Source organism: Rhizobium grahamii CCGE 502, assembly GCF_000298315.2.
Taxonomy (GTDB): Bacteria; Pseudomonadota; Alphaproteobacteria; order Rhizobiales; family Rhizobiaceae; genus Rhizobium; species Rhizobium grahamii.
In genome coordinates this window covers 118042-175374 of record NZ_AEYE02000033.1, presented here as the reverse complement: position 1 = coordinate 175374, position 57333 = coordinate 118042, and the positions used below count along the sequence as shown (strand labels likewise).

The window sequence follows — 57333 nt, the reverse complement described above, 5'->3', positions numbered from 1 at the left end:
GACCGGCCTGTTCCGGGCGCTGGTTCATGATCTCGCCGAGCATCCGAACCGAAAGCGCAACCTCCTGGTACTCGTGCACCATCGTCACGATCTGGACAAGCGGGCCAGACACGCGGCCGGCGAGCATGTTGAATGCCACCAGTGCGCCGATGGTCATTGCGCCGTTGAAGACATCGAGGGCGCCGAGCCCGATGATGGCAACGCTCATCAGCTTTTCGAGGAGCCCGGTCATCGATTGTGCGACAGTCGAGATCTTGTCGACCCGGAAACGAACGGAAATCGATTGCGCGGAATAATCATCCCAGGCACGGCGCTGGCGGGGTTCAAGCGCCAGCGACTTGACGGTGCGCATCCCGTGCACGGTTTCCACAAGCAGTGCCTGCCGGTCGCCTTCGGCCTTGTAGAGGGCCTGGAGGCGACGTTGGAAGGGTCCGACCAGCAGCGCGACGACCAGGCCGACCAGTGCTGCAAAGCCGATGACGACCAGGGTGAGCTTGACGCTGTAGAGAAGCAGGATCGGAATGAAGACCAGCAGCGACACGCCATCGAGGAGCGTCAGAAACAGGCGACCCGTCAGAAACTCGCGGATCCTTCCCGTCTGTTGCATGTGCTTGACAAGGACCCCAGCTGACGCCTGTTCGAACAGAGCAATCGGCAAGTTGAGAAGATGCCCGAAAGTGCGGGTTGCAATTCTGATGTCGATCCTGTTCGTGGCATAGAGCAGCAGGTAGCGACGGAGGAAGCTGAAGGCGGCATCGAAGACAAGGGCAATGGCGATGCCAATCGTCAGGACCGTCAACGTCGCATAGCTTTGATGCACCAGCACCTTGTCGATGACGAGCTGGAAGAAGATCGGCGTCATCAGACCGAGGCCATAAAGGACGATGGCGGCGAGCGCAACGTCGCGGAAGAAACTGCGCTGCTTGATGATTTCGGGAATGAACCAGCGGAAACCGAATGGCTGGTCGGCATCGTTAAGGCCGTAGTTCCGCTTCATCATCACCACGGATCCGTGCCAGGATCGGGTGAATTGCTCTTCGCTCAGGTGAATGAAGTCGGGGCGCTCGGCCAGGGGATCGAGGACCCTGATCATCGGCTCCTCTTCGCCCATTGCAGGCCCGGCAATCACGACCCAGTTGCCGTTCTCGAGCTCCGCTAACACAGGAAAGGCTTCGGCGAGCCCAAGAAGCGAAGTCCAGTTGAGGCTAATATGCCGGGCGCGCAGCCCGGCATCTTTGGCCATGCGCAACAATTGTCGAAGCGCGACGGGTTGGTCATTGACTGCGTAATCGTGTTGCAGGCGCTCGGGTGACAGGTCAACACCATGGTGGCGTGCCACGAGAGCAAGGCAGTGGAGATTGGTGTGCAAAAACGTACTCATGGCCCACCCAGTTGTCGGCGTTGATGTTAGTCAGTTGAAATTCGGCGAGGCGTTGGCCGAGGCACCGGAAGGAGGGATGATCTCAGCCTTCTGGTTGGGGTCGTTGACGCGCCGCACGGCGCCGGCCTCGACCAGTCCGCCCAATGCCTTCTGCATCAGGTCGACTGCATTCGCGAACGCATCGACGGGCATGATGATCCTCTGCCGGAAGATCGGTTTCGGATTGTTGCTGGCATCCCGTTCGGTGGCCGACAGCGACATCAGGTCGATGCGGACGATCGTACCGGTTACCGTGATCTCGCCGATACCGTCGGCATAAAGTTCGTTGCTCATTGTCTGTCTCCTCGTTTGGAACGTGCTCATGGATGGTGATGGTGCGCCTGCTGCCAGGCAGGGAAGGGGTCGGCAAGCTGTCTGCCGAGTTCCGGGTCAAAGTGGGTCTCTTCCCCGATAAGGCAGTCGTCGAGCGCGGCGCTGATCGCTTGCTGGTCAAGCCCGGCGCCGATGAACACCAGTTCCTGGCGGCGATCGCCGAAGACCGGATCCCAATGGCGGTCAAGCAGTTGGCGAAACTGCGGATAACGCGGCCAGTGCGCCCGTGAGACGCTAGCCCACCAGAAGCCCTTGGTTTCTGTGCGGCACTGGGTGCCGGCGATGGACAAAAGGCCGATCTCGTTCGGGCGTGTCGCCAGCCAGAAGTGCCCCTTGGCGCGGATGAGGCCCGGCCATTGCTGTGCGAGAACGCCGTCAAGCGCGACGGGATCGAAAGGGCGGCGGGCGCGGTAGACAAAGCTCGAAATCCCGTACTCCTCCGTCTCGGGGACGTGATCTCCCCAACCGTAGAGTTCCTTGTGCCAGTATGGGTGGCGGGCCGATTTGGCCTCGCTGAAGAGGCCGGTATCGAGAATCGTCGACAGGGGAAGCGCACCGAAGTCGGTTTCGATGACACGCGCATCCGGATTGAGGGCCGCGACGATCCGGCGAACGGCCGTCCGGGTTTCGGCGTCCACTTCGGAGATCTTGTTGATCACCACGACATCTGCGAATTCGATTTGTTCGACGAGAAGGTCGACCAATGTCCGCTCGTCGTCGGTGTCGCGGATCTCGCCTCGGTCGCGAAGGAAATCGGCGCTTGAGTAATTTGCAAGCAGGTTTGCCGCATCGACCACTGAGACCATCGTATCCAGTCGCGCAACGTCGCAAAGCGCGTTGCCATTTTCGTCACGGAAAGAAAACGTAGCCGCAATTGGCAGCGGTTCGGCAATGCCGGTGCCTTCGATCAACAGGTAATCGAAGCGATCGTCGGCGGCGAGCCGGCGGACCTCGGTCAACAGGTCGTCACGAAGGGTGCAACAGATGCATCCATTGGTGAGTTCCACTAGGGTTTCATTGGTGCGCGACAGGTTTGCACCACCGTTCCGAACGAGCTCGGCATCGATGTTGATCTCGCTCATGTCATTGACGATCACGGCGACCCGGCGTCCTTCCCGGTTACGCAAGACATGGTTCAGGATGGTTGTCTTTCCTGCGCCGAGGAAACCCGCCAAAACCGATACTGGGAGGCGCTTGTCGCCACCTGTCATGTACACTCTCCCCACTCGCCGTTACGCTGCGAGTTGCTGCCTGAATGCGACGTCGACGTAATAATTCGTGCTGTTGAATGTGCTTGTCGGGAACAGCCCGCTGGAGCCGTATGCGTAGAGACCGTTGCCGCCACTGAGCGCCGAAGACATGGCCTCGAGATTGCCGTTGGTCGTGCTGTTGCTGAAGTAGTTGCCGGTTGCCGAGTAATTGCCGTTGGTGCTGTAGGACACGACATAAGTGGTGTTGGCGTCGATCGCCACCTGTTGAGCCAGGTTGATCGACTGCCAACCACTTGAGCTCTCGTTGGTGAAGGTTGCGCTTGCGAGGAGAGTACCGCTTGCCGTCCAGAGGTAACCTGTGTGAGAACCGGTATTCTCGGCGCTTTTGTAGAAGCGAATTCCGGTAATCCAGCCAACCGCATCTGACTGGAACTTCATGCCGAGATTGACGGGGCTGTTGTCGTTGACCGAGACGATTGCAGGGGTTGTGCCTGCGGCAAAGACGTTCTCTTCGGGGCCTTGGTCGGAGATGGTGAGGGATGCCTGAGCAGTGGCCGTTGCGCCCTTCGCATCGGTGATCGTGTACGAGAAGCTGGCAGCACCGGTGTGTCCGGTTGCCGGAGTGAACGTGATCATGTTCGACTGGCTGTCGAAGGACACCGTTCCGTTCAGCGCATTGCCAACGCCAGTGACTGATATCGCGTCGCCATCGGGATCGCTGTCATTGGCGAGCAATGCCGAGGCGAGGATCGTCATTTGGGTGTTTGCAACACCCGGAATTCCAGAGTCGTTGGCAGCGACGGGGGCAGCGTTTTGAGTCGCTGTTTGATAAAGAACGTCGACCCAATAGTTGGTTGAATTGTACGTCGCGCTCGGGAAGATGCTGCCTGTGCCATAGGCATAAACGCCGTTGCCCGTAGAAGATACGGTCAGAGTGCCGTTTGAGTGGCTAGTCGTGAAATAGTTTGGCGTGGCCGCATAGAAGCCGTTCGAATGATAGCTTGCCACATATGTCACGCCTGCCGAGATATTGACAGGCTGTGAGAAGGTTACAGTTTGCCAGCCACTTGCTGTTTCATTCGTGAACGTTGCGGACGCGAGCAAGACGCCGCTGCTGGTCCATAGCGAACCGACGTGCATACCGGTGTCTTGCGCGCTCTTATAGTAGCGCAAGCCAGTAATTTCGCCCCTTTCGGAAGTGGTAAACTTAACGCCGAGCTCCACCGATCCTGGGTCATTGCCCGTAACAATGGTGGGCGCGTCGGTCGATGAAAACAGCCCTGTGCCGCTTGGCTGTGAACCAACTGTCAAGCTGACGGTTGCAGAGGCGGTTCCGCCCCGGCCGTCCGCGATCGTGTACGAGAAATTTGCTGCGCCGACGTATCCTGCGGTTGGAGTGAACACAATCGTATTTGTGACGCTATCGAATGTGACCGTCCCGTTCGCACCGTTTGCAACGCCCGTGATCGACAGCGGATCGCCATCTGCGTCGCTGTCGTTTGCCAGGAGAGCTGCAGATGCGATGGACAGTGCCGTGTTCGAGTAGGTGCTGTAGCCGTTGTCATTGGCAGCAACGGGCACGGAATTCACGGTCGATTGATTGAATACGACGTCGACCCAATAATTGGATGCCTGATAGCTGGATGTTGGGAAGGTCGTGCCGGTGCCATAAGAAAAGACGCCATTGCCGCCGCTTGCAGTCGCAGAAACGCCGGTCAGAGCTCCGTTGGTATGTGCGGTATTGAAGTAGCCGACGGTCGCAACATAGGTTCCGGTTGTGTGATAAGACGCGACATAAGTCGCTCCGGCCTGAATTTGGATCGGGCTGGCGAACTTTGCGGTCTGCCAACCGCTGAGAGACTCGTTGGTGAATGTTACGGTCGTCAGCAGCGTGCCGTCAGTGCTCCAGATCGAACCAGTGTGCGCCCCAGTGTCGCCGGCCGCCTTATAGAAACGAATTCCGGTAATCGTACCGCTGCTCGATGAAGTGAACTTCATGCCCAACTCGACTGCGGATCGGTCGCTAAAGGCTTGTCCGGTCGGACCTTCATTTGGCTGAAACAGCGAAACGCCGGCAGCAATTTCCTCCACCGAGACGCTCACGCTTCCCTGGTCGGTGCCACCTCGTCCATCTGAGAGGGTGTAGCTGAAGCTTGCCGGACCAATGTAATTGGCGTTCGGTGTAAAGATCACGTTGCCCGTTTGAATGTCCAGCGCAACCGTTCCGTTGACTGCATTGCCAACCCCGGAAATGGTAAGTACGTCACCATTGGCGTCAGTATCGTTTGCTATCAGAGAGGCGAATGACAGTGTCAGGCTGCCGTTGCGTGCGATGGTGAACCCGCCGTCGTCGGTTGCCAAAGGTGCCGTGTTGGGACCGGCGTCAAACACAACATCGACCCAATAGTTCGACCCGCCAGGGCTATTGCCCGGGAAAGTACTGCTGGCGCCGTATGCATAAACACCGCCACCATCGACTGCCTTCAGCACGCCATTTGCGTATGTCGAACCGGGGCCAAAATAGTTCTCGGTGACAGAATAGTAGCCGTTGCTATGGTAGGAGGCGACGAATGTCGTCCCTGCGGGGATATGAATTGGCGAGGAGAAGTTAACTGTCTGCCAGCCCGAAATGGACTCGCCCGTCGATACGCCTGTGGCGAGCAACGTGCCATTGGCATCCCACAAACTGACCGTATGCTCACCAATGTTATAGAATCCCTTGTAGAAGCGAATTCCTTCAACGAAGCCACCGATGGTTGACTGAAAACGGATCCCGAGTTCGACACCGTCGCGGTCGATCGCGGTCTCGAGCGCTGGCTTTGATGCCAGTGTCCAAAGGCCGGTAGTATCCGGCAGTGTAATTGTGACCTGCTTTCCGGATGATGGCGTCTCCACGTTGACGCTGTCGTCGACGGCACGCGACATGACCGTATAGGTGCCGCTCGCCTGGACGACCCAATTGTAGCTCCAGTTCTCGCGTCCGGATGCCTTGAACCAATGTTGTCCGCCGTCAGTGGATACCTCGATACCGGCGATAATCCCCCCGCCGAAGTCCTGGGCCGTTCCAGTGATCGTGACGTGCTGGCCTTCGACAAAACTCGCACCGATGATTGGCGACGTAATCGCTGATGTTGGCTTGACGTTGTCAGTGGACTGCGTCGCGAGGATAAGGCTGGCATCCAGCGTCGTTGGCTGGATTCCCATGTCTGCAAACATGTTGACCATGGCCTGCTGGACGTTCGGGTCTGTCGGCGTTTCCGGTCCTTCATGCTGATCGTTCAATCCCCACGACCAGAATACGGTACCCGCGCCGAATACCAAAGCTCCGCTTGCGGCTCGATACATCGTCAGGCTATGATTTACGACGGCATCGCCAATGGTAGTGCCATAGTCCCGAAGATAGGTGTTCACTGCCACTGTGGACAGGGACAGGTTGATCATCCCGTCTGGTCGGAACCCATTTTCGACGTCGGAATCCCATTCATAACCAAGCAGGTTCTGAACGAGATTGTATGTTTCTCCGGGCTGGAGGTTGGCAACGTCGGTGTTCCTCCAGAAGCGCAGGTTCGAATAGTCGTAGGGGATTGAAATTGTATCAAGCCGGTAGCTGTCGACGGTGAACATGGTTCCGGTCAGCGAATTCTCCGGCTCCTGTCCGGGGTCCGCGTAGCGTGGATCGCGCCACGTGCCGGTACCGACACTGCTCGGATCGACGCTCGTTCCCCATGTTTCCTTGTAACAGACCATCGTCCGGTAGGCTTGGCCATTGCCGTCGATGCTGCTCTCCCATCGCACCTTCCAGTAGCACTCGTTGCCACTCCAGAAAGCAAGATTGACCCCGGCGTCGCGAGCGGCCTCGACGTTGGCACGTTGTTCGGCAGACCAGTATTCGTCATGCCCGACGGAGAGATAAGCCTGGTGGTTGAGGAGCAGATTGCCATTGCGGGCAGCATCGACGCCCGTCACATAGGAGACGTCGTATCCGTTCTGCTCCAACCACTGGATCGCCGAATGTTCGACGCCAAAGATGAAGTCATGCGTGCCGCCAACGGGGCTGGTGTTGGTGATGATGGGGCGGTTGTAGCTGATCGCCGATGCGCGGCCGATTGCCGTCAGACCGCAACTGCAATTGGGAGGCAGGTAGCCGATCATATCAGCCGGGTCGACAGGCACCTGTCCGTAGTAAAGGCTCGCCCCACCCCATGCATTGTAGGCCTGCCAGGTCGTGTCCGAGGTCTGGAAGACGATGTCGCTTGTTGAGGCATCGTCGCGCACCACAAACGGGATAATGCTGGCGTCTTCGACGCCATCCTCGCGGACCAGTCTGGCGAAATAAACGCCCGATACTGCGTCCCCTGGGATCTCCCAACTTGCCGAAACCGACCAGTTGCCGCAATCGATCAGGCCGAGCGACATATCGACGATCGGATGCGGCTGGATCTGAGCAGTCGTCAGTGACTTGTCGATCGAGGCAACCTTGCGCGCGCCGTCGCCGCCGTAATAGCCGAGACGATATATGTCGATGCGGTAGTGGGTCGAGTCCGTTGCGATCTTGAAGTCAACGGTCTGGCCGATATTGGTGCTGATCTCGGTCGCAAAGCCCTGGATGGTACCGCCGCCGTCGCCGTCGATGCCCCATTCGCTGATCGGGTTGCCCTGCTTCATGTTTTCGAGGGCAATCTTGTTTAGGGTCGGAGTAGCCGCTACCGTCTGAGTGACGGCCACCACCGTTGTTGTTGATGCGGTCGTAGCCAGGGTCATCGGCGCTGGCGCGGCGGACGCATCTTGCTCAGTGGTTCCCACGTCAGCCGTTGCCACGCCAGTGGTTCCGACGATTGCAGCCGAAAACGTCATGACCGGAATACTCGACGTATCGGTCGTGCTTGAGACCGGCAGCGTAACGTCAGAGGCAACCGACAGAGAGGACTCTAGCGAGATCGCGGCAAGCGGCGTGGAAGGATCGGGGGACAATACGGTACGGGGCTGAGCTGTCGTCTCTGGATCAGTAGTGGAGGAGCTTGCCGTTGATGTCGCATCGGCGGTCAGCGTCCGGCTGGCTCCACCGGTCGCGTCGCTTGTGGAGGTAGCGCTTGAAGCCGGCGACATTTGCGTCGCGGCTGGATCATTCGTCAAAGGAGACAGAGTGGTTTGCGATCCCGTAAGCGAGTTCACGGAGCCGACGGCGCTGGGGTCAGTAATCTGCGGAGCACCGGCCGACGAACCAACTGTTGCATTCGCGAGAAGAGAGCCGCCCGTGGCCGCTGCGCTGTAAACGGTCGACGTGCCGCCGAACGCGCTCAGATAGTCACGGTTCTTGATGTTGATCCTCAGCATGAAATCCACCCCCCAGTCGCAAATGCAGCAGGTGTCAATCGTGTCATGTTTACGGCGAAAGTGTACGACAGCAATGAGCGGTACTCGACGTTGCAGACCTACGCCGATAGGATGATATGGCAGTCCCCGACCTGAGCTAGCGAGGAATTGGTCGAGAAAACCGACATGCCTCTATGCTTGCATGTTGCCTCCGCGAAGTGATCCGGAAGCACGCTTCAGGCTCGTCTATAGTTCATTTTTCCAAGTTGCTCAGCCGCTGCTACAGATCGAGACTAGATAACTAAAAGCCTGTTGCCGCAGCTAGCGAAGGCGATGAAGGCGGGTTGCACAAATGGGGGGCCAAGTGCCGTATAACTTCGATTGGAGGCCAGAAATCGGTGATCCCACGATTGGCGGATGGATTACCGTTGCACTCTATTTTGTTGGATGCGTGAGCTGCCACAGGACGATGGTAACCGTCCTTTCGCCGCGCTCGAGCGAGCAATTTGACGGCTTCATCTGGCGTGGGATTGCCATCATGTTTTTCATACTGGGCATAAACAAGCAACTCGACCTCCTGTCCGCTTTTACGGAGATTGGCCGGATGATCGCTGCATCAGAGGGGTGGTATGACGAGCGTCGAACGGTACAGTTCTACTTCATCATTGGCGTTGTCGCCCTTTGCGCGGTTGCGTTGCCAATAGCGCAAGAAAACTCCCACGCCAAATTTGGCTGGCCCTCGCGGGATCGATGCTTGTGGTGGGCTACGTCGTCATTCGAGCAGCATCTTTTTATCATTTCGACCAATTCATCGGCAGCCGCTTATGGGGCGTCAAGCGGAACTTGATCCTTGAGATGACGGGGATTGTCATCGTGCTGCTCGCGAGTGAATGGCGGCGAGGAGACCTCCATCGGCAGATGCGGCGACGGATGGTGCTTCAATAAGACGATGCGATGATCAGCGCGTGTCGCGGCGCATGAACTATATTTGTTCACTCTCGTGTTTAGCCCGATGCAATCGAGTGCAAAAACGCGCACCGATCAAATAGCCGCGCGAACAAGGGGCGTTCATAAAAGTTTCATGAAACGCTGTGGATAGGATACTTGCACGCTTTTGCAGCAGCGTGCGAAAATCCTGCAAATGGAGATTGAGCCGTGTCCGCGAAAGAGTTTGTGAGCAGCCAGGAAGTGGCTGACAGGGCGGGGGTCTCGTGATCCGCTGTGTCGCGGACCTTCACGCCAGGCGCCAGCGTATCACCAGGGCGCGCCGGCGCGTACTCGAAGCAGCCGAGGCGCTTGGCTACCATGTGAATGAACTCGCTCGCGGTCTGATGCGGAATGAGAGCGGTATCGTCTGTCTTATCGTCTCCGACGTTGCAACGCCCCACCGTTCTGCACTGCTGCACGAACTGACACTGTTACTACAGAACGCTGGCAAGGTTGCGATGCTCGTTAATACAGATCGCTCCGACGGCAGCGTTGATCGCGCTCTCGGGCAGGCGATACGCTACCGCGCGGATGCTTCGATCATTCTCTCGGGCATGCCGGACAAATCCATCACGCAGCTGTGCCTTCGCAGCGGGCAGCGACTCGTCCTCATAAATCGCGACGATGAGCAACCCGGCTCGCTGCGGATCAACCTCGATGATTACGAAGCCGCCGGGCGCGTGGCGACGGCGTTCGTCAGAGCTGGATGCCGGAAGCTCGCCTTCGCAAATTCAAACGCGGGAACACCGAGCCTTATGGCCAGAGAGCACGGCTTGATGGCTGCGGCAACGGCGCTCGGGATGGAGGTTATTGTCGAGCGTCATAGCTGAACGGGCTACGAAGCAGGAAAAGTTTTGGCGCAGCGAATATTGACGCGCGCCGAACGCCCGGACGCCGTCTTCTGCGCAACCAATTTGCTCGCCCGTGGTTTCATGGACGCGGCCCGCCACCAGTTCTCGATCTCGATACCGGGCCAGTTGTGCATTGCGGGCTTTGACGATATCGGGCAAGCCCGTGGTCCTCCTACAACCTGACGACCTTCGCACAGCCGGTTTCGGCGATCGCTTCCTCTGCGGTCAATTGGCTTTCGCGGCCACAGCCAGAGGATGGGGAGCCACCGATCAAACTTCATGCCGAACTGATTTGGCGGGGCACGATCAGGGGCGCCTAGCCCCGGCTCTCAGAAGAGAGGGACATTGCTCCACTGCACCAGGTACCATCCGACCCAGGTCGCCGGTGCCAGAAACGAGGCGTAGGGGACGCGAGCCGATGCCGGCCAATGTCCTTGCTGCCTGCTTTTGGCCAGAACAAAGAGAAGTGCGGCAAGGGTGCCGAGAAAAACGACAAGAGCAAATTGCTGCCATCCGAGCCATACTCCGGCGGCCCCACCGAGCTTTACGTCACCCAGGCCAAGCCCCTCGATGCCGCGCAGCCGTAGGTAAACTTCCCGTACGAGCAACAGCGATCCGCCTGTGAGCGCAGCATCGGTGATAACATCGAGGAACGACCGCGTGACATCCTCACCCAGCGGATCGATACCGAGCAGGAATGCGGCAATCCCAAGTGCCGCCAATGAGAAATTCAAAGGATTGGGAACCCTGAAATTCCGCCAGTCCTCGATGGTAGCGGCCGTCATCAGGGCGGCAAGAACAGCGCCAAGCAGGGCACGGGGAAATGGCAGCGTTGCCAATCCGACAACAAGCGCGGCCAATGACGCGACCGCCACTGCTGCAAGAGGTGTAACGATGGTTTTTCGCCACTGCACTATTTGATCTTGCGCCCGCCCATTCCCCACATTTTCGACTGCAGCTCCTCGGCAACGCTTTGCGCATCCCGACCGTCACGAATGACCATTGGCCTGATCAGGATCAGAAGCTCGGTCCGTGTATTGGCCCGGTTCTTGCTGCCGAACAGGTTGCCGACGACCTTCATACGGTTGAGGCCGGGGATACCATCCTTTGCGCGCTGTGCCTGCTCGCTGATCAAGCCGCCGAGCAGCACGGTCTGACCGTCGACGACGGAAACGGAACTCGAAATGCTCCGGTTGGAAATTGTCGGCGTCAGGCTGTCCGGAGACGAAGACGAAGAGATCTCCTGTTCAATACGCATCGCCACGACACCGTTCTCGGCAATGCGTGGGCGTACATTCATTATGATGCCGGTATCGCGATATTGCACCTCGTTACTGACAGGCGCATCAGCTGCGTCAACCGGTGTAACGGTGCGTGTAATGATCGGAATCTGGTCGCCGACCTGGAATCGCGCAACCTCGTTTTCCAGCACGACCAGGGATGGCGACGACAGGATCTGAACGTCGGTGACCTTGTCCAGGGCACTGATGATGATATCTGGGCTGCTTTCGGAGCCCAGAACGAAATTGAAACCGGGCACTTCGCGCGCGATGTTGTCGGCTAGCACGTTGAAGAGGCCAACCGAACCGTTGTCGGATCCCGCTCCGAGGTGATGACTCTTGACGAAATATTGGACGCCGAAACGCATGTCATCGGTCAATCGCACTTCGGCCATCGTCACGCTGATTGCGACCTGCAACTGCGGCACATCTATCCGGGTCAGCGCTCCGAGCACCCGCTGACGCATTTCGAGATCACCGTAGATCACGATCGAATTGTTCGAAGCGTCAGCACGAATGCGCACCGCGTCAGCACCGAGTTCGTTTGATGTCGGCGCGCCGAAGCGCGCAGGATCTATCTCGCCGGTGTCTGTTCCGCCGCCGGCGGGGGCGGCACTTGCCTCCGTTGGCTGGTCGCCCGCATCGGCGGCATCAGCCGCAGCTTGGCTCGTCCCTGGCTTTTCTTCGCTATCTGTGTCGTCGCCAGTGGAGAACAGCTTTTGCAGCAGCTCGGCAATCTTCGTCGCATCCCGGTATTTCACGCGGTAGACGTGAACGCTCTGCCCGAAATCGGGGTTCTCCCGGTCGAGCCGGCGGACCCATGTTTGCGCCCGTTCAGCAAGCGTGCGGCTCTGCGACACAGCCAGAATTGCGCGAAGCCGTGGCATCGGCATGAACTGGATTGCGCCGTTCTCGCTTCCCTTGGCCGCAAAAATGCGTTCGAGCTCGGGTATGACCGCCTCGGGGCGCGCATTGTGCAGCGGTAGAATGGCGACCGCCTGGTCCTTCATCCAGTCGACATCGAAAGCGCCTGCCGTCTCGATCGCAGCCTGGCGGTCAGGACCGCTGCCGGCGACGACAAGGAGGTTGCGTGTCGTTTCAACGCGGATTGCGCCGGGTCTTGCGCCGAAGCCATCGATCAGACGGGCGAGGGTCTGTGCGCCAATATAGCGAACGGGAATGATGCTGATGCCGAAGCCAGGTCCACCTCCTCTGACCGTCGTCTGTCCAGATACAGCCGATCCGGCTTCAACGACCTGGTAGGCGTCGCCGCGCTTCACGAGGTCGGCGCCATTCATGTTCAAGAGTGTTTCCAGGATCGACAGCAGTTCGCCCTTTTCGACCGGGCGTGCGGTCGAAAGTGTCACTGAGCCCGAGACCTTCGGATCGATCGTGTAGGTCTTGCCAAGCGTGTCCCCGAGGATTGCCTGAACCACCTCACGCAACTCTGCGCCCTGAAAATTCAGGTTGACCTCGCCACCGGAAGCAGGCGTTTGCCCTGTATGCATCGGGTCAACGACCCCATCGCCCGGCGTCACAAAGGTGACAGCCTGGACAGGGCCCGAGGACGTTCCGTTGCTCGATGCCGCGGATCCATCAGGGCGCGGCGAACGAGCAGATAGGTCCGCATTGGTCACGGAACCGAGAATAGACTTCGGGCTGTCCATTGAGCCATGATCGGGCAATACGCATCCGGTGGCCAAGAGAGACAATCCGAAAAGCAAACCTGCGCGACCAATTGCACTGCTAGGTCCCATCTCCCCTCGACTGATTCTCTAGCTTCCAGTCACCGAACCTAGCATTTTTCAGGGGTGGAACTATCGCTAATGGCGGCTATGCACATCTTACAGTAGGCAACGCGTGCGAGGCTGATATCTTACCCGAAGGTCGGCATGGACTTGTCGTTCAACTTGGCGGACGCTGCAGCAATTGAAAGAGGGAAGCAAAGCAGACAAGGCGACACTCGGATGGCCACTGCAACTGTTTTGACGGACTTTGTCCGATATCTCGTGACGAACGATGACCTGGTCGGGCCATCCGAGAGGCTGTCGCTTGAGCGAATGCTCAAGGCGCCCCCCTCGAGCTACAGTGGAATCTGGGAGACCGGCGTTCTGTCGGGAGAGCAACTCGCCGAGGCGATTGGCGGATTTCACGGGCTCGGTCGCGCCGCCGTCGACCAGATAGAGTTTCGGCCGGAGCTCACCGCGGATCTGTCGCCGCGGTTTTTGCGCGCGGCATGGGCGCTCCCGGCGCTGGAGAAAGGCCGGCAGATATTGGTGATCGCCGACCCGACACGCGAGGAGGCGATCGAGGCCGCGGTGGCGGCGCTTGGAGAGCGCGTGGAGATGAGAGTGGCGACTTTTGAAGAGATGGCGATGCTCTTCGAACGGTTGCTCTCCAGGGATCAGGCAACAGTCTCAGCGCCAACCGAACAAACCGCCGCGCGGGCGCAGCGTGCGGCCGAGGAGGATCTTGATCGCCTACATGATCTCGCGAGCGGCGCCCCCATCGTTCGGGCCGTCGACCAGTTGCTGGAAACCGCATTGAATTTGTCCGCGACGGACATCCACATCGAGCCGCAACCGGATGGCGTCCGTGTCCGCATGCGAGTGGATGGCATGCTGAGGACCATGCAGCCGCTCTCGAACGATATCGCGCGAGGCGTCGTGTCCCGCATCAAGATCCTCGCTGGCCTCAATATCGCCGAGCATCGGCTGCCGCAGGACGGGCGTGCGCGCATCACGATCAACACCACGCGCGCCGATTTCCGCGTGGCGACGATGCCAACCTTGCATGGCGAGGCGCTTGTCGCCCGAATTCTCGTCAAGGGTGCTGAAGCACTTGATCTTTCCCGTCTTGGTATGGCGTCCCGCGATTACTCGGTCTTGAGTATCCAGATCGCGGAGCCGCATGGGCTGATCGTCGTTGCCGGCCCGACAGGGTGTGGCAAGACGACAACGCTGACGGCGGCGCTGTCCAGCCTCAACAGTCCCGAGCGCAAGATCATGACCATCGAGGACCCGATCGAGTATCAGATCGCCGGCGTCAGCCAGACCCAGGTGAAGCCATCTATCAATCTGACCTTCGCGAACGCGATGCGCTCTTTCCTGCGCCAGGACCCGGATATCATGATGGTCGGCGAGATGCGTGACAGCGAGACCGCCTCGATCGGAATCCAGGCCGCGCTCACGGGCCATCTGGTGCTGACGACCTTGCACACCAACAGTGCGTCGGACGCTATCATCCGGCTCATGGATCTTGGGGTCGAAACCTTCCTCCTTGCGTCCGCCTTGCGGTGTGTCATTGCTCAGCGGCTTGTCCGCAGGCTCTGTGAACGCTGCAGGGCGCCGGCGACCGATGGCGCGGGCGCTGAGCATTCCGCCCTTGCGCGTCGCGGCTTCGTTCCGCGCCCAGGGGATACGTGTTTCCGAGCTGTTGGTTGCCCATATTGCGGCGAAAGCGGCTATCGTGGACGCGTTGGGATTTTCGAGGTCTTGCCCGTCGATGCCGAGTTGAGCGGCCTCATCCGCGAGGACGTCGATCCGCAGAACATTCAGGCAGCGGCCGTGCGCGCCGGCATGACCACGATGCTCGACGACGGCTTTGCGAAATACCGCAAGGGCATCACGTCGATCGAGGAGGTCCTGCGCGTGACTGTCTGACCGGCGCTATTGAGACGGGGCAAACATCCGATAATCCTGGCGCCGGCCATCCTGTTCAAGCTTGACCGTGCGATTGTCGACGATGGAGACCACCCAGTTCTGAAGCCTGTCGCCGCTCTTCAAGCGATGGATCTGACCGCTTGCGGGGTCCTGCAGGAGCGCCTGGTGGTTTCCGCCGATCGAAATGATCCCAACGAGTTTTACCTCTGGTGCAGATGTCGATGCTTCGGAGACACTTGCAACAACCGGAGCAGCCACCACGACTGGCTCATCGGGGACCGGGGGCTGCCTTGACGGTGAAAACAGCGGGTGAAGTCGCGTCGCCTCGAGCTTCTCGAGGCTAACGCCGCTGAGCCACGGGGCCGGAGCGCTGGGTTCTGATTGGGGCAGAGCGGCGCCCGCCATCGCCAAAAGGGCGACGCCCGCCACAATTCCAAACCCTGGCCGGCCGTTCACAGCTTGCTCCTTCGCCAATAGCCCTCGACCGACGCCGAAACACGCAGTGCAGGCGGCTCTTTGCTGTTGACGCTCGTTTCTGCGCTCTCGATCGTGATGGATTTGAAGACCAGAGCTGTCGGGTTGCTCTCCGTAGCAAAGAGAATTTGCTGCAGCGGATCTGTGGTCGTCTCGAAAAGAACGCGCATCTCGACTGCGCCATCGTCAGATGCGTTTTCCCCGGGGTCGACGAATTCAAACTGGGCGATCTTTGCCCCGGTTTCGCCGATCACATCGGTCATCAGGCGTTGCAATTCGGCAGCTGCGACAGCCGGGGTGTCGCCCGGCAGGTAGATTGCGGCACCATCACCGTCTGCGTCGTTCGTGCTGCCTTCGAGTGCTGCGAGCTTCCCCTTCAGTGCCTCCAGGGACAGCTGCTGCTCTGCATTTGCCTGCGAAAGACCCCGTGCTTCCATCAAGCTCCATGCCGCAACCGCAGCGGGGACGAACAGCAGGCCAACGAGCACCGCGACCGCTGCTATTTTGACGTTTTTTGCGGCATTCCGTTTGCTGTTCATTGTGTTTTCGCTCCCGCAAGATGGGCAAGGATTTCGAACCGCTCCTTGCCGTTGTCGCCATCGCGGACGACCGGGGCCGAGAAATTTGCGGCTTCGAGCATCTCGGAACCCTCGATGATGCCAATCAGCCGCCCGGCATTGGCGGAAAACCCCGCGATCCGAACGTTTCGATCCGAGACATCGAGCGTGGTGAGATAGGTCGTCTCCGGAATGATTTTGGAGAGTTCATCCATCAGGACGACCATGGAAGCTGCATCCCATTTCCGCGCCAGCTTGGCGCTGGAACTCTCCGCCTGTTCAGCCTTCTGACGCGCTTTGTCGATCGTGCCGCGAAGATTGGTGAGGGAGGCTTCGATCCGCTTTTTCTCCTGGATTGCCTGGTGGAGTTGCCAGCCGCCAGCTGCAAGGATCGCCACTCCAATGCTTGCCAAGACGCACAGGGACGAAAGAGCGAGGCGCGAACGCCTCCCTGCAAGCGCCGCCTTCGCGCCTGGCAACAAATTGATTGTACTCAATTTCGCGAACGGATCGGCCGCCAGTCCGACAACAACGGCCTTGACCCCGGCAGCGTCAAGGGGATCGATTGCCGCCCGCATTGCGGCAAGAGACACCGCGACGACGCGGACACACAATTGATCGGGGGTGTCTGACGGTTCGCTGTTTTCAAGCTCGTAGTCGAACGTCATTTTGTCCGCGGGCCATGGAAGAAGCTGTTCGAGCTGATGACGGATGATCGCATCGACATGATGTTTGCTTGCTGCCGGCAGCTTAAGTGATCGCACGACAGGACGATCCGCGCCAAGTCGCAGTTCGACTGGCTGTGTTCCAACGACGTTGCTGAGCCAGGTGAGGTTGTCACGGGGTCCCTCGGCCTTGTAGATCGGCCCCGCTCTGGAGACACGGTAGCAGACGAGCTTTGCCGGCTCCTCGACAACAAGGAATGTTCCACGATTGCGGCGGGGGAGGTTCGCTGCGGCCTGCCAGGAAACCATCTCGCCCAGCAAGGCTGAAAAGCTTCGCTTGATCGATCTGGTCATCCCGGTCATTGAATACACCTCACCATCAGCGACCCACGGATCCGGTGAGCGCCCACGCGTAGACAACATAGCCTTTGGGGCTGTCATTTGCGTCGCCCACGACCATCTCGGCGGTTCCGATACGGCCGCTTTTGCTGTGCGCAACAAGCTTCACACGATAGACGGTCGGCCTTTCGTCCGTGAGAAAGCCTTCGTATTTCTTTACCAAGGCTTGCCGCTCGTCACTGTCTTTGTCGCCGCGCAGGTCTGCAAGTGTCGTGGCATCCGCCTCGCTCATGTCAGGGATCGCAAGCAGCGCCTTCCGGGACGCGGACGCCGGATAAAGCATGCCACTCCGATTGTGCACCGTGAGAAACGACTCGACTCTCATGTAATCATTCTCGCTCAGTCCCCTGAGGAAGCGCAACTCGCCCACAGACTGGAATTTTGCGTTCGTAGGCAGGCCACTGGTACCGTATCCCCTATAGTCGGAGCGCTCTGCGCCTTCAGGCGTCCGCTCATTGTCTCCGTCGCGCCAGTCAATGACCCGCGCCGCGAACGCGTCGGGGGAAAGTGACTGGCCATCCACTGCCTTGAAAAGTCCTTTCAGAAGGTCGGGCGGCGATGCATTGAGATCGAGCCGTCCAGCTTCTGCAGCAACCTGCAAGGTGACGGTGCCCGTCGGCAGACGGATGATGCGGCCATCGACAAATGAAGCGTCCTTGTCTTCCGTGAACAGAAGGTAGGCGGATGCCGTTGCGCCGCTGTCGAGCAAGTTCTCAGTTACGAGATCGTCTACTCCAAGGCGCGTAAGAACCAGGGTCGGCTGCGCCGACAGCACCAGCGTCGATACGATCCCAGCGAGCAAGCCGCAGACCACGAGGGTTGCCAGCGTGACATATCCGCCGTCACGTCGCATTGGCGCCTCCTTCGCAGCTCGCGCCTTCCGGGCACAGGCGCGGTGGATCGACATGTGGCGAGACCACGAGCGTCAAAGGCGCGCGTCGTGCATCTGACTTGCTCCATATCTGTAGGCGAATGATATCGGGAAGCCTTGGGCGATCGAACCACGAACTGCTCCACACAATGCCTTTCCCGGTGTTTTGCGCAAAGGAGAAGCGATAGTCCCAGGCTCCCTGCAACAACGCTGTCGGTGGAGCGGCGCTCACCTTCTCGAAGCCGGTCGCCGAGGGAAGCCTGGCGATTGCAGACCGGACGAGATCGCCAGATCTGGCCGAAATCCAGACCAGTTGATCCGTGGAGCCGGTCGCGAGGCCGATGGCTCTTTCACCGCCATAAAACAGCAGTGGCGCGCCGGGCCGCTCGCTCGTTTTGATTGCCGCGACCTCTGACAGGTCGCGTCGCAAGGCGGTGAGCCCGGTCGCAAGACGTTCGACGCTTCCCGCGTCCCGGCTGGCCGCCGCCGAAGAGCGGGTCACGAGATAGGCCGACAAAAGGAGCGCCTGAAAGATAAGGGTGCTGAGCAGGAGGACAACCAAGGCCTCCAGCATGGCAAAGCCACCGTCTCCGCTCTTGCGCCCTTTTCTCATTCAGCCACTCCGACCAACAGTCGATCGACGGCCAGCCGACGCGAGGACGATACGTCGACGGAGAGCCTTGCTTCGAGCAGTGTCTGTCCCTCCGGTCCGTGCCCGGCGGCCTCGGGAGACGGCGTGATGACGGCGCGCCACCGGCGACCATGGCTCACGCCGCCAAACGTGCCGGTGCGAACGGTCTTGCCCTGCAGTTCTTCGGCAAGGACTTCTTCGGCGACCATCCGTGCCTCGAGCCAGGCCCGGGACTGAACGATCGAGGTGCGCGCCGAGACGAGGCTGCGTGGCACCACGTAGAGCAAGGCTGCGAGGATGGCTACGGCGACCAGGACCTCAAGCAGCGTTAATCCCTGATCGCGCCGATCGCGGATTTTCGAAACGTTCTGCGTAAGGGGTGCACACATTGCCGGGCCTCATTCGAGCGTTGACAGCATGATGCCCGAGGTCAGCGGGTTCACCGATATTCGGAAGGTCGCGCGCGGCCCCTCAATATCGAAGGTCCCGCCGGAGGAACGGCCATTGGCCTGAAAGGCCACCCTACCGGCGTGGCCTGCGCGTTCCACCCGGATCGCGGATCCCTCCCTCAGCATGACCCGTCTCGCCGACGAACCGGACAGGACCGTGCCGCGGCGAGCGTCGATGGTCGACACGATGGTGCGGCCCTCCGCCATGGCCATGTTCCGATCCTGTCGCAGGAGTGCTGCGATCTCCGCAGCCTGAACCTTCAGGCTCATCGCTTGCGAGGTGTTGGCCATGTAGGGCAGGGCCATCGCCGCCACGAAAGCAATAATTGCAAGTGCTGCCAGGAGTTCCAGCAGGGCAAAGCCGCCATCGTTCGAAGGAGGGTTACTGGATCGTAATGTCTGCGGCATTGTCGGCCCCCCCTTCAACGCCATCGGCACCAAAGGAAATGATCTGGGGTCGCCCCTTGTTGCCAATGCGATATTGATACTCGTGGCCCCAGGGGTCCAGCGGGATCGAGGCCTGCTGGATATAGGGACCCTTCCAGCGCTTGATCGCCGGGCCGCTCACCAAGGCGGTGAGGCCCTCGCGTTCTGTCGGATAGCGCGACGTGTCGAGATAGAAGAGATCGAAGGCCGAGGTTAGGGCTTCGATCTGCAGCCGTGCTGCGCGCACACGTGCCTCCGAGAGGTAACCAAGGACGCGCGGAGCGGCAATGCTTGCAACCAGGCTCAGGATCACGAGCACGACCAGCAGTTCCAAGAGAGTGAAACCACCATCGCCTTTGTCCTTGCGGCGCCGGGGACGGTTGCGGACGGTCGGGAGCGGGTGTGGGGACGGCTTTTTCATGGCGATCACATCAGTAAGTCGTTCAGGCTGAGCAGTGCCGTGATGACCGAGACGATGATCCAGGCGATGAGGGCACTGACAGTCAGCAGCACCAGCGGGCCGATGATCGCGGTGGCACGGGAAATCGAGCGGTCGAGCCTGGCTTCGTAATAGGTCGCAACCCGCAGCGCGGCCTTTCCGGTGTCTCCCGTGGTTTCCCCGACCCGCAGCATCTGCAGACCGTAGGGGGGAAGGAAAGACACGTGGGAAAGGGCATCGGTGAGTTGGCTGCCGTCCCTTACCCGCGCCAGAACGTCGGCAACGACCTCCGCAGAATGCTTCTCGCGCATCAGGCCGCGGATAAGGCGAAGGGATGTCGGAAGATCGACTCCACTCTTGTTCAGCATGGCAAATGTCGAGCAGAAGACGACGGCGCGCTCCTGCATCAGCAGCGTGTCGATGCCGGGGAGGTAACCGAGCAGGGAGATCAGGATCGATTTTGCCGTCTTGCTACGGCTGATAAAGAGGACGCCGCAAAGTGCAACCACCCCAATGATTGACATCAGCGTGCTGTTGGCGGCGGTTGCCCGTGACAGAGCAAAGACCACCGAAGCCGAGCCGTTGGCTACCGCGCCCATGCCAACGAGCGCGTTGTCGAATTCGGGAATGACCGCCGTAAGGACGAAAAACAGAACGCCGATCGCAGCAAGCACCAGAAATGCCGGATAGGCGAGCGCCGAGGTCAGGCGTCGCCTCAGTTCCCGCCCGCGGCGCCGCTCCTGTGCAATTACCTGCAGCGTGATGTCGAGATTGCCGGCAACCTCGGCGACCTCGACCATCTTGACGTAGGTTTGGGGAAACGCCGCCGGATAAGCGCCAATGGCCTCGGCAAAACTGTGCCCCTTCGACACCACGTCCCAAAGCGATCTGGTCATGCTGGCGAGTGCATGCCGCTTTGTGGATTGATGGATGATCTGCAACGCCCGATCCAGAGCGACGCTTGCCGAAAGAAGGGCAGCGAGATCTTCAGTGAAGGCTGTTACGTCATCATAAGAAGCGGTCGTCTGGAACGACAGCCCCAGTCCCGCGCTTGTTTTCTTCACTTCCTCTATATCAATTGGAAACAGGGCCTGGCGTTCGAGCTCCGCGGCCATCAGCGCGCTGGAGTTTGCCTGCAAAACACCCTCGAGCATCTGCCCCGAGAGATCGATCGCTCGGTACCTGAAGTTTGGCATTTTCGTACATCGCCCCTGATGTGTCGAAAAATCATGGAGTATCGATGGAATTGTTGCTTTGATTTAAATAAGCGCAGGTTAACTATACGGAATTCGATAAAAAATTCAACCGTCTTACTATTTATAAAATATAAATCCGAACATCTATTTTTCAAAAATACTGAATAGTGCGCAGGTTACTACAATCTGCGTTTGTTATCAGAAGTTTTAAGGTGTATTGTGGTTCTGCCATCACACATTGATGGAGTTCATTACATTTGATTGGGGGCTGGTCGAATGTATATCTCTAAAACTGCGTCAAGAATCCGCCAACGAGAAGCACAACTTGCTCGAGATAATCGAGCGGAGATTGTAAGGGCACTGAACCAGGGGCAGGTCACCCGCCGAGAATTACTCAAATGGGGGATCTTCACTGCGAGCGGCTACCTGGCCTGCAAGAACGGACTTAGTCCTTTTGCAACCAGCGCCTATGCTGCCATTCCGACAGGCACGCCGCGAACGCCGCTCTATGGAATCCAGAAATTCTCTCAGCCGATGCATCGGCTGAATTACCTCAAACCGCTGCCGATCACCCGGACGGCCGAAGGGCACGCGGCGTTTCCGGCGAGCCTTGGTGAGCGGCCGGCCAAGCGGCTCTCCTATCACACTGAATTTTCCGCCGATCCAACCAACAGGGACTTCATCAATCCGCTTACCTATCGCGGACCGATCGAAGGGCGGCCGCCCGGCGAGGTCTTTGCGCACCAGCGGTGGGACGAATTCTTTCCGCAAGTGGGCTACATCATGCGGCTTGGCCAAATTTCGCAATCGGGGGGGCACAGTTACTTCCACGACCACTTCCCCGTTCAGCAGCCGGACAGCTGCTGGACCTATGCGTCAGGTCGAGGCGGCGAATGCGGCTTGCCGCCATTCCTGATCAAGGGTCGCTACGGCGAGCCTATTGTCACGCGGATATACAATGATCTGCCGACCGACCGGGCGAAAAACAACGGTTTCGGGCGCAACGAAACGCAATTGCATTTCCACAACGCCCACAATGGTGCGGAAAGCGACGGGGCCGCCAACGTCCATCATTTCCCGGGCACGTTCTACGACTACCGCTGGAGCACGGCGCTGGCGCGGCGCGACAAGATCAACACCCAGGCTGGCGACCGGCGCGCCTCCGGTCCCGACGACAATACCGGCCTTGTCAATGTTGCCGGCGACTTCCGCGAATTGCAGGGATCGATGTGGGCACACGACCACCGCTTCTTCTTCACCGCGGAAAATGTCTACAAGGGCAACCTTGGCGCGATCAACTATTACAGCGGTCCGGATCGCGGCAACGAGGAGCTGTCGGATGGCGTCAATCTGCGTCTACCGAGCGGCAAGCTGCTTGGATGGGGAAATACCGACTTCGACGTCAATCTGATCTTTTCTGATTGCGCCTGCGATGCCGGCGGCCAACTCTATTTCGACATCTTCGACACCGACGGCATGCTTGGCGACGTACCCCTCGTTAATTTCGGGTTCGCACCCTTCTTCGAGGTGCTGCCGCGCAAGTATCGCTTCCGTGCCTTGAATGCCTGCATGTCACGCTTCCTGAAGCTCGGTCTGGCGGATGCGAAGGGCAATCCAGTCCCCATCACGTTCATCGCCAATGACGGCAACCTCGTTGTGACACCGTTGACGCTGACGGCTCTCCCCGTACAAGGGATCGCCGAACGCTACGACTTCATCGTTGATTTTTCTGGCTTCAAGATCGGCGACCGAATTCAGGTGGTCAATCATCTGCGTCATGAAGATGGGCGTCGCCCAAAGGAAGAGCTTAGTCTTGCCAGGGCGTTGAAGGGTACGTCAGAAGATCCCGTCGTCGGTCCAATGCTGGAATTTCGCATTGTCGGTGCTGTTGAAAGCGTCGATGTACCGGGTGTCATTCTTCGCTCCACCGATCCCGACAAGAGCCAGGTGCCAGCCACACTGACGGAGCAGATCCCGATCGTAACGCCCGTGCGTACGCGCCTGGTTGAATTTGGAAGGTCGGGGACCGGGGACTCGCGTGGACCGAACGGCTGCACGCCGGATTGTGGTGAAACAGTCAATTTCCCCTGGACGATCCGCATCAATGGCGAGTCCTCGCACTCGATGAATGCCAACAGGATTTCCCTCCTCATTCCGAAGGCCGGGGAGGTGGAGCACTGGACCTACAAGAATGGCGGCGGCGGATGGGATCATCCCATTCATCTGCATTTCGAGGAAGGCATAACGATGTTGCGTAACGGCCAGACGCCGGGGCCGACCGAGAACCTGCAGCGAAAGGATGTCTGGAGACTTGGTGAAAGCGGCAGCGTTACCTTCCAGATCCAGTTCGGCGAGTTTGGTGGGTCCTATGTGAACCATTGCCACAACACGGTGCACGAGGACTTCGCGATGCTGGCACGCATTCAGCTGCTGACTGGGGTTGCTGGAACGCCGCAGGCAGCGGTGACGCCAACGCCCAATCCGACCGAGTACGGCGTCTACTTCACCACGCCAGAGATATTGCCGGAAGGTGCACCGAAAGGATGGACGAACACCCAACAGGTGCAGGCCCAGCTTAACACCAGTCCCAAACCATGATGGCTGCGCACATCGCGCAGCCTGTCTCCTCTATGAAGAGTTTCCGGAGGTACTCATGAAACGCTGGCCCGTGGCCATGCTGACTGTCGCTGCCGTCCTGTCCGCTTTGTGTGGCGGGGCTGCTACCGCGGGCTCGCGTTGGGGCAAAGACTATTTTCCCAACGTCGAAGTTGTCACCCAGAACGGTGAGCGGGTGCGTTTCTATGATGACCTGATCAAGGGCAAGATTGTCCTGATCAGCTTCATTTTCACCAGTTGTACGGACCTCTGTCCACTGACGACAGCGCGCATTACCCAGGTTGTTGACCGGATCCAGGACCAGATCGGCAAGACTATCTTCGTGGTATCGATCACCGTTGACCCCGAAAACGACACGCCCGAAAAAATGAAGGCGTTTGCCGATGCCTTCTACAAGGGACCGGGCTGGACGTTCATCACCGGCAAACCAGACGACATACGCGCTATCAACGCAAAGCTTGGGAACAAGAGCGACGTTGCAACCGACCACCGCAACGAAATCGTGCTTGGCAACGACAACACCGGAGAGTGGGCCAGGAATTCGCCTTTCGCCGACATTGAGAACGTTGAATTGGCGGTCCGCGACATGGATCCGGCTTGGCGCGAGGGGCATTTTGCCCCGATGGCCGCATTGGCTCCAGCCACGGATCATCAAGGTCTGACGCTGGATCGCGAGCCGGGACAGGTTCTATTCAAGAAGATCTGCGCACCCTGCCACACGGTAGGGGTGGGTGACCGCATTGGCCCGGATCTTCTGGATGTTACGGTCAAACGCGACCAGGAGTGGCTGAAGCGGATGATCATGAACCCTGTCCGGCTGAGGGCGGAGAAGGATCCAACGCTTGCCGAGCTCGACGCAAGGTTCCAGGGAGTACGCATGCCGTACCTCGGTATGTCGGCATCCGATGCCACAGATCTGATATCGTACCTGGCGACGAAATCGGCAGAGATAGCGGACCTGCGCGCCCAACCTGAGGCAACGCATGTCCACCGCCACGACGATGCCGCCGAGAACCACGATCATGGCGGGATGGTGCCGTCCAATCCTTGAGGCGGTGGGGCCGGCCTTTTCGGTCTGCCAGGCATGCAGTTGAACAATGCTGGCGGCCTTGAGAAGATAAAAGAGGATTTGTGGTCGTTCTCGTTGCGGGTCCGCGGCGATCAAATGACATGGTGGTATCGTCCCTGGATAAGGGCTGGACGAATGGACCGCCTCGATTGCTGAAAGAGCACCGCCCCCGCGCCAGTGGCCAGTGCCGGCAGCGCGATCAAACGATCGAGCGGCCGTTGTGATCGGGCTCGATGACAAGTCGAAGGTCGGCTTCTCCCGGCTCCAGCTCATTAACGCGCTTGGCCCATTGACAGCGCCTTGCAAAAGAACAAATAAGGAACATTCTAGAGGAGTCAGGACATCCAGCATGGGACCAGTCAAGATAGCGGTGGGGTCCGATGGTTGAGATCCATCCATTCAAGCGGCTCAGAGCCTGGACCCTGCTCGCCGCTCGCGATCAGGGCCAGCTCATATCCGTCACCTGCGATTACTGTAGGGTCACCCATCGCTATCTCGCAACGGATCTCATCGAGCTTTGCGGCAATGTGACGCTCGACAAGGTGTTGCGACGGTTCAGATGCGAGAAATGCGGGAAGAAAAACTACCTGAATATGACCTTGCATGTGCCTCATGGGAGCGAGTTCGGGGAGCTGCCAGTACGACGGTTGCGTGAGGTCCGCACGACGAGGATCCCGGTCTGGTCCGATGACGTCCTCCGTTAGAGCGAATGCGCGATGCCGCCTGAATTTTAGCGTGTTGCACCGAAAACGAAGGCGATAGCAGCAACCACAGCCATTGCGGTGATTGGTTTCTCGCGGATCGAGTTCTCGATGTCATCAAGGGCGCCCCGTGTTCTCGCCCTGACGACGTCGACGGACCCCGCCGCTGCTCCGGAAAGGGACTCCTTAAGCTTGGCGGCATCGTGGCGCACCGCGCGGACGTTCTCACGGACGGCGTCTTTCTTGTCGTGAGCCTCGGACAGGTCATCACCGGTTGGATATGGATCCGGTGCCGCGCTGATGCGATCGGCGCTCTCCGTGTCGGTCCTGCCGGCCGGGATCGCGGTATGAGTGACGGACACAGGATCGGACGCCGGGAAGGTGTCTTCCAGTCCCGCCTCAAGTTCTCCTTTGCGCGCGCGGCGACGTTGCTCAGCCTGCTCCTTGCGCATCGATTGAACTGCGGGGGAGTTCTTTGGATCGTCGGCCATGTCGTTCTCCTTTTTTAATGCTTGCGAACGAAAGCTCTAAGACCAATAGAAGTTCCCGGCGGCAAGGCAATTCGATGGAATTCAGGTGTTGGTTGCAGTCGTTAGATTGCTGGGCTGTGTAGGCGGGATTGTTCGCGGCTCAAGCGGGCTCCCGGACCCACGAGTATGTTTGCCGCAGGCGCATCGAGCGCGAGAGAACGGGCGGGTTGACACCTGCTGCGGCGAAAATCCCGATTGTCGTTGGTCAGGCCGCGTCGCCCACTCTTCTGCGTGGGGGTGTGACGGATCTGCCGGAGCCGGTGTTGTCAAAACCGTCGACGCGACCGTCAAGATGCGACCTGATTATCACCGAAGCGCAGGCTCGCAACCCTCAGCTGGTTTGTGAGTTAACGGCATTCACGATACCGGATCGAAGCATGTTCATATCATCGCCTGTACCAATTCTCCGGGTCGCGGTCTCCTTTCGCGGCGGCGATGATGGCCAGATCGCCACAACGGTTTCGGAAATGACCGAGTTGCTCCTGTCAAGCAGATGGCCGAAGAAGGCCAATGATACGCTTTGGCGCGACGCGCTTATGACATGCCTTCGCTCTCAGCAGGACGAGAAGAAGGCGAAGCGGGCTCGCAAGGCTTTCGTCAGAGCAGCGCGAGGGGCAAACATCACGGCAAAACACTGAAGAGCTGGCGACCTGCGGACGTCCATGATCCTGACACATGGTTCAATCGACGGTTATCGACGAGCAGAGCCTTCCGGGGTGCTTCTGCCGTGGTGCCTTGCACCTGCTGATAGAGTTCCTATCTCTGATCCGACCGCTTCGCGGAGATGTGAGATGGACAGTCAGACACGCCACCCAGTGATTGAAATCGTTGTTCCCCGACGGGCGCGCGCCCATTACCCCGATTCCGTCCGGTGCTTGTGTTGCAACGGCCCGCGTGCGCCATCCGAGATGGACGAGGACGGTTGTGGCATCTGTGACGAGTGCCTCGGAGTCAGTGATAATGACGTGCCCTCGACCATCGCAGCATTCGAAGAGGCCTTCGGACAATTGCCAAGCGGGTACATGGAGGGAAACTTCGAGGGGCGGCGCTGGAGCGCAACAGTGCGTCGATCCGCAGACGCAAGACGCATGTGGATGCTGGCCGAGGAACTTGGCGGGAACGAGATCGTCAGCTTCAACTGGTATCAGCTTTCCGATGGGCACGGTATTCTCAAACCATGTGAGATGTCGGTTTCGAGGGTGGTCGATTTTATTCTCGGATTTCGGATCGATCCCAGACTGGGCTGAAGCGCCAGGGTTACGAGGGCCGTTCCGCCACGGCAATGGTTGAACTGTGTTCGCACGCGAACGGTTCGAGCCGGTGCCCGGGGTTTCAGATGGCCCTCCGATCCTCACTGCCAGTCGATGTCGCCGATCGCTCCTGACTGGAAGACGATGATCGGGTCGCCCTCCTTCCCATCGACAGGCAAGCTTTCGCGCCAGACGATGACGCCGGCATGCCTCATGGCAAGTAACTTGGCCTCCTCCAACGCTTCCGGCTCGTCGTCTCCGACGACGGTTTCCCAGACAGGGACAACGTCGCCGCTAAAATCCCTGTCGAAAACAACAATGAACAGAGATGAGAATGTGCCCGGCATCGGACTTAAGCCGATCCGCGCCGAAGTCGTTCGAGCGTGAACCTCGTTCGGATGACGTCGGTGTGTCTCGAGGCGGGACCATGGCCCCGCCTTTGCGCGATGAAGGCACGGGGCGACTGCATGAGGCAGTGGCTGATACCGGGCAAGATCCTGATCATCGAAAACCTCCGTTGCTCGAAGAAAAACAAAGTCGGCGGCGAAAGGATCCGTAATTGGCGGGATCAACCCGCCTGATCGGCATGAAGGCGCTGAGCACCATTCCGTCAGCACGGCACGCGAGCGCCTATCTCCATTCAAAGAACCTGTCGGAGGATAAAGGCCGATGTTGCACCAGGATCTGCGCCCGCCCGGTTTCCTGCTGGTAGGCTGCGGCATCCTCATCACTGTTCAGTCCCACGAAATGCATCCTTGTCGATTCCGTGCTTGGGGCGCCCTTCAGGCGATAGACGAGATGCACCGCGCAAGTCGGATACTGCCAGCTGGCGGTCAAAAATTCGGCCAGCTGCCGGGCGTCCTGCTGTTGCGCCTGTCCGGAAATCGCCAGGAACTGGCCGAGGTCGAAGAACCCCTTAAACAATCCATAGGCGTTTTGCGGCTGCATCTGGAGAGCGCGACCGGTTGTGAAATCGCGGCGATAACAGACACCCTCAGTCTGTCCCTTCGCCTTTTTCTCGGTGTAGGTGACGAGATTCCTCTGGGCGAGAAGCTCCATCGTCAGCGCAAAGGTCTGATAGCGCTCCGCATCATCGTGCAACCGGTCGATCCTGGCTTTCAGGTCAACGACGTAGTCCCGGTAAAATGCGGCTGTCATTCTCAATGCTCCGATTGTCATCAGGGCGCTAGCTATCAGATAATCCGGCATTGCTAAACCGGCATGGAGAGCCGGCAAGAGACCGAAATCAGATGTGCACGGCGAGACCCAGTGCCTTTAGGGCTGCTTCCTGAAACGCTTCGCTGCGCGTCGGATGCGCATGGATCGTGCCTGCTATATCCTCAAGCCGCGCTCCCATCTCGATTGCCAGCGCAAAACTTGCCGAGAGTTCGGACACGCCGGCACCGACAGCCTGGACGCCAAGAACAAGACCGCTATCGGCTCGTGCGACCACCCGCACGAAGCCGTCCTCCGCCAGCATCGTCATTGCACGGCCGTTCGCGCTAAACGGAAATTGTCCAACGCGAATGGCAAATCCCTGTGCGCGTGCCTCATCCGGTGAAAGGCCCGCCGTGACGATTTCCGGATCCGTGAAGCAGATGGCGGGAATTGAGCGCTTGTCCCATGCACGCTTTCGGCCGGCCACGATCTCGGCGACCATCTCGCCCTGCGCCATTGCGCGGTGGGCGAGCATCGGTTCTCCAGTGACATCGCCAATCGCATAGACCCCACGCATCGAGGTGCGGCAACGATCATCGATGCGCAGGTAAGGCCCGCTCCGATCGAGGTCGAGTTCATCGATACCCGATCCTGCTGTCCTTGGACGGCGTCCGACCGTGACAAGCACGCGATCAGCAGGAAGATGTTCGGTCGCGCCACCCGACGTTTCGATCGAAACTGCGTCGCCATCCAGTCCGCTCGCCGTCGTATTGGTCGCAAGCCTGATGCCGAGTTCCCCAAGCCGCCGGGCAACCGGCCGCACCAGGTCCGCATCATATTGCGGCAGGATCTGTGGCGTGGCTTCGACGATGCTAACAGCCGATCCGAGCTTGGCAAAGGCAGTGCCAAGTTCGAGGCCGATATAGCCGCCTCCCACGACCACCAAGGATTTCGGCAGCTCGCGAAGGGAAAGTGCCTCCGTGGACGAAATAACCCTGCCGCCAAAAGGAAGCGCTGCAAGTTCGACAGGCTCTGACCCCGTGGCAATGACCACAGTGTCGGCACGGATCACCTGCAGGCCGATCTCCGTCTCGACCTCGACCGTCTTGCCATCGCGGAAGGCGGCGCGACCATGAACGATCTTTACCCTTGCCTTCTGCAACAGAGCTGTAACGCCGGCATTCAGGCGGCCGACAATGCCGTCCTTCCAGCTCATCGTCTTTGCAAGATCGATCGAAGCCGCCTCGACGCGAATGCCCATCGCGTTCCTGCCGGCAAGCATGTGTGCCGTTGCAAAAAACTCCTCGGCTGCGTGGATCATGGCCTTCGAGGGGATGCAGCCGACATTGAGGCAGGTGCCACCGGGCTTGTCGGCTTCGACGATGACTGTGTCCACGCCGAGCTGCCCAGCGCGAATGGCGCAGACATAGCCCCCGGGGCCAGCACCGATGACGAGGAGTTTGCAGGTGATCTCTTTCATGGACCTAGCCTTCGATGAAGATGAGTGCCGGTGTTTCGAGCAGGAGCCGGACGCGCTGAACAAAGGTGGCGGCATCCCACCCGTCGATGATCCGGTGATCAAAACTGGAGGAGAGGTTCATCATCTTGCGCGGCACGAACTGGGTTCCATCCCAATGAGGTCGGATGGCGATCTTGTTGACGCCGACAATTGCCACCTCAGGGTGATTGATCACAGGCGTTGACACGATGCCGCCGAGCGCCCCGAGCGAGCTGATCGTGATTGTAGAGCCGACGAGCTCGTCGCGCGTCGCCGTGCCGGTCCGTGCGGCCTCGGCCAGTCTACCCATTTCGATCGCGCAGTCGAAGATGCTGCGTGCCTCCGCGTTTTTCACCACCGGGACAACAAGTCCGGCGGGGGTTTGGGCGGCAATGCCGATGTGGACTGCGCCGTGCCGGGTCAGGATGCCCTTGTCATCATCGAAGGTTGCGTTGATGTTCGGTTGATCGGCGACGGCCTTCACGATCGCCCGCATCAGGAACGGCAGGACGGTCAGCTTGGGTTGTTCCGGCTTCGGGTCGCGGTTCATGGTGTTCCGCAATTCCTCAAGCGCTGTCATGTCGACTTCCTCGACATAGGTGATGTGGGGAATGCGCGAGGTCGACAGCGTCATCTTTTCGGCGATGCGGCGTCTGAGCCCGGTGAGCTTGACCTCCTTGGACGATGTCTTCCTTGCCATCGCAGGCGCCTGTGGCGGGCTCTCGCCGCGGGCAATGAACTGCTCGACGTCTTCGTGCAGGATCCGGCCTCCCGGGCCAGACGCCTTGATCTGGCGAAGATCCACGCCGGCGTCGCGCGCGACACGTCTGACGGAAGGCGATGCCAGCGGCTTATCGATCTCTGTTCTGTCCAGCCGCGCCCTGTCAGTCTGAGCCACGTCGGTATGGACTACGTCGGTATGAGCCTGTTCTTTCTTCGTCTGCCTGAGCTGCCGCCCGTCAGCGAGCGCCGCGTCAGTGCCTGCGGTGGCGGCAGGGGTCACCTCGATGCTTTCGCCAACATCGATCACCTGCGCCGTGCTGACGGAAGCGATCTCCGCAGCAGGCGCGTCGCCGGGCCTCGTTGCCCCGTCGTTTGTCTCGATGCGAACAAGTGGCGCCTTGACGGCGATCTTGTCGCCGACCTCGGCGCCGAGCCAGATGACCGTTCCTGTGACTGGTGAGGGGATCTCCACGGTCGCCTTGTCGGTCATGACTGCCGCGATCACCATGTCCTCGCGAACCGGATCGCCTGCCTTCACATGCCATTCGACAAGCTCCGCCTCGGCCACACCTTCACCGACGTCGGGCATCTTTATGGTGAACTCGCCCATTCCTTAGGCCTCCATGACTTCGGCAAGGGCTCGCCCGACGCGGCCGGGGCCCGGGAAATAGTCCCATTCCTGTGCATGCGGGTAGGGCGTATCCCAGCCGGCCACGCGCACGATGGGGGCTTCGAGGTGATAAAAGCAATGTTCCTGGACCAGAGAGGCGATCTCACCGCCGAACCCCGATGTGAGCGTCGCCTCATGCACCACCACGCAGCGTCCGGTCTTGTTGACCGAATTCACGATCGTCTCGAGGTCGAGCGGCAGGAGGCTGCGCAGGTCAATCACCTCAGCGTCGATGCCCGTATCCTCGGCAGCCGCGAGCGCGACATGCACCATGGTGCCGTAGGCGATGACAGTCACGGCGGAACCCTCGCGACGGATGGCAGCCTTGCCGATCGGAATTGCGTAATGGTCCTCTGGGACCTCGCCAAGCTCATGCTTTGACCAGGGGGTCACCGGTCGTTCATGATGGCCGTCGAAAGGGCCATTGTAGAGCCGCTTCGGCTCAAGGAACATGACAGGATCCGGGTCCTCGATCGAGGCAATGAGGAGCCCCTTCGCATCATAGGGGTTCGACGGCACGACGACCTTGAGCCCGCAGACATGGGTAAACAGCGCTTCCGGGCTTTGGCTGTGCGTCTGCCCACCAAAGATGCCGCCGCCCGTTGGCATGCGAAGGACGATCGGACATGTGAAGTCGCCATTCGAGCGGTAACGGATGCGGGCCGCTTCCTGGGTAATCTGGTCGTAGGCCGGGTACATGTAATCGGCGAACTGGATCTCCACGCAGGGTTTCAGTCCATAGGCTGCCATGCCGATCGCCGTGCCGACGATACCCGACTCGCTGATTGGGGCGTCGAAGCAGCGCGTCTTGCCGTATTTTGCCTGAAGCCCCTGGGTACATCGGAAGACGCCGCCGAAATAGCCGACATCCTCGCCGAACACGACCACATCATCGTCGCGCGCCATCGATACGTCCATGGCGCTGCGCACCGCTTCGATCATCGTCATTCTGGCCATGTCAGAAACCCGCCTTCTGTCGCTGCCGGCGAATATGCGGCGGCATCTCCGCGTAGACGCCCTCGAAGATATCACGCACCGAGGGCCTGCCTCCGGCATGGAGGGTACCATGCTGTTCGGCCTGCTTTTGCGCGTCGATGACCTCGTCCATGATTTCGGCCTCCATCTGCACATGGCGTTCCTCCGACCAGGCGCCTCTGACGATCAGGTGCTTTTTCAGGCGAAGGACCGGGTCTCCGAGTGGCCAGGATTCGGATTCGGTCTTTGGCCGATAGGCGCTCGGATCGTCGGAGGTCGAGTGGGCACCGACACGGTAGGTCACGTATTCGATCAAGGTCGGCCCGAGATTGCGCCTGGCACGTGCAGCGGCCCAGCATGCTACGGCATAAACAGCCAGATAGTCGTTGCCATCGACCCGCAACGCAGGAATGCCGAAGCCGAGCCCACGTGCTGCAAACGTTCCCGATCCGCCGCGCGCGATGCCCTGGAAAGTCGATATTGCCCACTGGTTGTTGACGATGTTGAGGATAACAGGCGCCTTGTAAGTCGAGGCGAAGACGAGGGCGGAATGAAAATCAGATTCGGCTGTCGAGCCGTCGCCGATCCATGCGGCGGCGATCCTGCTGTCATTCTTGATCGCGGATGCCATGGCCCAGCCGACCGCCTGGACGTACTGCGTGGCAAGGTTGCCGGAGATTGTGAAGAATCCATGTTCCTTTGATGAATACATGATCGGCAACTGCCGGCCCCGCAGCGGGTCGCTTTCGTTCGAGAAGATCTGGTTCATCATCTCGATCATGGGGTAATCGTCGGCAATCAGGAGGCCTGCCTGCCGATAGGTCGGAAAATTCATGTCGCCTTTTCTGAGTGCCTTGCGAAAGGCGCAACTGACAGCCTCCTCACCGAGATGCTGCATATAAAAAGACGTTTTTCCCTGTCGCTGCGCCATCAGCATCCTCGCATCGAAAGCGCGCAGCTTCATCATGTTGCGAAGGCCGACCAGCAGATCCTCGTCTGACAACAGGCCCGCCCAGGGACCGACGGCCTCTCCATCGCGGTTCAGGACGCGAATGATCGAATAGGCAAGGTCCCGAATATCCTCAGGGGCAACGTCGACGGCCGGACGCGGCACCGCGCCAGCCTTTGCGATCTTGACATTAGAAAAATCGGGTTGCCCGCCCGGCCGGACGGCTGGCTCCGGCACATGCAGGCTCAGTTGAGCGGTCTCCGTCATCGTCAATTTTCCCTCCCTTTGCGATGGTCGCTCCTCCCTGGACGCAGACATCGCACGATAATTTTTTACAGGTTGCGCGCGATCACCATTCGCTGCACGTCGCTGGTTCCTTCGTAGATCTGACAGATACGGACATCACGATAGATCCGCTCCACCGGATAATCGGCCATGTAGCCATAGCCCCCATGGACCTGGATCGCGGCCGAGCAGACCCGCTCGGCCATCTCGGATGCAAAGAGCTTGGCCATCGAGGCTTCCGACAGGCAGGGCAGGTTGCTGTCGCGAAGCGCTGCAGCGTGGAATACGAGCTGGCGGGCAGCTTCGATCTCAGTCGCCATGTCGGCAAGACGAAAAGCGACCGCCTGGTGTTCGATGATTGGTTTGCCGAACGACGTGCGTTCTCGTGCATAATCCCGTGCGGCCTCGAAGGCTGCGCAGGCCATGCCAACGGCCTGGGCACCAATGCCGATGCGTCCACCCTCGAGGTTCGCCAACGCGATCCTGTAACCCTCCCCCTCGTCACCCAACCTCAGCTCGGCAGGAATGCGCATCTCATTGAAGGCAATCTGGCACGTGTCCGTCGAATGGAGTCCGAGTTTTTCCTCGACCCGGACAACCTCGTAGCCTTGTGTGTCCGTCGGCACGATGAAGGCGGTGATGCCTTTCTTTGCGGCGGAAGCGTCCGTCACGGCAAAGACGATGATCATCTGGCCGTTCTTGCCAGAGGTGATGAACTGCTTGGCGCCATCGAGGACGTAGTGATCGCCGTCACGACGCGCGCGGGTGCGCAGATTGGACGCGTCCGAACCGGCCTGCGGTTCTGTCAGCGCAAATCCTCCGATCCACTCGCCGCTGGCAAGCTTCGGAAGAAAGCGCTGTTTCTGCTCTTCGGTGCCGAATTTCAGGATCGGCACACAGGCGACAGAGCTGTGCACGCTCATGATGGTGGAGCAGGGCCCGTCGCCTGCCGCGATCTCCTCCAAGGCTGCCGCATAGGCAAGCGTGCCGGTTTCCGATCCGCCGTATTGCTCGGGTACCAGCATGCCGAGGAGCCCAAGTCCGCCCATCTCTGCAAGTTCCTCGCGGGGAAACCTGTGCTCGCGATCGCGGGCGGCCGCGCCCGGAGCAAGCCGCTCGCGGGCAAAGTCTCTGGCGAGATCGCGGATCTGCTGCTGTAATTCGTTCAGGATCATGGTGCTTTTCCTCCCGCTTCCTAGAAGCGTTCGATCGCGACGGCAGTCGCCTCGCCACCCCCGATGCATAAAGCGGCCATCCCGCGCTTAAGGTCATAGCGCTCGAGCGCGGCAAGCAGGGTGACGAGAATGCGCGCACCTGAGGCACCGATCGGATGACCAAGCGCGCAGGCTCCGCCGTGTACATTCACCTTTTCTTCAGGCAGCTTCAGGTCGCGCATGGCAGCCATGGCGACAACGGCAAACGCTTCATTGATCTCGAACAGGTCGACCGTATCGAGCGGCCAGCCGGTGCGGTCCGACAGTTTCTGCAAGGCTCCGATCGGAGCGGTTGCGAATAGACCTGGCGCCTGGGAATGGGTGGCGTGGCCGCTGATTGTAGCACGGGGCTGCAAGTTTCGCCGCTCGGCTTCGGAGCGGCGCATCAACACGAGTGCGGCCGCGCCATCGGAAATCGAGCTCGAATTCGCGGCCGTCACGGTTCCGCCATCACGGAAGGCCGGCTTCAGCAATGGGATCTTGTCGATCTTTGCCTTGCCCGGCTGTTCGTCCTGGTCAACCAGCATCTCGCCCTTTCCCGAGGATATGGTGACCGGTGTCATTTCCGCGTTGAAGTTGCCGGCGTCGATGGCTTGTTGAGCGCGGGTCAGCGACATCACGGCGTATCGATCCTGCGCCTCGCGCGTAAACTGGTAGGCTTCGGCGCAGTCCTCCGCGAAGCTTCCCATGAGACGTCCCTTGTCGTAGGCATCCTCCAGCCCGTCTAGGAACATGTGGTCGGTCACGCGACCATGGCCGAGCCTGTAGCCGCTGCGGGCACGATCGAGAAGATAGGGTGCGTTGGTCATGCTCTCCATGCCGCCCGCGACTCCGACGGCAGCACTTCCCGTCGCCAGGAGATCATGGGTGAGCATGACGGCCTTCATGCCCGATCCACACATCTTGTTGATCGTGCTCGCGCCGGCGGAGAATGGCAGACCAGCCGTGATTGCGGCTTGTCTCGCCGGTGCCTGGCCGAGGCCTGCCGGCAGCACGCAGCCGAAGATGACCTCATCGACCGCCTCCGGCGTGAGGCCTGCACGTTTAAGGGCGGCCCCGATGGCGGCGGCGCCGAGCTTTGGTGCAGTTGCTTCCTTCAGCGCTCCCTGGAAACCGCCGATCGGCGTTCGGGCCGCTGCGACAATCACAACCGGATCCTCTAGAGCCATCCTTCATCCTCCCTGGTCAATGTGTCAGCGCGCGCTCATGCGCAAGGCGCCGTCGAGGCGAATGACTTCGCCGTTCAACATCCTGTTCTCGATGATATGGCGCACGAGCGCCGCAAATTCCGTTGGCCGACCAAGACGCTGAGGGAAGGGAACACTCTTGCCGAGCGCTTCCTGTACCTCGTGGGGCATGCCTGACATCATGGGAGTCTCGAAAATCCCAGGAGCGATGGAGGCAACGCGAATACCGTGCCGGGCAAGTTCACGGGCAACGGGAAGCGTCATGGAGGCGATGCCGCCCTTGGAGGCAGCGTAGGCGGCCTGACCAACCTGCCCATCGAAAGCGGCAATCGAGGCGGTATTGACGATGACCCCGCGCTCACCTTCCTCGTCTGGCTGCTGTTGCTGAAGGGCTAAGGCCGCAAGACGGGTCATGTTGAAGGTGCCGACGAGGTTGATTGAAATTGTGCGCACGAAGCTTTCGAGATCATGCGGACCGTCACGGCCGATTATCTTCTCGGCCGGTGCGACGCCCGCGCAATTCACAAGCCCATGAAGGCCGCCAAACACGTCGGTCGCGGTGGCAACAACAGCTGATGCATCATCGGCGAGCGTGACGTCGGCTCTAATGAAGCGCGCGTCCGACCCGAGCTCCAGGGCAATGGCCTCGCCGGCCGCCGGGTTGAGGTCGGCGATGACGACGCGTGCACCGGCTTCGATCAACAGCCTGGCGGTGGCTGCGCCAAGACCGGATCCACCGCCGGTGACTATGAATGTTCCTCCACGGATTTGCATGAATGTCCTCCCAATGCCTTCGCTGGTTTTTTCTCGACCGCGTCCACCCACTCTCCCGGGTGCTCATCGATCGCACCTATGCCTGCACGATTTTTCCATGCCATGGTCGCTGCTGTCGGCAAGACGCTTCGAAAGTGCCTCCATCACTTATTTTTCACCGGTCTCTGGTTGCGACATCAGTTGGAGTGACTTGCATCATTAGACTGCCAAAAAAAGCCCCAGCGCGCCAAGAAAAGTGGCGCAACTTTCCTGCGTATTTGGCCGCCGTTCGGTTGGAAACTAATGATTTTCTGCGGTTCAGCGAAAGCACGTTGCGGCGAACCAGAAAAGCATCATCAGAGAAAGACGATTGTCGTTCTGGCGATGCTTGAAGCAGTCCGAACAATTGGGTTCGAAAGCTACGGCCGGGGTTCCTCAGCAGCACGCCGATCGTTGAAGCTGCCGTCCTCTGGCAACGTCCTTGCGATCTGGTCGGCGTTGATCCAGACACTTCGAGCTTGGGGAAAGCTGAGGATTTACCGGAGCCGTTTGGCCGCGCGAGAAGGATGCACGACAACTTCGCCATGAAGCGGCTGCTACCTTACCGTAGCCGCAGCGGGATCATTGCGCTCGGTGGCCGACCGATCCTCGGCCTCGTTCTGCCTGTCCTTGGGGTCATTTCTCGAGGGCGTGACTGCCTCATTCACAATAATGTTCTTAACTGGCGGTAAGGCTGGAGCTCTCGCAATCGCCGAACGTTTTGCGTTGCCGGAAATTCAGTAGGGCGATAGGTTTGCACTTGCTGGGGAACTGCAGCTGTGGTCGAAACGAACACTGTCCAACTTGTGTTTGCGCTGAGCGTTGCTCGGGATCTTGCCTCCTGCGAGGGCCCGGACTTCGACCTCGTGGTTTATCATATTCAACAGGCTCTCCAGGCCGCGAAGGACGAGGCGCTTCGGAAAGGGATCCTTGTCGAGATCGACCGCGACGACACGATCCAGTAGGGGGCGGCCGTTGCTTGCGGACAAGGCATGGGCGGCCAATCATCCTACAGCCATAAAAGATGTTGCGCATTAAGAGGTGTTGCAGGGGTGTTATCCGCATCCTTGCTGATGTGGAACAACGGAAAAGAGCTGGCAACGCGTTCGTTGGGCCGCGCGAAAGAGGGAGGGTAAGGTAAACTGTCTGCGTTACACGAAGCAGGATTGGGCGTAGGATAGCAGCTAATCTGAACGATTGAAGGAGGCTGTCATGGCCTGGTTGTCGTTCATCTCCGCATTTGTAACCTTTACACTCTTCACCCCCTTACAATGTCGCCTCGAAGCGCATGATGCCGCACGCGGCTGGACCTACCCGCCTGCCAGCTGCAGAGGGCGCGGGCAGGGCGGCGATTGCGATGCTATCCCACGTTCAGACGTCAGCAAACTCCGACGCGGATACTCGATAATCCTACAGCCAGGGGATCATTTTCGCGCCACGCGTTCTCACCGTTTCTTCGTGCCTTATGGAGACGAGCTGCCGTCGGGAGACGGGGATTTCCATCTTTGCCTTCACCCCTCCGAGGATTATCTTAACTGCTTCTTTGCTCCGCCTGACAGTGTCTGAAGGTACCGGACCGTTGCATCTGGAGCCGGCCGGCCGACCATTACGTCGATGGATGGGCCAACGTCAAAGAGAAGCGCGGCGAAACACTGACCGAGAAGCAGGTGCGCAAGCGCGCACCAAGGGACCGGACATGACGATCGAGTTCTAGAACTTCCGCCGGGTTGCGAACCGATCGTTTCGGCCGAAGCGCGGTCGGCCCAAATTCGAGCTGCGAAACAATGCATTAGGGCGCTCGTGGGCACTGGACGAAACGAAATGCTCCACCATCTATTTGGTTTCAGGAATGGCGGATGAGGTCCCCTGATGTATCAGCCCGATGGATGTCTGATATGAAGGCAACTGGCAGCTCATCCTACTGATAAATCCGGGACCTCGCCGCCATGTTTTAGAAGGATACACGCACGAACGGGACGCGAACGTCCGCATTCGGCTCGGCTCTAGAGATCCAACATCGTCAGGTCGCATCAGGGGGCACCTGTTGGTGGGACGCGGATATGTCATCCGGCTCAGCTTCCCTCAGCATGCCGCGGTAGATCCCGGGAACGGAACCCTCAATCGGAATTGCACCAACGCTCTGGCGATAGAAGTCCATCGGTCCCGCGCCACCGATGATGCCGTAGGCATATCCCTGTGCGGACATGTCGAGCAAGGTGGTCAACAGCAACGCACGGCCGACACCTTGGCCGCGCGCTTTGGTGTCCACACCAGTCGGTCCGAAGAAGCCCTTCGCGGTCGCCTCATGGCAGGCAAAGCCGATCAACGTGCCATCCTTTATCGCGATGAAACATGTCGGCGGCTGCCGCATTGCCGCGGCTGTCGCCTCGCTGGACCACCCAGCCCCAAAACGGGGCGTAATCCAGTCTGTGAGTGTCTTCAACTCCGGCGGAAGCAGGCGGCGGAGGGTGACGCCGTGGCGCTCCATCATAGCGTCAATCGACGCATCCGGCCTGAGATCGTAGAGCTTGACGAGCATGTCCATGATGGGTCCTTTGCAATTACTATCCCTTGACGGCACCCGCAGTCAGCCCGGCCACAATCCGTCGCTGGAAGATCAACACGACGGCGATCAACGGCAGGGTCACCGTCACCGATGCCGCCATAATCTGGCCGAAGGGATACTCATAGCGGTTTGTGCCTGCAATCAGCCCGATGGCAACCGGCACCGTGCGGTTTTCATCCGTCAGGGTAAAGGTGAGGGCAAACAGGAATTCGTTCCAGGCAAGGATGAAGGCAAGAATGCCGGTGCTTGCAAGGGATGGGCCCATCAGGGGAAGAAGGATTTTCATGAGGATGCGAAAATGGGAGCACCCATCGATGATCGCTGCCTCCTCGAGCTCGCGCGGAAATTCCCGTATGAACGTCGTCAGGATCCAGGTGGTGAAGGGGACGGTGGACAGGAGATAGGTAAGCACCAGGGCGCTCGGGCGGTTAAAGAGGCCGAGCCAGTTGATCAGCTCGAACATGCCCGAAAGCACCACCACCTGCGGGAAAATCGATATCATCAGGATCACCATCAGCACCGCCCGGCGCTGCGGGAAATCAATTCGGCCAAGGGCATAGGCGGCGCTGATGCCGATGATGAGAGACAGGCAGGTGGTGGAAACGGCGACGTAGGCCGAATTCAAAAGCGATCCCATGAATACGGGATTGTCGATCAATTGCCGGTAGTAGGTGAAATCAAGGGCCGGCAGCAGAACCGAACGGTAGAGGGCTGCCCCCTGCTTCGTCGATGAAACGAAAGCCCAATAGTAGGGAAACAGCGTGTAAACGAGCACCAGGCCCAGCGCACAGACCTGCAGGCCCCGAAACGCACGGCGCCTTATCCGGTAGTGGGCAGTCGATTTGCGCAGCGGGCGGGCAAGTGTCAGATCAGCCATCATCAATGCCCCGCTGCCCTGTCGAGGCGCAGTGCGCCGATTAGAATGATGGCAACGAGGGCCACCAACATGAAAACCCAGGTCGAGGCCGCGGACCCGACGCCAAGTTCCTGGAAGCTGATCAGGCGATCGCGGGCGTAGATCGAGACGGTCATGACCTTTTCGTTGCTGCCGGCCAGGACATAGGACAGGTCGAACATGCGCAGTGCATCAAGCGAGCGAAACAGGACAGCGACGCCGATTGCGGGCCGCAACATGGGAAGGGTGATCGACCAGAACCGCTTCCAAGCCGGGATCCCGTCGACGGCCGCCGCCTCGAAGATCTCGTGGGACAGCATCTGCAGGCCAGCCAGGATGAGAAGGACCATGAAAGGCGTCGTCATCCACACGTCGATGAAGATCACCACCCCCATGATCAGCGAGCCGCTCGCGGTCCAGGCGACACCGTGATCGATGAGGCCGAGTTCGATCAGAACCTTGTTGATAACCCCGAACTGGTCGTTCAGCATCCATTCCCAAATCTTTGTGGCGACAACCACCGGAATGGCCCACGGCACCAGGATTGCAGCGCGGGCAAGACCGCGACCTGGAATCGCCTCGTTGATCAGGAGCGCGATCGCGAGACCAAGGACCGTCTCGATGGACACGGATACGACCGTGAATATCAGAGTGTTCCTGACAGCAAGCCACCAGCTGGGGTCGTTGAAGACCTCGAGGAAGTTTGCGATGCCCACCATCGAGTAAACGCTTGGATCGTCGAGATAGGCGTCCGTAAATGCAAAGAAGAAGGTTCGCCCGAGCGGCCAAACGGCCACGACGAGCATCGCTGCGATGACCGGCAGCAGGAAGAACCAGGCGGCGCGGTGGTCGCGGCGGGCAAGGCGGGCGCTCATCGGATGGCTCTCCTTGCATCCGCACCGTCCGACGAAAGGGCAATCCGTTGACCGTTGGCGGCAAAGAAGAAAATGGAGTGATCCTCAAAGTCGAGGGCGACAGTTTTGCCAATGAGAGTCTCGTCAGGGGATGCTGCAAGCCTGATCACCCAGATCGGGCCGCCAGCGATCCTGCAGTAAGCGAAATGTTCGTGGCCGAGGTCCTCGACCCGCTCGAGCACGCAGTCGAAGCGACCGGTACCGGCCGGAACAATGCGCAAGCCCTCCGGCCTGACACCGATTTCCGCCGGTGCCGCTCCGCCCTTGATCCGCGGGAGCGACAGGCCGCCCGGGCCGAATACGCCCTGTCCGTTGTCCGCTCCTGCCTCGACGGGAAGAAAGTTCATGCGCGGGCTGCCGATAAAACCAGCGACGAAGCGGTTGTCCGGGTGGTGGTAAAGCTCAGAGGGCGTCCCGACCTGTTCGATGCGGCCGTGGTTGAGCACGACGATCCGGTCGGCGAGCGTCATCGCCTCCGACTGGTCATGCGTGACATAGATCATCGTAGTGCGAAGATCCTCGTGAAGCCTGGCGATTTCCATCCGCATTTCCATCCTAAGATCGGCATCCAGATTGGACAGCGGTTCATCGAAGAGGAAGATTTCCGGTTGCCTGACCAGCGCCCTTCCTATGGCGACACGCTGGCGTTGGCCTCCCGACAGTTCACGCGGTCGCCGTTCCATTAGGTGGTCGACCTTCAGCATGCGGGCTACGGACTGTACCTTGCGCGCGATCGCGTCGCGCTTGATCCCCATCGTTTCGAGCGCGAACCCGATATTGCGGGCAACCGTCATATGCGGATAGAGCGCGTATGACTGGAAGACAAAGGCAACGCCTCGCTTGGCGGCGGGAACGTCGGTGACATCGTCGCCGCCAATCCTTACTATCCCTGACGAGGCGGAGATCAGGCCGGCGACGATCCGAAGCAGCGTTGACTTGCCGCATCCCGAGGGACCGACGAAAACGACGAATTCTCCGTCATTGATCGCCAGGTTTACATCCTGAATGACTTTATGTGTTCCGAAACTCTTCGAAACGGATTCCATCGAAACCGATGCCATTGTTCACCTTGGCTTGCGCGGGGCAGGGCCGGCTTGGCGCGCCGGCGGAAAAAAGACGCGGGAGAGGCGCCGCGGTTGCCCGAGCGTAGGACCCCGCGTCTTTGGCCGATCAGCGGCTTTCCTTGAGCTTCTCGAGGCGCTTGCCGAGCGAAGCGAAACCGTCCTTGGGATCGGTGGAACCCGACAGCATGTCGTGCACGGAGCGGTAGAAGGCCTGGGAGACGCGGTTATAGCTGGTGCCGGTATATCCTGATGGTCGCACAGCGCTATCGGCGAAGGCTTGCTGGTTGTCCTTCAGGAACGGGATCTTGTCCAGAACTTCAGGATCGCTGTAAAGCGACTGGATGGATGGATTGAGGGTTGCCTCGACGGCACGCATCTTCTGCATGTCCGTGCCAGTGATGAAGTTCACGAAATCTGCGGCGACCTGAGGCTTTGCGCTGTATTTGGAAACGCCGTAGTACATTGGACCAAGGCATCCGCTGGATTTCTGCCCATCCTTGCCGACTGGCAGTGGCATGACACCAACCTTGTCGATGATCGCGCTGCCCTCCTTATGGGAGGTTCCCCAGACGTATGGCCAGTTGCGATGGAACACGGCGTCGCCGGATTCGAAGACGGCCCGGGATGCCTCCTCATCGTAGTTCAGAACGCCTTCCGGACTGATCGACCCAATCCACCCCTTTGCCTTCTTGATCGCCTCGGCGGCATCGGCATTGTCGATGGTCACCTTTCCGTCGTCCGAAATGATCGTACCGCCACCGTTGGAGGCGATCAGCTCGATCGCGTCGCAGGTCAGGCCCTCGTAGCTTTTCGCCTGCCAGGCATAGCCCCACATCTTATCGTGCCCGTCAGCCCGCTCCTTATCCTGGATTTCCTTCGCCGCGCTGGCAAGTTCGTCCCAGGTCTTCGGTGGCTGCTTGCCGTACTTTTCCAGCAGGTCCTTGCGATAGAACATCAGGCCCACGTCCATGTAGGCAGGCATGGCGACAAGATTGCCGTCGAGCTTTGCCGCATTCAGCGTCGAGGCGAAATGCTTGTCCTGATCAGCTTGGGGAACCATCGTCTTGAGATCGAGAAGGTTGGCCTTGAACATGCCAAGCCAGATCACGTCGAGAAAAAGGACGTCGACGTCCTTCGATTTGGCCGCCAACAGCTGCTGGTACAGCGGGATCGCATCATCGAGCAGTGCTGGCATCTTGTTGATCTTCGCCTCGTTGCCGGTTTTTGCCTTCCAGGCGTCGGCAACCTTGGTGCAAAGTTCGAATTCCGTAGGTGAGCAGAAAGCCGAAATGGTTTCCGCATGAGCAGTGCTGGCCCAGAGGCCGGCAACGGCTGCAGCCGCAGCGAGGCATTTTTTCAACATGAGCTGTTCCTTGTCTTTATCACACTTGAACTGTGGGGAACTCTGTGGTTCCTGAGCCCAATAGGACTGGTTATGACCAGTCATGTCAACTGGACTCTCGCACTTACTGCGAGCAAAGTTGAGACGCCGGTTAATCCAGTTCGATCCGGGAGCGAGCGTGACGACACGACAGAGACTGACAAGGAAGGCCAGCGAAACGACGATCGACAGGACCGCTTCCCGTCCGCTCCATCAACAGGTTTATGAGGCGCTACTGTCGTCGATCCGCGAGGGGAAAGTGCCATTGCGCGGCAAGTTGCCGTCCGAGCGCGAGCTTGTGTCGCTGTATGATGTAAGCCGCATCACCATACGGCATGCCGTTCGCGAACTGATCCGCCAGGGCGTCGTGCAAAGCCAGGCTGGCAAGGGTCTCTATGTCGTCGACAACGGTGGCGGATTCGAGCTCGAAGTGCTCAAAAGCTTCACCAGCACCGCGCTTGCAAATGGTCACACGCCGGGGCAACGGCTTCTCGATATTGCCGTCGTCAGGGCATCGCTGGATATCACCCGACCGCTGATGATCCCACCCGGATCGGAGGTCATCATTCTCTCGCGTTTGCGCCTGCTCGATAAGATCCCGGTCGTCTTGCAGACAGACTGGATCGCGGCTTCGAGGGCGCCCGACCTTACCGGTCTTGACTGGTCGGTCGCGAATCGGTCGCTCTATTCTGAATTGCGAGAGCTCTACAAGATCCAGCCGCGGCGCGGCCAGACGACGCTCAGTGCTCGGCTGGCCAGCAGAGCAGAGGCAGAACTCCTCGAGCTTCCACAGCCGGGGGCCGTGCTGACCGTCGACCAGATCGCCTTTGATGAGCGTGACCGGCCGATAAACATGACATCCCTGATCCACCATCCCGAGCGGTATCCGCTGACACTGCTGCAGTCGGCCACGGGCGACTTCAAGCACTATGGCTGATTTTGATCGCTGGAAGGATGCCGGCCCACCCGTTTCAACACAATGGGAGGCCGCAGAGACCAATGACCAACCGTAGTGGCTTTTTAGAAGGCCCGGACACGGCTACCCGATGATCTGAGGCCTTCTCACAATCATCAGCCCGTCACCTCTGATTGCGGGGGAGATGGTCGTGTAGTCGTCGATCGAGGGGCGATTGCCAAAATCGTGCTTATGACCGGCAGCAGTAATCACCATGACGCCGGCTCCTGCCGCTTCACCCGCTTGTACACCGGCCTCGACGTCTTCAAAGACGAGGCATTCGGCTGGTCGAACACCAAGGACCTCGGCGCCAAGGATGTAGCATTGGGGATTCGGCTTGCCGATTGTAACGTCGTCTCCGGTGACCATGAAACGGGGGACGGGCAGCCCTGCTGCGTCAAGGCGGCGTAGCGCCAGAGCCTTGGTCGACGATGTCACGATCGCCCAGCGATCGGGTGGAAGAGCGGCGAGGAAGCTCACCGCGCCGGGAATGGCGACAACACCATCGACGTCGTCGATCTCGGCTTGCGTGATCTTGTCGGCTTCCAAGACAGGATCGATGCCGGGCAGGCCGAGCTGACGTATCGTGTCGACCCCGCGCTTCCCATGCATGGTTGGCAAGAAGCGCACGGGATCAAGCCCGTGGCGCTCCGCCCAATGACCCCAGACCCGCTCTGCCGCCGCCTTTGAACTCAGGATGGTGCCGTCCATGTCGAAGAGGAACGCGGCATATTGCTTTTGATCGGGAAACTGGGGCGGCACGGTCATCTCCTGGCTTGACGGGAATAGTCCACTATGTGGACTTTCTCGGGGAGTGGTGCAAGCGATGGCTACCCGGCCTGGCGATTGTCGAGAGAGAAAGAATAGGGCCGATTGCGGGTCAGGCGAAGCCGCTCAGCGTCAGCATGACCGAGAAGACCTGTAGCACCGCGGAGCCGCAGCGCCGGGCAAAACCGGGTATCTCCTGCCGGCGGCCGATTATTGCCCGCCCAAACGCAAGCCACAGAGCGCAGGGTGCGGCCGTGATTGCCGGACAATACCAAAATAGTCAGAACCACACCCGCTCGGACAGATGGCACCATGACCAGTCCAACGATGATGGCTTTCGGGTTGAGAAGCTTGTAACGAAGAGTTTGCGCGCACCGACCCTCATGCCTTCACACCTCCAAGAGGCGCCCACAGCGTCAATGCCAGGCCCAGGACCCAGGCCGCCGCCACAAACTTCACTGCCTGCGACTATGAGGGTCTTCGCAACCTGAAGCCGCATTTCTGCATGACACGCCAAAACCTTCGCTAAAAACTTATATTGGCATATAGATAGTTATAATGTATTGATGCTATATCCCCTTAAACCGGATATAAGCCATGGATGAGGTTCGCAATCCGTTCGCACCCGGGGCTGGGTCTCAGCCGCCTGAACTAGCTGGTCGCAATGGCATTCTTGAAGACGCCCGTATCGCCGTTCAGCGTGTCATTCGAGGCAAGCCTGCACGTTCACAAATCCTGCTTGGTCTCCGGGGCGTCGGAAAGACCGTTCTCCTGAACAAGATCGAGCAGATCGCCGAGGAGCACGGCCATCTGACATCGATGGTAGAAGGGCCTGAAGGGATTCCCCTGCCAACGCTTCTCTATCCGCGCATCCACCAAGTGCTTCGCAAGCTCAGCGTCGTTGAAAAGGCGAAAGCCAATGCCTTCAGCGCGATGCGGGCGCTCCGCAGCTTTGCCTCGATATTCAAAGTTGAAATGGGAGACTTCGCCCTTTCGGTCGACCCTGAAACCGGAACGGCGGATAGCGGCAACATCGAATACGATCTTGCCGAACTGTTTGTCCGCGTCGGGGAGGCAGCGAAAGCTGCAGGGCGCGGATGGACGCTGCTCATCGATGAGATCCAGTACCTCGGCGAACGGGACTATGCGGCGTTGATTGTTGCCATTCACCGGATCAGTCAAAAAGGCCTTCCGGTCCTGTTTTTTGGTGCCGGCCTGCCTCAGGTCGCGGCGCTTTCCGGCGACGCAAAGTCCTATGCCGAGCGGCTGTTTACCTATCCGTCAGTCGGCGCCTTGGACCAGCCGTCGGCCGAGCTCGCCATCAAGAATCCCATCGAGGAAGAGGGCGAAAGGATCAACGTCGAGGCATTACAGGCAATCATCGCGCAGACCCGCGGTTACCCCTACTTCCTGCAGGAATGGGGCTATCAGGCTTGGAACGCGGCGGATTACTCGCCGATAGACGCAGCAGACATTAATCAATCGGCGAAGAAGGCTCTGCACAGGCTTGATGAAGGGTTCTTCCGGGTGCGTTTCGATCGCCTGACGCCGCGTGAACGTGACTATGTTTTCGCCATGGCCAGGCTTGGTATGGGGCCCTACAAATCCGGCGACGTGGCCGATATGATGAAAGAGCCGCCGAGCAAGTTCGGGCCGGTGCGGGCAAGCCTCATCAAGAAGGGCATGATCTACAGTCCCTCCTATGGAGATGTCGATTTCACGGTGCCATTGTTCGGCGACTACCTGGTCCGCAACTGGATAAAATGAAACATTGCCGGCATACCGTGCGCTTGCCGATCGATGCCTGGAAATTGCTCCGATACGAGTGCCGCGACGCGCAGGAACGCCCTGCCGTTTTGTAAGGGGCACCGCATCATCGCTTGCTCCGCCTGTTGAAAATGTACGATCGAGCGCTGGACCGACGGCAAGCCGTGGAAGTGCCCCTTCGCGGCCCAAATCATTTGAGGGCGTTCTTGCCCTTTTTCAGCGGGGCGCTCTCTGTGGAAGCAGAATTTCACCGCGAGTTGGAGCCGGGGGTCCCAAGCCTATCGGGTCGGACGGCATTAAACACATTGGCGCTCGGCTTGCGTTAGACGGCCAAGGTCAAGCTGGTCGTGATTGCCACGGCGCGGCCTTTCTGACGAGAAGAATGAGGCGGTCAAGAGCGACACGCCTGGTTAGATGAGGCTCTTGCCCGTGCGCTGTGCTGCTTCCTTTCGCACCAGATGCCAGCATGCAAGGTCAAGCATCGCATCTGGCAGGGCGCGGTGACTTGCCGGTTTGCCGGATCTGCTGGTCATGATGACGTCCTCGACGAGGTTGATGAGTTCCACCTCGTCCGTTGCAGGTCCCATGAGATCACGCGCAGCAGCGAGAAATGCCTCCTTGGACCTGCTGACCCGGAGAGCGTGACGTGGCAGGTCGCCCGCGCGCAGAAGCACGCTGAGCCATTTTCCGTCCCATGACGGCGCGCTTGCGTAGAGGTCGTTGCCGGCGAGCTCTTTCATCATGTGCCGCGCTACCACTTCCGCGGCAGTGCCGTTCCTGTCGAGCTGATCTCGCGAAATTCCATGGATAGCTTCCGCGTCGGGCGACCAATCGGTCCAATCGGGCGCGGGGCGTATCAGAAAGGAGCGGGACCGACCATCCTGAAACACCCAGGCGACCTCGATCGGGAAGCTGTCCTTGCCGAGTGACGATGCTTCGAAGTCCAGGAATACGATCAAGGGGACGTCACAGGCGCCACTGCCTCCCGCCAGGTTATTGGAAAGGTTTCAGGCGCGCGTCAGACAGCGACGAGGCGACGCCTTGGAGCATCGGTATCATATCTTGCGGCGGTTGGCAGCCTTCCCATTGGAGGAAGAGATTGCTGCGAAAGAGGGCCGCAAGACCTATGGCATTCGGCCGGAACACATCCTGCTTTCCGAGACCGAGGGCAGGTGGCGAGGGACCGGCTCGCCGCTCCAGCGACGAACCCCGGTGGTGAAGCGCGACGCGACCTGCCCCCAAAGGACGCCCGTAGCGTGGCGTGGATTTAATCGCAACGGTGACGGTTGCGACAGAAGTGGCTGATCGCCCCCGGCGCCGATTTCAAGGCCGTCTTCCGCCTGGCGACAACCCCGTCTATCCGCAACGAGACGGCCCCGGTCCGCCTGATTGTCGCCGAAAGCTTAGCTTGCTGCCTTCAGACCCTTTGTCGAACGATCAGTGATCTCCTCGAGAGTCGAGAGGATCTTTCGAACGCCATAGTGCATCGTCGAATAATAGATCGTCTGGGCGTCGCGACGGGTTGTCACGATATTGCCCTCACGAAGACGGGCGAGATGCTGGGAGAGAGCCGACTGCGAAAGGCCAACGCGTTTCGCCAATTCACCGACGTTCAATTCATTGTCCAGGAGAAGGCTGGCAATCAGGAGTCTTTTTTCGTTTGCCAACAGAGTTAGAAGTCTAGCCTCTTCCTGGAAGTCCGTATCAATGCGCATTTCAGAGATTCACCTAGCTTTAAAAAACCGATCGCTTACTTAAACGTAAGATAGCGAAATAGCCATAACCCCGATTGAATTTGATTAATCTACTTTAGGCGAATAAAACGTTTCAGCAGATTCCGATCGGATACGGGGATTCTGAGCGACCAGGGGGAGCGCCATGCCGTGATCGACATTGCCCGTGCCACAGCTGGGCATTCGGACGTTTCCTTCGATTGACAGCACCAATGCTGTGACCAAGGCTCGCTCGCGAGGTCGTGGCTAGTGGTGTGGCAACATCTACCGGGAGCCGAAGCGCCAGCAATCGCTGCCGTCGGTGATGTCTCAGGGGCCTATGGCCCGGCGGGAATGGATGCGGTTGTCACTGCATCGAGCGCATGACGACCAAATGGATTGATGGCAACGAGTACCATCAATATGGCAGCAGCCGACCAGACCCTTATCAAAGCAATATTGGCTTTCATTCGATAACCGTAGGCGCGTACGCTAAACTGATCGCGCGAAAATCTACTACCATCGATTTGTCAAAAAAAGATTACTGCGGTGCGCTGACCTGACCGCCTTTGCCACGTGGAACCCTGCTGCCCCGAGAGTGCCACCAAAAAGGGGGCGACCTCGTCCCCCCGTAATGCCTCTCGCCTGACAGGACGCCAGCCTATCACCCTTGCCGTTATCTGTGGTCGACCACCCCGATCGGCTGCGATCGAAATCACGCGGCTCTCATTCGACGATGGCGCAGGTCTTAACCCTGGACGGTGCAGAAATCTGCGATCGCCTTTGGACTTGCGTTCAGCGTTCGAAGGGTTCGCCGAGCGATGCGACCCCGTTCAGCTTCAGGAGACGGCGGTCTGCCGAAATGATGCCGAGCACGAGGATCGTGACAAGGTAGGGCAAGCTTGCCAGCAACTGCGACGGAATATTCACGCCCGTTGCCTGCGCGGCAAGCCCCATCAGCGACACGGCTCCAAAGAGGCACGCGCCGAGGAAGATCCTGCCGGTAAGCCAGGTTCCAAAGACCACCAGTGCGATGGCAATCCATCCACGTCCCGCGATCATCCCGTCTGCCCAGAGTGGCGTGTAGACGACTGCAGCATAGGCGCCGGCAAAACCAGCCATGGTCCCGCCGAAGGCAACAGCCGCGACGCGGACGGCGATGACCGGATAGCCGATGGCGTGCGCGGCCTTCGGGTTCTCGCCGACGGCACGCACGATAAGGCCGGTTTTGCTGTAGGCGAACACAGCCCAGATCGCCAGAGTGACAACGAGTGAAAGCCAGACGACGATGTCCTGTACGAAGAGCGTGCCAACGACAGGGATCTGCGAGAGCCCGGGAATGCCAATCTTCGCGATCCCGGGAACGGTGAGCGCTTCATATGACTTGCCGAACAGCGCCGAAAGCCCTTGGCCAAGGATGCCGATGGCCAGCCCCGCCGCGACCTGGTTTGCACGAAATCCGATTGCGACGAAGGCGAAGATCAGCGACAGCATCGCACCGCCGGCGCCGGCGGCGACGAAGCCGAGTAAATGTCCGCCTCCATGGTAGACGATCACGAAGGCGAGCACCGCGCCAAAGGCCATCAGGCCCTCAACACCGAGATTAAGCACGCCGGCGCGTTCGACCACGAGTTCACCGAGAGCTGCGAGAAGAAATGGCGTCGCGGCCGCGAGCGTGCCGGCAAGGATGAACTGGAAGGCGTTCATGGTTGGCTCCGGTGAGCGGCGCGCGGCCAGTCGATGCGGTACCGCACGAAGGCGATGGCGATGAGGTAGGCGAGCAAAAGACTGCCCTGAAAGACGCGGACGGCGGCGATCGGCAGATTGGCCGAGACCATCGCATTGTCGCCACCGATGTAGAGAGCCGCCATGATCATTGACGAAACGACGATACCGAGCGGATGCAGACCCCCGAGATAGGCGACAATGATGGCCGCATAGCCGTAGCCGGTGGAGATCGAGCGCTGCAACTGCCCGAGCGGCCCCGCGACTTCGGCGGCGCCGGCAAGTCCGGCGGCGAAACCGCCGATCAGCAGCGAAAGCCAGATCGCCCCGTTTTCATTGAAGCCGGCATAGCCGGCAGCGCGAGGGGCAAGCCCGCCCACCTGAAGCTTGAAGCCGGTAAAGCTCCGCTGCATGAAGATCCAGGCGAGCACGGACAGCACAAGCGTGATGAGGAGCGAGACGTTGACACGGGTGCCGGGAATGAGGGGGGGCACCATGGCATCGTACTGGAACATCACCGACTGCGGGAAGTTGAAGCCGTTCGGGTCCTTCCATGGGCCAAGCAGCAGGTAGTAGAGCAGTTGCGCCGCAACCAGGCTCAGCATCAGCGAAACGAGGATTTCGTTGGCATTGAACCGGACGCGCCAGAAGGCGGTTAGTGACGCCCAGAGCGCGCCGCCGACGGCACCGAGCAGCAGCATCGCCGGCCACATCCATTGGCCCGTGGCGTTCGGAAGCCAGATCGGGATTGCCGACGCGAAAATCGCGCCGAGGATGAACTGGCCCTCGGCGCCGATATTGAAGACCTTTGCGCGAAAGCCGATCGCAAGACCCTGAGCGATCAGGAGAAGCGGCCCCATCTTCAAAAGCACTTCGGAAAATGATGACCAGGAAAGAAACGGTTCGAGCAACATCGCATAGACGACCGCTGCAGGATCATGGCCCATCAGGACATAGAGACCGAGATTGAGAAGCGTCGCCACCACGAGGGCGATCAGCGGAGCGAGCAGGGTTGCTGAGAGGGAGGCACGCTCCCTGCGCACAAGGCTCGGGAGGAAACTAAAGGAGGATGCGCTCATGCAAAGGCTTTCTCGGAGGATTGTGCCCCGATCATGTATCGACCGATTTCTTCAGGCCGCGTATCGCGGGTAATGAGTGGCGGGCTCAGCGTGCCGTGGTAGAGCACCTGGATAAAATCGCAGAGCTCGAAAAGCTCCTCGAGCTCCTCGGAAATGACGAGGATCGCCATGCCTTCGTTGCGCAGGGTGATCAGCCGTCGGCGGATGGCCGAAGCTGCTCCGACATCGACGCCCCAGGTGGGTTGGGCGACGAACAGCAGCCTCGGCGACAGCATGATCTCGCGGCCGACGATGAACTTCTGCAGGTTGCCCCCTGAGAGTGAGCCGGCTTCCGCCTCCGGACCGGAGGCACGAACGTCGTACTGGCGCATGCAGTCCTCGGTAAACGCAGTGGCTTTCGCCTTGTCGACGAGGCCGTGCTTCAGAAGGTCGAGCGGATGCGCGGTCAGGAGGCTGTTAAGGGTCAGTGGCATTTCCGGTACGGCGCCGCGCCCAAGCCTATCTTCCGGGACGAAAGCGAAGCCGAGCCTTCGGCGCGCAGCCGCATCAAGCCTGCCCACGTCCGTGCCCATCATGAGCACGCGGTCCACGTGGTCGCGCGGCAGCATCGTTTCGCCCGATATCAGCGCGGCGAGTTCGCTCTGTCCGTTTCCGGACACCCCGGCGATGCCGAGAATTTCGCCAGCCTTCACCGCCAGGCTGATGTTGGAAAGCGAGGTGGCGAAGGGGTCATCAGGACGATGGCTGAGGTCGACGATCTCGAGCCGCTTTTCGCCTCCGGAGTGGGGAAGGGCCGGCATCGGCTCCGGACTGTCGCGCCCGATCATCATGCGGGCGAGGTCGTGTGCATCATGCTCCCGCGGGTCCACGTTGCCGGTCACCCGGCCGCCGCGCAAGATGGTCGCGCGGTCGCAGATTGCCCGGATCTCCTCGAGCTTATGAGAGATAAAAAGGATCGAAACGCCGCCGTCCCGCAGCCGCCTCAGGGTATCGAACAGCTTTTCGACGAGCTGGGGCGGCAAGACCGAAGTGGGCTCGTCGAGGATCAACAGCTTTGGGTTGGTCATCAGGCATCGAATGATCTCGACCCGCTGACGCTCCCCGACCGATAGCGCGTGGACATGGGCGAGAGGATCGACCTCGAGGCCAAAATCGCGGCCGAGCTTGCGGACGCGCTCGGTCAACTCGCCCTTGCGTCCAGGTACAACCAGCTGGATGTTCTCGATGACGGTCAGTGTCTCGAACAGCGAAAAATGCTGGAAGACCATGCCAATCCCACAACGCCGCGCCTCAGCAGGAGAGGCGAGGTCGAGGGCGTCGCCTTCCCAGGCAACGGTTCCGTCATCCGGTTGCTCGACGCCGTAGATAAGCTTCATCAGCGTCGACTTGCCCGCCCCGTTCTCTCCGAGAATCGCATGAATGGACCGCGGCGCCACATCCAGATCAATGCCCTGGTTGGCTTTGATCTGGCCGTAGCTCTTGGAAATGCCGCGGAGTGACAGGAGGGGCGCAGCCATGGATCACTTCGGCAGAGGCGTAGTGACGCCCTTGACGTGCCAATCCATGGCAATGATGTCTGCGTCCGAAAGCGTCGCGCCGACTGCCGCGGCCTGGCTGCCATCCGCCTTGGTTACCGGACCGGCAAAGGGCGAGCCGCTGCCATCGGCGAGTCTGGCCTCGACCTCCTTCATTTTCGCCGCCACGTCGGCCGGGATATCCGGGCTCGCATCGGCGATATGAACAACCTTTTCCTTCATGCCGAGGAATGCGTTGGCGCCCTTGAAGGTGCCAGCCAGGTGGGCGTCGACGGAAGCCTTGAAGAACGGGGACCAGTCGGTCGCGGCACAGCCAAGATAGAACTTCGGCGCATATTTCTTCATCGAGGAGTTGAGATTGAGCGAGTAGACCCCTGCCGCTTCGCAGGCCGAGACGACGGATGGCGTGTCCTGGGCGTTGGAGAAGATCACGTCGCAGTTCTGGGCGACGAGCGCTTTGGCAGCTTCCTGCTCCTTGGCCGGATCGAACCACGAATTCACCCAGACGACCGTAACCTCGGCCTTCGGGTTGACTGCCTGTGCACCCAGGGTAAAGGCGTTGACGGAGGCAATCAGTTCCGGAATAGCGAAGGCGGAGACGGAGCCGAGCTTGCCTGTCTTGGAGACGGCGGCGGCGGCCATGCCAAGCAGATACGTGCCTTCGAAGTTCTTGGCAGCAAAGGGCGAGAAGTTCGGCGCCACCTGATAGCCCGAAGCATGCAACACCGTGACTTTCGGGTTGCGGCGGGCGATCTGCAGTGCGCCGTTCTGATAGCCGAAGGAGCCGGCGATGAGGAAGTTGTTCCCGTCGGCTACCGACTTGGTCATGATGCGGTCGGCATCTGGACCTTCCGCGATGTTCTCGAGCACAGTGACCTTGACCTTGTCGCCATAGGCAGCCTTGACCGGTTCGAGCCCGTCCTGGAGCGCGCGACCCCAGCCCACGTCGCCGATCGGCGAGGGAACGACGAGGGTGATGCCGAGCGGGCCGTCGGCTGCCACGGCGGCTCGTGTGCCGAAGGTGCTGGCAAGGCCGGCAGCTGCAACGCCTTGCATCAGTGTTCTGCGGGTGATGTTGGTCATTTTTTGGTTCCCCTTCTTTGCGTGTCTTAGAATGTGACGGTCGCGAGCGCGGCTTCCGCCTCGGCAAACAGCCGTTTTTCGTCAAGGCCAATGAACTCGCCATTCTCCCATACGATACGCCCGTTGATCATGGTCATGTCGGTCGGCATGCCGATGCCTACCCTGGCGATGAGGCTCAGCGGATCATGGCGTGTGCCGACATAGTCCATGCGTCGCGTATCGATAGCAAACAGGTCGGCCGCCATCCCGGGCGCCACCTTGCCGATGTCTGCTCGACCAAGAAGCGCCGCGCCGCCGGTCGTGGCATAACCGAGGAAATCGACAGGGGCCGGGACGGGGTGTCTGCGTCCCGATGCCGTCAGGCATTGCAGCATGTAGGCTGAGTGCACGCAATGCAGCAGGTTCGAATTGTCATTCGATGCGGCGCCATCACAGCCAAGCCCGATACGAAGGCCAAAGGCCTCCATGGCCGGTATGTCGGTCACTTCCGCCCCGACCAGATAAACTGGCTCCGGGCAATGCGAAACCCCGGTGCCATCTGTCGCCATCCTCGACAGTTCGTCATGATTGAGCTCCCAGCAATGGGCGTAGAAGGCATCGGGGCCGGCAAATCCGAGCTCCGCGCAATAATCGACCGTTCGCATCCCATGGCGCGCAGCGATGACGGTGCTCTCGCCTTCGCCGACATGGGTATGCATCCGCACGCCGCGATCGCGTGCCAGTGCTGCCGACTCGACAAAGGTCTCGCGGTAGCTGTTGACGGGCTGACAGGGAGCGACCACCACCTGTCGCATGCTGAAAGGCCTGTTGTCGTGATAATTGTCGATCAGACGGGCGCAATCGGCGATGAACTCGTCCGTCGTTTCCAGCATGGCGTCGGGAATCGTCGACCCTTCCGATTTCGGCAGGGTGTTACCGCCACGCCCGGCGTGAAATCGCATGCCAAGGAGCTCGGCTGCCTCGAACTGTCGGTCGACCAACCGTTTGCCGGCATGTCTCGGGAAGCAATACTGATGATCAAAGGCCGTCGTGCAGCCATGCTTGATCAGCTCGGCCATGGCGGTGACGGATGAGTGATAGAAGCAATCCTCGTTGAGCCGCGAGAAAACTGGATAGATCCTGTCAAGCCATTCGATGACCGACAATTTCGTCCAGTCGAGGTCAGCGCGGTTGCGCACGAAGGTCTGGAAGAAATGATGGTGCGTGTTGACGAGCCCCGGATAGACGAACCAGCCGCTGGCGTCCCTTGTGATGGTTTTGGCCGGGAGCTCGCGCTCGCCGAGATTGTCACCGATCGCCTGGATGGCGGGGCCATCTGTGAGGACGTCAACGTTGCGACGGGTAGTCAGCCTCTTGCCGTCGTCAATTACGACAGCTGCGCAGTTTTTCAGGAGGTAACCGGCCATGTCATTCCTCACCCGCCTTGATCGATGGGTCGGGCTTCAGCTCATGCAGTCGATGGATGCCGGGCATCTCGATGAAGCCATCGAGTGCGCGAATGGCGCGCGACCAGTGGCGGATCGCGGGGTACGGATCAAGCAGGACGCCACCATCGGGAGCGAGCGCGACATAGGGGAAACAGGCTATGTCGGCAATCGTTGGCCGGTTGGATGCGAGGAACGGCTTGCCCCGCAAGGCTTGCTCGACCAGGCCGGCCTCCAGTTCCCGCAACGCCGCGATACCCTGTGCCTGAAGAACGGCGAGATCGCCCGGTCGCAGCAACATCTCGTGCAGGCGTGCCCCACCGAGATTGGCGGTCAGCCGATGTGAGAAAGACAGCCACTGCTGCAGGCGGGATGCCTGTTCGGCCGTGCCGTCACCCAGCCACTCCGGAGCGCTTTTCATTGCGAGATAAACGAGCATGGCCGATGATTCGGTCAGCAGAAGATCGCCATCCTCCAGGATCGGGATGGAACCTGCAGGGTTGAGCGCCAGGAGCTCCGCGCCCCGATGCTCGCCGCCCGGATGGAAATCCACGGGCCGGATCTCCAGGGGAATGCTGGTCAGGGCAGCCATGAGCCGCACCTTGTAGCAGCTCGGGGAAAGGATGTAGTCGTAGAGTTTCATTGCGCCACCAGCTGTGCACCGTAGGTGTAATTGTGACGTTTGAGCCAGCGCCGGTATGCCACAGACGTCATATCCGCGCGGGTGGGGATTTCCATGCCCGGATCGAGGGGCAACAGACGCGGGATCTGGTTTTCGAGGATCGACCGATCCTGCAGAAAGATGGTTTGCTGGAAATGGATGAGGTCGGTCATCGAGGTTTCATCGTCAAACAGCGCCATCCACGGCCAGACGTCGCAAAGGTCCTCGGCCAGCGGCTGCACGAAAAGGGTAATGACATCCCATTCGCTCGGCCGGGGTGGGCAGGTCTTGTAGAGCACCGAGCAGGTCGGGGCTGGGACGCGATACATGTATTCCGTGGTTATGCCGCCGCTCGCAGACTTCGCCGCCTGCGGCTGGTAGAACTTGACCTGAGTCGCCCAGACCTCGTCTTCGACGTCTCGAATCTCCGCCTTGTAATTCTGGACTTCCGTGTGCGGCTCGGCGCCGAGAATGTCGGTGTGCACGAAAGGAAAATGCGCAATGTCAAGAAAGTTCTCCACCGCGCGAAGGGGCGAGCAGCGGACGCGAACGACACCGACTTCGACAAACCGGCGGCCGGGCTGATCAGCCTCGGGAATGGAAAAAAGGTCCTTGTCGGGCACTCCGAGGGACGACCAGACATGGCCGAAACGCACGATGACGGGAAGAGCACGGCCCGCGGACGTCGTCACGACAGCATCTCCGCCCGCGGCGGCCGAGACCTCGATCGGTTCGCCCATCAGGGCCGTCTTGTAGATGCCCTTTTTGGTGTGGCTGAAAAGGCCAACGGGATACCACTCATTGAGCATCGCATTTTCGCCCATTATGCGATCCCTCCTTGGAGGCTTTCAGCGCGTCGTCGCACGCTCTCCGCGGCCCGCGATGCCATGATGCGTTCGAACGGCGTCGCGCTGTCGTCGACAAGAACATGAATGAGCGTGCAGTCCTGCTGCAATTCAACGAGCAAAAGGCGGATTGCCTGTGAATGCTCAACGGTCTGCAACAGGCCGGAAGCGTCCACGG

At 59.8% G+C, this 57333-nt stretch carries 51 protein-coding genes and 1 pseudogene (2 of these 52 cut by a window edge); 11 read left to right on the top strand and 41 right to left on the bottom strand.

Annotation, left to right across the window (positions count from 1 at the left end; genetic code table 11):
- The 4 genes in view from RGCCGE502_RS27180 to RGCCGE502_RS27165 are tightly spaced (at most 30 nt apart) and all read right to left on the bottom strand, a layout consistent with a single transcriptional unit that may run on beyond the window.
- A protein-coding gene (locus tag RGCCGE502_RS27180) for a peptidase domain-containing ABC transporter (RefSeq protein WP_016557423.1) crosses the window boundary here: on the bottom strand, positions 1-1381 show its 5' portion. It extends 764 nt beyond the left edge of the window; only the first 1381 of its 2145 coding nucleotides appear in the window; its start codon is at positions 1379-1381; its stop codon lies beyond the left edge, outside the window.
- Between the two features lie 30 nt (positions 1382-1411).
- Complete coding sequence (locus RGCCGE502_RS27175) at positions 1412-1714, bottom strand: hypothetical protein (protein WP_016557422.1); 303 nt, start codon at positions 1712-1714, stop codon at positions 1412-1414.
- Positions 1715-1740: 26 nt separating this feature from the next.
- A complete protein-coding gene (locus RGCCGE502_RS27170) occupies positions 1741-2964 on the bottom strand; it encodes a GTP-binding protein (RefSeq protein WP_016557421.1) in 1224 nt (407 codons plus the stop codon).
- Positions 2965-2985: 21 nt separating this feature from the next.
- Positions 2986-8298, bottom strand: a complete 5313-nt coding sequence (locus RGCCGE502_RS27165) for a DUF4082 domain-containing protein (RefSeq protein WP_016557420.1) — start codon at positions 8296-8298, stop codon at positions 2986-2988.
- Between the two features lie 343 nt (positions 8299-8641).
- Here RGCCGE502_RS27165 and RGCCGE502_RS27160 point away from each other — a divergent pair, with 343 nt between their 5' ends.
- Both RGCCGE502_RS27160 and RGCCGE502_RS27155 read left to right on the top strand, forming a co-directional pair.
- Positions 8642-9124: a hypothetical protein gene (locus RGCCGE502_RS27160; protein ID WP_244441799.1), complete on the top strand. Its 483-nt coding sequence runs from the start codon at positions 8642-8644 to the stop codon at positions 9122-9124.
- A 374-nt stretch (positions 9125-9498) separates the two neighbouring features.
- Positions 9499-10435: pseudogene (locus tag RGCCGE502_RS27155) on the top strand (LacI family DNA-binding transcriptional regulator).
- A 9-nt stretch (positions 10436-10444) separates the two neighbouring features.
- On the opposite strand, the gene RGCCGE502_RS27150 reads toward RGCCGE502_RS27155, so the two are convergent.
- Positions 10445-11029, bottom strand: a complete 585-nt coding sequence (locus RGCCGE502_RS27150; RefSeq protein ID WP_244441798.1) for a prepilin peptidase — start codon at positions 11027-11029, stop codon at positions 10445-10447.
- Positions 11029-13062: a type II secretion system secretin GspD gene (gene gspD / locus RGCCGE502_RS27145; RefSeq protein ID WP_016557416.1), complete on the bottom strand. Its 2034-nt coding sequence runs from the start codon at positions 13060-13062 to the stop codon at positions 11029-11031. The genes RGCCGE502_RS27150 and gspD overlap by 1 nt, the downstream gene beginning before the upstream one ends.
- 300 nt (positions 13063-13362) lie before the next feature.
- Here gspD and RGCCGE502_RS27140 point away from each other — a divergent pair, with 300 nt between their 5' ends.
- On the top strand, positions 13363-15057 hold the full coding sequence (locus RGCCGE502_RS27140; RefSeq protein ID WP_016557415.1) for a GspE/PulE family protein: 1695 nt from the start codon (positions 13363-13365) through the stop codon (positions 15055-15057).
- Between the two features lie 6 nt (positions 15058-15063).
- On the opposite strand, the gene RGCCGE502_RS27135 is transcribed toward RGCCGE502_RS27140, so the two are convergent.
- From RGCCGE502_RS27135 to RGCCGE502_RS27095, 9 genes are read right to left on the bottom strand one after another with little or no spacing between them, the layout of a single operon-like run.
- Positions 15064-15513, bottom strand: a complete 450-nt coding sequence (locus RGCCGE502_RS27135; RefSeq protein WP_016557414.1) for a hypothetical protein — start codon at positions 15511-15513, stop codon at positions 15064-15066.
- Positions 15510-16070 carry a type II secretion system protein GspM gene (gene gspM, locus RGCCGE502_RS27130; protein WP_016557413.1) on the bottom strand — a complete coding sequence of 187 codons (561 nt, stop codon included), beginning with the start codon at positions 16068-16070 and terminating at the stop codon, positions 15510-15512. Before gspM ends, RGCCGE502_RS27135 begins: the two co-directional genes overlap by 4 nt.
- On the bottom strand, positions 16067-17116 hold the full coding sequence (locus RGCCGE502_RS27125; RefSeq protein ID WP_016557412.1) for a PilN domain-containing protein: 1050 nt from the start codon (positions 17114-17116) through the stop codon (positions 16067-16069). Before RGCCGE502_RS27125 ends, gspM begins: the two co-directional genes overlap by 4 nt.
- Before the next feature lie 16 nt (positions 17117-17132).
- A complete protein-coding gene (locus RGCCGE502_RS27120) occupies positions 17133-18005 on the bottom strand; it encodes a type II secretion system minor pseudopilin (RefSeq protein ID WP_016557411.1) in 873 nt (290 codons plus the stop codon).
- On the bottom strand, positions 17995-18636 hold the full coding sequence (locus RGCCGE502_RS27115) for a hypothetical protein (protein WP_016557410.1): 642 nt from the start codon (positions 18634-18636) through the stop codon (positions 17995-17997). Before RGCCGE502_RS27115 ends, RGCCGE502_RS27120 begins: the two co-directional genes overlap by 11 nt.
- Positions 18633-19043, bottom strand: a complete 411-nt coding sequence (locus tag RGCCGE502_RS27110; protein WP_016557409.1) for a type IV pilus modification PilV family protein — start codon at positions 19041-19043, stop codon at positions 18633-18635. The genes RGCCGE502_RS27115 and RGCCGE502_RS27110 overlap by 4 nt, the downstream gene beginning before the upstream one ends.
- Before the next feature lie 9 nt (positions 19044-19052).
- Positions 19053-19511, bottom strand: coding sequence for a prepilin-type N-terminal cleavage/methylation domain-containing protein (locus RGCCGE502_RS27105; RefSeq protein WP_016557408.1), 459 nt, complete (start codon positions 19509-19511; stop codon positions 19053-19055).
- A complete protein-coding gene (gene gspG, locus RGCCGE502_RS27100; RefSeq protein WP_040675737.1) occupies positions 19486-19950 on the bottom strand; it encodes a type II secretion system major pseudopilin GspG in 465 nt (154 codons plus the stop codon). Before gspG ends, RGCCGE502_RS27105 begins: the two co-directional genes overlap by 26 nt.
- Positions 19951-19955: 5 nt before the next feature.
- Entirely contained in the window at positions 19956-21164 is a 1209-nt protein-coding gene (locus RGCCGE502_RS27095) for a type II secretion system F family protein (RefSeq protein WP_016557406.1), read from the bottom strand.
- 276 nt (positions 21165-21440) lie between these two features.
- Here RGCCGE502_RS27095 and RGCCGE502_RS27090 point away from each other — a divergent pair, with 276 nt between their 5' ends.
- From RGCCGE502_RS27090 to RGCCGE502_RS27080, 3 genes are all read left to right on the top strand, one after another.
- Positions 21441-23762, top strand: coding sequence for a multicopper oxidase family protein (locus tag RGCCGE502_RS27090; RefSeq protein ID WP_040675704.1), 2322 nt, complete (start codon positions 21441-21443; stop codon positions 23760-23762).
- Between the two features lie 55 nt (positions 23763-23817).
- Complete coding sequence (locus tag RGCCGE502_RS27085) at positions 23818-24831, top strand: SCO family protein (protein WP_016557404.1); 1014 nt, start codon at positions 23818-23820, stop codon at positions 24829-24831.
- 398 nt (positions 24832-25229) lie between these two features.
- The gene (locus tag RGCCGE502_RS27080) at positions 25230-25553 is read left to right on the top strand and encodes a hypothetical protein (protein WP_016557403.1); all 324 of its coding nucleotides are present in this window, start codon (positions 25230-25232) and stop codon (positions 25551-25553) included.
- A gap of 26 nt (positions 25554-25579) precedes the next feature.
- On the opposite strand, the gene RGCCGE502_RS27075 is transcribed toward RGCCGE502_RS27080, so the two are convergent.
- Positions 25580-26041, bottom strand: coding sequence for a hypothetical protein (locus RGCCGE502_RS27075; RefSeq protein ID WP_016557402.1), 462 nt, complete (start codon positions 26039-26041; stop codon positions 25580-25582).
- 416 nt (positions 26042-26457) lie between these two features.
- On the opposite strand from RGCCGE502_RS27075, the gene RGCCGE502_RS36845 reads away from it, so the two are divergent.
- Positions 26458-26718, top strand: coding sequence for a DUF982 domain-containing protein (locus RGCCGE502_RS36845; protein ID WP_019280299.1), 261 nt, complete (start codon positions 26458-26460; stop codon positions 26716-26718).
- A 153-nt stretch (positions 26719-26871) separates the two neighbouring features.
- Positions 26872-27327, top strand: a complete 456-nt coding sequence (locus tag RGCCGE502_RS36840; protein WP_016557400.1) for a hypothetical protein — start codon at positions 26872-26874, stop codon at positions 27325-27327.
- A 104-nt stretch (positions 27328-27431) separates the two neighbouring features.
- On the opposite strand, the gene RGCCGE502_RS36835 is transcribed toward RGCCGE502_RS36840, so the two are convergent.
- From RGCCGE502_RS36835 to RGCCGE502_RS27020, 9 genes are all read right to left on the bottom strand, one after another.
- Positions 27432-27677 carry a hypothetical protein gene (locus tag RGCCGE502_RS36835; protein WP_040675731.1) on the bottom strand — a complete coding sequence of 82 codons (246 nt, stop codon included), beginning with the start codon at positions 27675-27677 and terminating at the stop codon, positions 27432-27434.
- Positions 27678-27960: 283 nt separating this feature from the next.
- Positions 27961-28488, bottom strand: coding sequence for a hypothetical protein (locus tag RGCCGE502_RS27055; protein ID WP_016557398.1), 528 nt, complete (start codon positions 28486-28488; stop codon positions 27961-27963).
- Positions 28489-28576: 88 nt separating this feature from the next.
- Positions 28577-29968: a dihydrolipoyl dehydrogenase gene (gene lpdA, locus RGCCGE502_RS27050; RefSeq protein ID WP_016557397.1), complete on the bottom strand. Its 1392-nt coding sequence runs from the start codon at positions 29966-29968 to the stop codon at positions 28577-28579.
- Positions 29969-29972: 4 nt separating this feature from the next.
- Positions 29973-31319, bottom strand: coding sequence for a dihydrolipoamide acetyltransferase family protein (locus RGCCGE502_RS27045; RefSeq protein ID WP_016557396.1), 1347 nt, complete (start codon positions 31317-31319; stop codon positions 29973-29975).
- Between the two features lie 3 nt (positions 31320-31322).
- Complete coding sequence (locus RGCCGE502_RS27040) at positions 31323-32336, bottom strand: alpha-ketoacid dehydrogenase subunit beta (RefSeq protein ID WP_016557395.1); 1014 nt, start codon at positions 32334-32336, stop codon at positions 31323-31325.
- A gap of 1 nt (position 32337) precedes the next feature.
- Positions 32338-33570 carry a 3-methyl-2-oxobutanoate dehydrogenase (2-methylpropanoyl-transferring) subunit alpha gene (locus RGCCGE502_RS27035; protein WP_016557394.1) on the bottom strand — a complete coding sequence of 411 codons (1233 nt, stop codon included), beginning with the start codon at positions 33568-33570 and terminating at the stop codon, positions 32338-32340.
- Positions 33571-33635: 65 nt separating this feature from the next.
- Positions 33636-34763, bottom strand: a complete 1128-nt coding sequence (locus RGCCGE502_RS27030) for an acyl-CoA dehydrogenase family protein (RefSeq protein ID WP_016557393.1) — start codon at positions 34761-34763, stop codon at positions 33636-33638.
- A 20-nt stretch (positions 34764-34783) separates the two neighbouring features.
- Positions 34784-35971 (bottom strand): acetyl-CoA C-acyltransferase, encoded by a 1188-nt coding sequence (locus RGCCGE502_RS27025; RefSeq protein ID WP_016557392.1) that lies wholly within the window; start codon positions 35969-35971, stop codon positions 34784-34786.
- Between the two features lie 24 nt (positions 35972-35995).
- Positions 35996-36763, bottom strand: a complete 768-nt coding sequence (locus RGCCGE502_RS27020) for a 3-hydroxyacyl-CoA dehydrogenase (RefSeq protein WP_016557391.1) — start codon at positions 36761-36763, stop codon at positions 35996-35998.
- A gap of 797 nt (positions 36764-37560) precedes the next feature.
- Between RGCCGE502_RS27020 and RGCCGE502_RS27010 the strand changes: the two genes are divergently transcribed.
- Entirely contained in the window at positions 37561-37746 is a 186-nt protein-coding gene (locus RGCCGE502_RS27010; RefSeq protein WP_016557389.1) for a hypothetical protein, read from the top strand.
- A gap of 1055 nt (positions 37747-38801) precedes the next feature.
- Here RGCCGE502_RS27010 and RGCCGE502_RS27005 read toward each other — a convergent pair.
- From RGCCGE502_RS27005 to RGCCGE502_RS26985, 5 genes are all read right to left on the bottom strand, one after another.
- Entirely contained in the window at positions 38802-39326 is a 525-nt protein-coding gene (locus RGCCGE502_RS27005) for a GNAT family N-acetyltransferase (RefSeq protein WP_016557388.1), read from the bottom strand.
- A gap of 19 nt (positions 39327-39345) precedes the next feature.
- A complete protein-coding gene (locus RGCCGE502_RS27000; RefSeq protein WP_016557387.1) occupies positions 39346-40227 on the bottom strand; it encodes a carbohydrate ABC transporter permease in 882 nt (293 codons plus the stop codon).
- A complete protein-coding gene (locus RGCCGE502_RS26995; RefSeq protein ID WP_016557386.1) occupies positions 40227-41117 on the bottom strand; it encodes a carbohydrate ABC transporter permease in 891 nt (296 codons plus the stop codon). The genes RGCCGE502_RS27000 and RGCCGE502_RS26995 overlap by 1 nt, the downstream gene beginning before the upstream one ends.
- Entirely contained in the window at positions 41114-42217 is a 1104-nt protein-coding gene (locus RGCCGE502_RS26990; RefSeq protein ID WP_016557385.1) for an ABC transporter ATP-binding protein, read from the bottom strand. The genes RGCCGE502_RS26995 and RGCCGE502_RS26990 overlap by 4 nt, the downstream gene beginning before the upstream one ends.
- Before the next feature lie 109 nt (positions 42218-42326).
- Positions 42327-43583 (bottom strand): ABC transporter substrate-binding protein, encoded by a 1257-nt coding sequence (locus RGCCGE502_RS26985; RefSeq protein WP_016557384.1) that lies wholly within the window; start codon positions 43581-43583, stop codon positions 42327-42329.
- Positions 43584-43758: 175 nt separating this feature from the next.
- Here RGCCGE502_RS26985 and RGCCGE502_RS26980 point away from each other — a divergent pair, with 175 nt between their 5' ends.
- Complete coding sequence (locus RGCCGE502_RS26980; RefSeq protein WP_040675727.1) at positions 43759-44538, top strand: GntR family transcriptional regulator; 780 nt, start codon at positions 43759-43761, stop codon at positions 44536-44538.
- A 102-nt stretch (positions 44539-44640) separates the two neighbouring features.
- On the opposite strand, the gene RGCCGE502_RS26975 is transcribed toward RGCCGE502_RS26980, so the two are convergent.
- The gene (locus RGCCGE502_RS26975; protein ID WP_040675699.1) at positions 44641-45324 is read right to left on the bottom strand and encodes an HAD family hydrolase; all 684 of its coding nucleotides are present in this window, start codon (positions 45322-45324) and stop codon (positions 44641-44643) included.
- 597 nt (positions 45325-45921) lie between these two features.
- Here RGCCGE502_RS26975 and RGCCGE502_RS26970 point away from each other — a divergent pair.
- Positions 45922-47091, top strand: coding sequence for an ATP-binding protein (locus tag RGCCGE502_RS26970; protein ID WP_016557381.1), 1170 nt, complete (start codon positions 45922-45924; stop codon positions 47089-47091).
- A 410-nt stretch (positions 47092-47501) separates the two neighbouring features.
- On the opposite strand, the gene RGCCGE502_RS26960 is transcribed toward RGCCGE502_RS26970, so the two are convergent.
- The 10 genes from RGCCGE502_RS26960 to RGCCGE502_RS26915 all read right to left on the bottom strand — a co-directional run.
- The gene (locus tag RGCCGE502_RS26960; protein ID WP_016557380.1) at positions 47502-48050 is read right to left on the bottom strand and encodes a 3'-5' exonuclease; all 549 of its coding nucleotides are present in this window, start codon (positions 48048-48050) and stop codon (positions 47502-47504) included.
- A gap of 444 nt (positions 48051-48494) precedes the next feature.
- Entirely contained in the window at positions 48495-48806 is a 312-nt protein-coding gene (locus RGCCGE502_RS26955; protein WP_016557379.1) for an ArsR/SmtB family transcription factor, read from the bottom strand.
- Positions 48807-49598: 792 nt separating this feature from the next.
- Positions 49599-50510, bottom strand: a complete 912-nt coding sequence (locus RGCCGE502_RS26950) for an ABC transporter permease (RefSeq protein WP_016557378.1) — start codon at positions 50508-50510, stop codon at positions 49599-49601.
- Positions 50507-51607, bottom strand: coding sequence for an ABC transporter permease (locus RGCCGE502_RS26945; RefSeq protein ID WP_016557377.1), 1101 nt, complete (start codon positions 51605-51607; stop codon positions 50507-50509). Before RGCCGE502_RS26945 ends, RGCCGE502_RS26950 begins: the two co-directional genes overlap by 4 nt.
- Positions 51604-53124, bottom strand: coding sequence for an ABC transporter ATP-binding protein (locus tag RGCCGE502_RS26940; RefSeq protein ID WP_016557376.1), 1521 nt, complete (start codon positions 53122-53124; stop codon positions 51604-51606). The genes RGCCGE502_RS26945 and RGCCGE502_RS26940 overlap by 4 nt, the downstream gene beginning before the upstream one ends.
- A 3-nt stretch (positions 53125-53127) precedes the next feature.
- A complete protein-coding gene (locus RGCCGE502_RS26935) occupies positions 53128-54225 on the bottom strand; it encodes a BMP family ABC transporter substrate-binding protein (RefSeq protein ID WP_016557375.1) in 1098 nt (365 codons plus the stop codon).
- Positions 54226-54251: 26 nt separating this feature from the next.
- Positions 54252-55631 carry an amidohydrolase gene (locus RGCCGE502_RS26930; RefSeq protein ID WP_016557374.1) on the bottom strand — a complete coding sequence of 460 codons (1380 nt, stop codon included), beginning with the start codon at positions 55629-55631 and terminating at the stop codon, positions 54252-54254.
- A 1-nt stretch (position 55632) separates the two neighbouring features.
- On the bottom strand, positions 55633-56292 hold the full coding sequence (locus RGCCGE502_RS26925; RefSeq protein ID WP_016557373.1) for a glutathione S-transferase family protein: 660 nt from the start codon (positions 56290-56292) through the stop codon (positions 55633-55635).
- On the bottom strand, positions 56289-57134 hold the full coding sequence (locus RGCCGE502_RS26920) for an aromatic ring-hydroxylating oxygenase subunit alpha (protein WP_016557372.1): 846 nt from the start codon (positions 57132-57134) through the stop codon (positions 56289-56291). Before RGCCGE502_RS26920 ends, RGCCGE502_RS26925 begins: the two co-directional genes overlap by 4 nt.
- Positions 57134-57333 carry the 3' end of a Rieske 2Fe-2S domain-containing protein gene (locus RGCCGE502_RS26915; protein ID WP_016557371.1) on the bottom strand. It continues 448 nt past the right edge of the window, so only the last 200 of its 648 coding nucleotides appear in the window; its start codon lies beyond the right edge, outside the window; its stop codon occupies positions 57134-57136. Before RGCCGE502_RS26915 ends, RGCCGE502_RS26920 begins: the two co-directional genes overlap by 1 nt.

Coding starts and splice junctions, on each gene's coding strand:
- RGCCGE502_RS27025 (WP_016557392.1), bottom strand. CDS start 35,971: ATGGCTCTAGAGGATCCGGTTGTGATTGTCGCAGCGGCCCGAACGCCG.
- RGCCGE502_RS27020 (WP_016557391.1), bottom strand. CDS start 36,763: ATGCAAATCCGTGGAGGAACATTCATAGTCACCGGCGGTGGATCCGGT.
- RGCCGE502_RS26955 (WP_016557379.1), bottom strand. CDS start 48,806: ATGCGCATTGATACGGACTTCCAGGAAGAGGCTAGACTTCTAACTCTG.
- RGCCGE502_RS27005 (WP_016557388.1), bottom strand. CDS start 39,326: ATGGACATGCTCGTCAAGCTCTACGATCTCAGGCCGGATGCGTCGATT.
- RGCCGE502_RS27000 (WP_016557387.1), bottom strand. CDS start 40,227: ATGATGGCTGATCTGACACTTGCCCGCCCGCTGCGCAAATCGACTGCC.
- RGCCGE502_RS26975 (WP_040675699.1), bottom strand. CDS start 45,324: ATGACCGTGCCGCCCCAGTTTCCCGATCAAAAGCAATATGCCGCGTTC.
- RGCCGE502_RS27120 (WP_016557411.1), bottom strand. CDS start 18,005: ATGCGACGTGACGGCGGATATGTCACGCTGGCAACCCTCGTGGTCTGC.
- RGCCGE502_RS36835 (WP_040675731.1), bottom strand. CDS start 27,677: ATGCCGGGCACATTCTCATCTCTGTTCATTGTTGTTTTCGACAGGGAT.
- RGCCGE502_RS36845 (WP_019280299.1), top strand. CDS start 26,458: ATGTTCATATCATCGCCTGTACCAATTCTCCGGGTCGCGGTCTCCTTT.
- RGCCGE502_RS26930 (WP_016557374.1), bottom strand. CDS start 55,631: ATGGCCGGTTACCTCCTGAAAAACTGCGCAGCTGTCGTAATTGACGAC.
- RGCCGE502_RS27110 (WP_016557409.1), bottom strand. CDS start 19,043: ATGTGTGCACCCCTTACGCAGAACGTTTCGAAAATCCGCGATCGGCGC.
- RGCCGE502_RS26940 (WP_016557376.1), bottom strand. CDS start 53,124: ATGGCTGCGCCCCTCCTGTCACTCCGCGGCATTTCCAAGAGCTACGGC.
- RGCCGE502_RS26950 (WP_016557378.1), bottom strand. CDS start 50,510: ATGAACGCCTTCCAGTTCATCCTTGCCGGCACGCTCGCGGCCGCGACG.
- RGCCGE502_RS26985 (WP_016557384.1), bottom strand. CDS start 43,583: ATGTTGAAAAAATGCCTCGCTGCGGCTGCAGCCGTTGCCGGCCTCTGG.
- RGCCGE502_RS27040 (WP_016557395.1), bottom strand. CDS start 32,336: ATGGCCAGAATGACGATGATCGAAGCGGTGCGCAGCGCCATGGACGTA.
- RGCCGE502_RS27105 (WP_016557408.1), bottom strand. CDS start 19,511: ATGCCGCAGACATTACGATCCAGTAACCCTCCTTCGAACGATGGCGGC.
- RGCCGE502_RS27125 (WP_016557412.1), bottom strand. CDS start 17,116: ATGACCGGGATGACCAGATCGATCAAGCGAAGCTTTTCAGCCTTGCTG.
- RGCCGE502_RS27045 (WP_016557396.1), bottom strand. CDS start 31,319: ATGGGCGAGTTCACCATAAAGATGCCCGACGTCGGTGAAGGTGTGGCC.
- RGCCGE502_RS27035 (WP_016557394.1), bottom strand. CDS start 33,570: ATGACGGAGACCGCTCAACTGAGCCTGCATGTGCCGGAGCCAGCCGTC.
- RGCCGE502_RS26945 (WP_016557377.1), bottom strand. CDS start 51,607: ATGAGCGCATCCTCCTTTAGTTTCCTCCCGAGCCTTGTGCGCAGGGAG.
- RGCCGE502_RS27085 (WP_016557404.1), top strand. CDS start 23,818: ATGAAACGCTGGCCCGTGGCCATGCTGACTGTCGCTGCCGTCCTGTCC.
- RGCCGE502_RS27080 (WP_016557403.1), top strand. CDS start 25,230: ATGGTTGAGATCCATCCATTCAAGCGGCTCAGAGCCTGGACCCTGCTC.
- RGCCGE502_RS36840 (WP_016557400.1), top strand. CDS start 26,872: ATGGACAGTCAGACACGCCACCCAGTGATTGAAATCGTTGTTCCCCGA.
- RGCCGE502_RS27175 (WP_016557422.1), bottom strand. CDS start 1,714: ATGAGCAACGAACTTTATGCCGACGGTATCGGCGAGATCACGGTAACC.
- RGCCGE502_RS27165 (WP_016557420.1), bottom strand. CDS start 8,298: ATGCTGAGGATCAACATCAAGAACCGTGACTATCTGAGCGCGTTCGGC.
- RGCCGE502_RS26920 (WP_016557372.1), bottom strand. CDS start 57,134: ATGGGCGAAAATGCGATGCTCAATGAGTGGTATCCCGTTGGCCTTTTC.
- lpdA (WP_016557397.1), bottom strand. CDS start 29,968: ATGAAAGAGATCACCTGCAAACTCCTCGTCATCGGTGCTGGCCCCGGG.
- RGCCGE502_RS26990 (WP_016557385.1), bottom strand. CDS start 42,217: ATGGCATCGGTTTCGATGGAATCCGTTTCGAAGAGTTTCGGAACACAT.
- RGCCGE502_RS27115 (WP_016557410.1), bottom strand. CDS start 18,636: ATGAGAAAAGGGCGCAAGAGCGGAGACGGTGGCTTTGCCATGCTGGAG.
- RGCCGE502_RS26970 (WP_016557381.1), top strand. CDS start 45,922: ATGGATGAGGTTCGCAATCCGTTCGCACCCGGGGCTGGGTCTCAGCCG.
- gspM (WP_016557413.1), bottom strand. CDS start 16,070: ATGAACAGCAAACGGAATGCCGCAAAAAACGTCAAAATAGCAGCGGTC.
- RGCCGE502_RS27170 (WP_016557421.1), bottom strand. CDS start 2,964: ATGACAGGTGGCGACAAGCGCCTCCCAGTATCGGTTTTGGCGGGTTTC.
- RGCCGE502_RS26935 (WP_016557375.1), bottom strand. CDS start 54,225: ATGACCAACATCACCCGCAGAACACTGATGCAAGGCGTTGCAGCTGCC.
- RGCCGE502_RS27090 (WP_040675704.1), top strand. CDS start 21,441: ATGTATATCTCTAAAACTGCGTCAAGAATCCGCCAACGAGAAGCACAA.
- RGCCGE502_RS27095 (WP_016557406.1), bottom strand. CDS start 21,164: ATGCCAAACTTCAGGTACCGAGCGATCGATCTCTCGGGGCAGATGCTC.
- RGCCGE502_RS26995 (WP_016557386.1), bottom strand. CDS start 41,117: ATGAGCGCCCGCCTTGCCCGCCGCGACCACCGCGCCGCCTGGTTCTTC.
- RGCCGE502_RS27030 (WP_016557393.1), bottom strand. CDS start 34,763: ATGATCCTGAACGAATTACAGCAGCAGATCCGCGATCTCGCCAGAGAC.
- gspD (WP_016557416.1), bottom strand. CDS start 13,062: ATGGACAGCCCGAAGTCTATTCTCGGTTCCGTGACCAATGCGGACCTA.
- gspG (WP_040675737.1), bottom strand. CDS start 19,950: ATGAAAAAGCCGTCCCCACACCCGCTCCCGACCGTCCGCAACCGTCCC.
- RGCCGE502_RS27075 (WP_016557402.1), bottom strand. CDS start 26,041: ATGGCCGACGATCCAAAGAACTCCCCCGCAGTTCAATCGATGCGCAAG.
- RGCCGE502_RS26925 (WP_016557373.1), bottom strand. CDS start 56,292: ATGAAACTCTACGACTACATCCTTTCCCCGAGCTGCTACAAGGTGCGG.
- RGCCGE502_RS27140 (WP_016557415.1), top strand. CDS start 13,363: ATGGCCACTGCAACTGTTTTGACGGACTTTGTCCGATATCTCGTGACG.
- RGCCGE502_RS27055 (WP_016557398.1), bottom strand. CDS start 28,488: ATGACAGCCGCATTTTACCGGGACTACGTCGTTGACCTGAAAGCCAGG.